The 56,937-nt window shown below is 72.6% G+C and carries 49 protein-coding genes and 2 pseudogenes (2 of these 51 only partly in view); 24 read left to right on the top strand and 27 right to left on the bottom strand.

Features of this window, described 5'->3' with window-relative positions; all coding sequences use genetic code 11:
- From ychF to ABZ573_RS11570, 3 genes are all read right to left on the bottom strand, one after another.
- Positions 1–83, bottom strand: partial view of a redox-regulated ATPase YchF gene (gene ychF, locus ABZ573_RS11580; protein ID WP_132231020.1) — the 5' portion only. It extends 1,003 nt beyond the left edge of the window; 83 of the gene's 1,086 nt are visible here — the first part of the coding sequence; its start codon is at positions 81–83; the stop codon falls past the left edge of the window.
- Between the two features lie 162 nt (positions 84–245).
- Positions 246–980, bottom strand: coding sequence for a peptidase E (locus ABZ573_RS11575; RefSeq protein WP_358117633.1), 735 nt, complete (start codon positions 978–980; stop codon positions 246–248).
- A 199-nt stretch (positions 981–1,179) separates the two neighbouring features.
- The gene (locus ABZ573_RS11570; RefSeq protein ID WP_358117630.1) at positions 1,180–1,683 is read right to left on the bottom strand and encodes a MarR family transcriptional regulator; all 504 of its coding nucleotides are present in this window, start codon (positions 1,681–1,683) and stop codon (positions 1,180–1,182) included.
- A gap of 93 nt (positions 1,684–1,776) precedes the next feature.
- On the opposite strand from ABZ573_RS11570, the pseudogene ABZ573_RS11565 reads away from it, so the two are divergent.
- Positions 1,777–2,592, top strand: a pseudogene (locus ABZ573_RS11565) (EamA family transporter); the annotation flags it as partial.
- Between the two features lie 122 nt (positions 2,593–2,714).
- On the opposite strand, the gene ABZ573_RS11560 reads toward ABZ573_RS11565, so the two are convergent.
- Positions 2,715–3,197 (bottom strand): hypothetical protein, encoded by a 483-nt coding sequence (locus ABZ573_RS11560; RefSeq protein WP_225852416.1) that lies wholly within the window; start codon positions 3,195–3,197, stop codon positions 2,715–2,717.
- A 141-nt stretch (positions 3,198–3,338) separates the two neighbouring features.
- Here ABZ573_RS11560 and ABZ573_RS11555 point away from each other — a divergent pair, with 141 nt between their 5' ends.
- The 5 genes from ABZ573_RS11555 (at position 3,339) to valS (ending at position 11,800) form a co-directional block, all read left to right on the top strand.
- Entirely contained in the window at positions 3,339–4,877 is a 1,539-nt protein-coding gene (locus ABZ573_RS11555; protein ID WP_358117626.1) for an AlkA N-terminal domain-containing protein, read from the top strand.
- Entirely contained in the window at positions 4,874–5,374 is a 501-nt protein-coding gene (locus ABZ573_RS11550) for a methylated-DNA--[protein]-cysteine S-methyltransferase (RefSeq protein WP_151456325.1), read from the top strand. Before ABZ573_RS11555 ends, ABZ573_RS11550 begins: the two co-directional genes overlap by 4 nt.
- A gap of 48 nt (positions 5,375–5,422) precedes the next feature.
- Positions 5,423–7,240 carry an ABC transporter ATP-binding protein gene (locus ABZ573_RS11545; protein WP_358117621.1) on the top strand — a complete coding sequence of 606 codons (1,818 nt, stop codon included), beginning with the start codon at positions 5,423–5,425 and terminating at the stop codon, positions 7,238–7,240.
- The gene (locus ABZ573_RS11540; protein WP_151456323.1) at positions 7,237–9,108 is read left to right on the top strand and encodes an ABC transporter ATP-binding protein; all 1,872 of its coding nucleotides are present in this window, start codon (positions 7,237–7,239) and stop codon (positions 9,106–9,108) included. The genes ABZ573_RS11545 and ABZ573_RS11540 overlap by 4 nt, the downstream gene beginning before the upstream one ends.
- A 76-nt stretch (positions 9,109–9,184) precedes the next feature.
- The gene (valS, locus tag ABZ573_RS11535) at positions 9,185–11,800 is read left to right on the top strand and encodes a valine--tRNA ligase (RefSeq protein ID WP_327029543.1); all 2,616 of its coding nucleotides are present in this window, start codon (positions 9,185–9,187) and stop codon (positions 11,798–11,800) included.
- 122 nt (positions 11,801–11,922) lie between these two features.
- Here valS and ABZ573_RS11530 read toward each other — a convergent pair whose 3' ends face one another.
- The 5 genes from ABZ573_RS11530 to ABZ573_RS11510 all read right to left on the bottom strand — a co-directional run bounded on the left by ABZ573_RS11530 (position 11,923) and on the right by ABZ573_RS11510 (position 16,159).
- The gene (locus ABZ573_RS11530) at positions 11,923–12,573 is read right to left on the bottom strand and encodes a hypothetical protein (RefSeq protein ID WP_225852385.1); all 651 of its coding nucleotides are present in this window, start codon (positions 12,571–12,573) and stop codon (positions 11,923–11,925) included.
- A gap of 126 nt (positions 12,574–12,699) precedes the next feature.
- A complete protein-coding gene (locus ABZ573_RS11525; protein ID WP_151456321.1) occupies positions 12,700–13,410 on the bottom strand; it encodes an ABC transporter permease subunit in 711 nt (236 codons plus the stop codon).
- A 4-nt stretch (positions 13,411–13,414) separates the two neighbouring features.
- Positions 13,415–14,374, bottom strand: coding sequence for an ABC transporter ATP-binding protein (locus ABZ573_RS11520; RefSeq protein ID WP_121399775.1), 960 nt, complete (start codon positions 14,372–14,374; stop codon positions 13,415–13,417).
- Positions 14,371–15,252 (bottom strand): ABC transporter permease, encoded by an 882-nt coding sequence (locus tag ABZ573_RS11515; protein ID WP_151456320.1) that lies wholly within the window; start codon positions 15,250–15,252, stop codon positions 14,371–14,373. Before ABZ573_RS11515 ends, ABZ573_RS11520 begins: the two co-directional genes overlap by 4 nt.
- The gene (locus ABZ573_RS11510; protein WP_132231009.1) at positions 15,245–16,159 is read right to left on the bottom strand and encodes an ABC transporter ATP-binding protein; all 915 of its coding nucleotides are present in this window, start codon (positions 16,157–16,159) and stop codon (positions 15,245–15,247) included. Before ABZ573_RS11510 ends, ABZ573_RS11515 begins: the two co-directional genes overlap by 8 nt.
- Positions 16,160–16,359: 200 nt before the next feature.
- Here ABZ573_RS11510 and ABZ573_RS11505 point away from each other — a divergent pair, with 200 nt between their 5' ends.
- The 4 genes from ABZ573_RS11505 (at position 16,360) to galT (ending at position 20,551) form a co-directional block, all read left to right on the top strand.
- Positions 16,360–16,911, top strand: coding sequence for a DM13 domain-containing protein (locus ABZ573_RS11505; protein ID WP_358117615.1), 552 nt, complete (start codon positions 16,360–16,362; stop codon positions 16,909–16,911).
- Positions 16,912–17,019: 108 nt separating this feature from the next.
- Positions 17,020–18,549 (top strand): adenylyl-sulfate kinase, encoded by a 1,530-nt coding sequence (gene cysC / locus ABZ573_RS11500; RefSeq protein ID WP_151456050.1) that lies wholly within the window; start codon positions 17,020–17,022, stop codon positions 18,547–18,549.
- A 104-nt stretch (positions 18,550–18,653) separates the two neighbouring features.
- Positions 18,654–19,478 (top strand): DeoR/GlpR family DNA-binding transcription regulator, encoded by an 825-nt coding sequence (locus ABZ573_RS11495; RefSeq protein WP_358117611.1) that lies wholly within the window; start codon positions 18,654–18,656, stop codon positions 19,476–19,478.
- Positions 19,475–20,551, top strand: coding sequence for a galactose-1-phosphate uridylyltransferase (gene galT, locus ABZ573_RS11490; protein WP_151456052.1), 1,077 nt, complete (start codon positions 19,475–19,477; stop codon positions 20,549–20,551). The genes ABZ573_RS11495 and galT overlap by 4 nt, the downstream gene beginning before the upstream one ends.
- A gap of 544 nt (positions 20,552–21,095) precedes the next feature.
- Here the strand turns inward: galT and ABZ573_RS11485 are convergent.
- A complete protein-coding gene (locus tag ABZ573_RS11485) occupies positions 21,096–22,313 on the bottom strand; it encodes an NADP-dependent isocitrate dehydrogenase (protein ID WP_101412708.1) in 1,218 nt (405 codons plus the stop codon).
- Positions 22,314–22,451: 138 nt separating this feature from the next.
- Between ABZ573_RS11485 and ABZ573_RS11480 the strand changes: the two genes are divergently transcribed.
- A complete protein-coding gene (locus tag ABZ573_RS11480) occupies positions 22,452–23,258 on the top strand; it encodes an MBL fold metallo-hydrolase (RefSeq protein WP_358117607.1) in 807 nt (268 codons plus the stop codon).
- Between the two features lie 58 nt (positions 23,259–23,316).
- Here the strand turns inward: ABZ573_RS11480 and mdh are convergent, their stop codons facing one another.
- Positions 23,317–24,267 carry a malate dehydrogenase gene (gene mdh, locus ABZ573_RS11475; RefSeq protein WP_151456054.1) on the bottom strand — a complete coding sequence of 317 codons (951 nt, stop codon included), beginning with the start codon at positions 24,265–24,267 and terminating at the stop codon, positions 23,317–23,319.
- 140 nt (positions 24,268–24,407) lie between these two features.
- Positions 24,408–25,268, bottom strand: a complete 861-nt coding sequence (locus ABZ573_RS11470) for a bifunctional methylenetetrahydrofolate dehydrogenase/methenyltetrahydrofolate cyclohydrolase (protein ID WP_151456055.1) — start codon at positions 25,266–25,268, stop codon at positions 24,408–24,410.
- Between the two features lie 431 nt (positions 25,269–25,699).
- On the opposite strand from ABZ573_RS11470, the gene ABZ573_RS11465 reads away from it, so the two are divergent.
- The 5 genes from ABZ573_RS11465 to ABZ573_RS11445 all read left to right on the top strand — a co-directional run bounded on the left by ABZ573_RS11465 (position 25,700) and on the right by ABZ573_RS11445 (position 31,534).
- A complete protein-coding gene (locus ABZ573_RS11465) occupies positions 25,700–27,304 on the top strand; it encodes an ABC transporter substrate-binding protein (protein ID WP_151456056.1) in 1,605 nt (534 codons plus the stop codon).
- 85 nt (positions 27,305–27,389) lie between these two features.
- Positions 27,390–28,328: an ABC transporter permease gene (locus ABZ573_RS11460; protein ID WP_151456057.1), complete on the top strand. Its 939-nt coding sequence runs from the start codon at positions 27,390–27,392 to the stop codon at positions 28,326–28,328.
- A gap of 98 nt (positions 28,329–28,426) precedes the next feature.
- A complete protein-coding gene (locus ABZ573_RS11455) occupies positions 28,427–29,383 on the top strand; it encodes an ABC transporter permease (protein ID WP_151456058.1) in 957 nt (318 codons plus the stop codon).
- A gap of 101 nt (positions 29,384–29,484) precedes the next feature.
- Positions 29,485–30,522 carry an ABC transporter ATP-binding protein gene (locus ABZ573_RS11450; protein WP_151456059.1) on the top strand — a complete coding sequence of 346 codons (1,038 nt, stop codon included), beginning with the start codon at positions 29,485–29,487 and terminating at the stop codon, positions 30,520–30,522.
- Positions 30,506–31,534: a dipeptide ABC transporter ATP-binding protein gene (locus tag ABZ573_RS11445; RefSeq protein ID WP_311410741.1), complete on the top strand. Its 1,029-nt coding sequence runs from the start codon at positions 30,506–30,508 to the stop codon at positions 31,532–31,534. Before ABZ573_RS11450 ends, ABZ573_RS11445 begins: the two co-directional genes overlap by 17 nt.
- A gap of 15 nt (positions 31,535–31,549) precedes the next feature.
- On the opposite strand, the gene purH is transcribed toward ABZ573_RS11445, so the two are convergent.
- Positions 31,550–33,121, bottom strand: coding sequence for a bifunctional phosphoribosylaminoimidazolecarboxamide formyltransferase/IMP cyclohydrolase (gene purH / locus ABZ573_RS11440; protein WP_151457632.1), 1,572 nt, complete (start codon positions 33,119–33,121; stop codon positions 31,550–31,552).
- Entirely contained in the window at positions 33,118–33,738 is a 621-nt protein-coding gene (gene purN, locus ABZ573_RS11435; RefSeq protein WP_151457631.1) for a phosphoribosylglycinamide formyltransferase, read from the bottom strand. The genes purH and purN overlap by 4 nt, the downstream gene beginning before the upstream one ends.
- Before the next feature lie 181 nt (positions 33,739–33,919).
- On the opposite strand from purN, the gene ABZ573_RS11430 reads away from it, so the two are divergent.
- Together ABZ573_RS11430 and ABZ573_RS11425 are read left to right on the top strand one after the other, a co-directional pair.
- Entirely contained in the window at positions 33,920–34,219 is a 300-nt protein-coding gene (locus ABZ573_RS11430; RefSeq protein ID WP_151457630.1) for a CD225/dispanin family protein, read from the top strand.
- 20 nt (positions 34,220–34,239) lie between these two features.
- Positions 34,240–34,929, top strand: a complete 690-nt coding sequence (locus ABZ573_RS11425; protein WP_358117598.1) for a DUF4190 domain-containing protein — start codon at positions 34,240–34,242, stop codon at positions 34,927–34,929.
- A gap of 61 nt (positions 34,930–34,990) precedes the next feature.
- Here ABZ573_RS11425 and ABZ573_RS11420 read toward each other — a convergent pair whose 3' ends face one another.
- Positions 34,991–36,265 (bottom strand): DUF6350 family protein, encoded by a 1,275-nt coding sequence (locus tag ABZ573_RS11420; protein ID WP_358117595.1) that lies wholly within the window; start codon positions 36,263–36,265, stop codon positions 34,991–34,993.
- A gap of 158 nt (positions 36,266–36,423) precedes the next feature.
- Between ABZ573_RS11420 and ABZ573_RS11415 the strand changes: the two genes are divergently transcribed.
- On the top strand, positions 36,424–36,690 hold the full coding sequence (locus ABZ573_RS11415) for a DUF4190 domain-containing protein (RefSeq protein WP_132230991.1): 267 nt from the start codon (positions 36,424–36,426) through the stop codon (positions 36,688–36,690).
- A gap of 93 nt (positions 36,691–36,783) precedes the next feature.
- On the opposite strand, the gene sucD is transcribed toward ABZ573_RS11415, so the two are convergent.
- The 3 genes from sucD to ABZ573_RS11400 all read right to left on the bottom strand — a co-directional run bounded on the left by sucD (position 36,784) and on the right by ABZ573_RS11400 (position 39,693).
- Entirely contained in the window at positions 36,784–37,671 is an 888-nt protein-coding gene (gene sucD / locus ABZ573_RS11410; protein ID WP_132230990.1) for a succinate--CoA ligase subunit alpha, read from the bottom strand.
- A 2-nt stretch (positions 37,672–37,673) separates the two neighbouring features.
- Positions 37,674–38,852: an ADP-forming succinate--CoA ligase subunit beta gene (gene sucC, locus ABZ573_RS11405; RefSeq protein ID WP_151455201.1), complete on the bottom strand. Its 1,179-nt coding sequence runs from the start codon at positions 38,850–38,852 to the stop codon at positions 37,674–37,676.
- A gap of 436 nt (positions 38,853–39,288) precedes the next feature.
- Entirely contained in the window at positions 39,289–39,693 is a 405-nt protein-coding gene (locus ABZ573_RS11400) for a cobalamin B12-binding domain-containing protein (RefSeq protein WP_132230988.1), read from the bottom strand.
- A gap of 430 nt (positions 39,694–40,123) precedes the next feature.
- On the opposite strand from ABZ573_RS11400, the gene ABZ573_RS11395 reads away from it, so the two are divergent.
- Entirely contained in the window at positions 40,124–40,840 is a 717-nt protein-coding gene (locus ABZ573_RS11395; protein ID WP_327029550.1) for a M23 family metallopeptidase, read from the top strand.
- A 274-nt stretch (positions 40,841–41,114) separates the two neighbouring features.
- Positions 41,115–41,879 (top strand): M23 family metallopeptidase, encoded by a 765-nt coding sequence (locus ABZ573_RS11390; RefSeq protein ID WP_151455199.1) that lies wholly within the window; start codon positions 41,115–41,117, stop codon positions 41,877–41,879.
- Positions 41,880–41,937: 58 nt separating this feature from the next.
- Here the strand turns inward: ABZ573_RS11390 and pcrA are convergent, their stop codons facing one another.
- Positions 41,938–44,343, bottom strand: a complete 2,406-nt coding sequence (gene pcrA, locus ABZ573_RS11385) for a DNA helicase PcrA (protein WP_358117589.1) — start codon at positions 44,341–44,343, stop codon at positions 41,938–41,940.
- Positions 44,344–44,607: 264 nt separating this feature from the next.
- Here pcrA and ABZ573_RS11380 point away from each other — a divergent pair, with 264 nt between their 5' ends.
- Complete coding sequence (locus ABZ573_RS11380) at positions 44,608–46,458, top strand: bifunctional metallophosphatase/5'-nucleotidase (protein ID WP_358117586.1); 1,851 nt, start codon at positions 44,608–44,610, stop codon at positions 46,456–46,458.
- Between the two features lie 269 nt (positions 46,459–46,727).
- The gene (locus tag ABZ573_RS11375; RefSeq protein WP_151455196.1) at positions 46,728–47,120 is read left to right on the top strand and encodes a chorismate mutase; all 393 of its coding nucleotides are present in this window, start codon (positions 46,728–46,730) and stop codon (positions 47,118–47,120) included.
- Between the two features lie 137 nt (positions 47,121–47,257).
- Here ABZ573_RS11375 and ABZ573_RS11370 read toward each other — a convergent pair whose 3' ends face one another.
- The 5 genes from ABZ573_RS11370 to ABZ573_RS11350 form a co-directional block, all read right to left on the bottom strand.
- A complete protein-coding gene (locus tag ABZ573_RS11370) occupies positions 47,258–48,271 on the bottom strand; it encodes a dipeptide ABC transporter ATP-binding protein (RefSeq protein ID WP_151455195.1) in 1,014 nt (337 codons plus the stop codon).
- Complete coding sequence (locus tag ABZ573_RS11365; protein ID WP_132231341.1) at positions 48,264–49,286, bottom strand: ABC transporter ATP-binding protein; 1,023 nt, start codon at positions 49,284–49,286, stop codon at positions 48,264–48,266. The genes ABZ573_RS11370 and ABZ573_RS11365 overlap by 8 nt, the downstream gene beginning before the upstream one ends.
- Positions 49,287–49,312: 26 nt before the next feature.
- Positions 49,313–50,290 (bottom strand): ABC transporter permease, encoded by a 978-nt coding sequence (locus ABZ573_RS11360; protein WP_358117581.1) that lies wholly within the window; start codon positions 50,288–50,290, stop codon positions 49,313–49,315.
- Positions 50,291–50,362: 72 nt separating this feature from the next.
- Positions 50,363–51,289: an ABC transporter permease gene (locus ABZ573_RS11355; RefSeq protein WP_132230980.1), complete on the bottom strand. Its 927-nt coding sequence runs from the start codon at positions 51,287–51,289 to the stop codon at positions 50,363–50,365.
- A 148-nt stretch (positions 51,290–51,437) separates the two neighbouring features.
- Positions 51,438–53,081, bottom strand: coding sequence for an ABC transporter substrate-binding protein (locus ABZ573_RS11350; protein WP_358117578.1), 1,644 nt, complete (start codon positions 53,079–53,081; stop codon positions 51,438–51,440).
- Between the two features lie 430 nt (positions 53,082–53,511).
- On the opposite strand from ABZ573_RS11350, the pseudogene ABZ573_RS11345 reads away from it, so the two are divergent.
- A pseudogene (locus ABZ573_RS11345) lies at positions 53,512–53,718 on the top strand (PIG-L family deacetylase); the annotation flags it as partial.
- 152 nt (positions 53,719–53,870) lie between these two features.
- Here ABZ573_RS11345 and ABZ573_RS11340 read toward each other — a convergent pair.
- The 3 genes from ABZ573_RS11340 to ABZ573_RS11330 form a co-directional block, all read right to left on the bottom strand.
- Positions 53,871–55,031 (bottom strand): Cys-Gln thioester bond-forming surface protein, encoded by a 1,161-nt coding sequence (locus tag ABZ573_RS11340; protein ID WP_225852254.1) that lies wholly within the window; start codon positions 55,029–55,031, stop codon positions 53,871–53,873.
- Between the two features lie 190 nt (positions 55,032–55,221).
- A complete protein-coding gene (locus ABZ573_RS11335; RefSeq protein ID WP_132230977.1) occupies positions 55,222–55,908 on the bottom strand; it encodes a response regulator transcription factor in 687 nt (228 codons plus the stop codon).
- Positions 55,908–56,937, bottom strand: the 3' portion of a protein-coding gene (locus tag ABZ573_RS11330; protein ID WP_151455192.1) for an ATP-binding protein. Its footprint extends 236 nt past the window's final position; 1,030 of the gene's 1,266 nt are visible here — the last part of the coding sequence; its start codon lies off the right edge, out of view; its stop codon occupies positions 55,908–55,910. Before ABZ573_RS11330 ends, ABZ573_RS11335 begins: the two co-directional genes overlap by 1 nt.

Here is a 56,937-nt window from a genome sequence, read left to right as displayed (position 1 = left end):
AGCACGTCGTTCTTGGTCAGCGCGTTGAACAGGGTGCTCTTGCCGACGTTGGGCAGGCCGACGATGCCGATGGTGAGACTCACGACGGGCCAGCTTACGCCGATGCCCCACACCCTTGACGAGGCAGGCCGCCACGCCCGACTGATCTTGGTACGGAACGGCCCCTCCAGGGGCGCTCCCGTACCAAGATCGACACGGAGGGCCGGGCCGGCCCGGAGGGTCGGGCCGGGGTCGGGTGAGGCGGGTCAGGCGAGCAGGCGGGGGGTGATCGGGGTCTCCCGGGCGGTGCCGTCGTCGGCGCGGCTGACCTCGTACGCCGAGGGGCCCTCGCGGTCCGCGACCGCCTCGACCAGGCGGATGCCCCGGTAGAGCAGGCCGGTGCCGTCGTCGGTGCAGTGCGCGGTCGGCAGCACGCCGTCGGCGACCAGCTTGTGCATCAGCGGCCGGCGCTGCTCCTCGCTGTCGTAGTGCACGCCGTTGCCGTAGGGCAGCCAGCCCAGCCCGTCGGTGAAGCCGCGCAGGGTGGTGCCGAAGCTGTCGGTGGCCCCGCCGGCGTGCCAGCAGATCGAGCCGGCGGAGACGCCGCCGAGCACCACGCCGGCCTCCCAGCACTCGCGCAGGATCTCGCCGAGGCCGTGCACCCGCCAGACCGCGCAGAGGTTGGCGACGCTGCCGCCGCCGACCCAGATCACGTCCTGGGCGAGCAGGTGGGCGCGGACGTCGTCGACGTTCGGCATCGGGAAGAGCGCCAGGTGCGTCATCCGGAACCGGCTGCCGGCGAACGCCTCGTAGACCCGGGCGAGCGTGGTCGGCTGGTCCCCCTCGGCCTGGTTGAGGAAGCAGATCCTGGGCTCCGGCCCGGCCTCGGCCAGCTCGGCGGCGAGGTCGAAGACGGGGTTGACCCGCCGGGGCCCGCCCTCGTGGCGCGGCGCGTAGATGCCCATGCTGGTGGCGAGGATGGTCGGTTCACTGGCGGGCACGGTCGTCCTTCCGTCGGGGTCGACTGTGCCCATCCTGCCCGAGGCCGCTCCCCTGCCGCCCAGCGCCCGCCACGCGGGCCCGCCACGGACGGTCGCCGGCCCGGGCCGCCCGCCGCCGCCAGGTCCGTGCCGCCGGTCGCCGGCTCGGGGCTGCCGCCCGTCGCCGCCAGGGTCCGCGCCGCCAGTTCCGTGCCGCCGGTCAGCGTCCGCTGTCGGTGACCGCGCCCAGCAGCGTACGCAGCAGGTCGGCGAGGCGCCGCTGGTCCTCGGCGGGCAGCGCGTCGAGCAGGCGGCGCTGGACGGCCAGCCCCGCCTCGGCGGCCTCCTCCACCAGTTCGAGGCCGGCCGGGGTGAGCGTGACCTGGAGCCCGCGCCGGTCCGCCGGGTCGGGTGCGCGGCGGAGCAGTCCGGCGCGTTCCAGCCGGTCGAGTCGGCCGGTCATCCCGCCGGAGGTGAGCATCAGCGAGGCGGTGAGCGCCTTCGGTGCCAGCGTGTAGGGGGTGCCGGCGCGGCGCAGGGCGGCGAGCACGTCGAACTCGCCCCGGCTGATCGACCAGCGGGCGTAGGTGCGCTCCTGCTCGTCGCCGACGAGCCGGGCCAGCCGGTAGATCCGGCCGAAGACCGCCATCGGCTCGGGGCGCATTCCGGGCCGCTCGCGCTGCCACTGCTCGACGATGCCGTCGACGTCGTCCCGCTCGGTCACCCCCGGATTGTGCCGCACCTCGCACTCCCGCTTTCACTCGCCACGAAGTAGCTTAGTAGCAAGATACTTAGCAACAAGAGTTAGCGAGGAACCGTGGACCGACGCCGGCTCGACATCCTGCTCACCGCCGCCGCGCCGACCGCGTGGGGCACGACGTACCTGGTCACCAGCGAACTGCTGCCGCCCGACCGGCCGCTCTGGTCCGGCGTGATCCGGGCCCTCCCCGCCGGCCTGCTGCTGCTCGCGCTGACCCGGCACCGCCCGCACGGCGCCTGGTGGTGGCGCGCGGCCGTGCTCGGCGCGCTGAACATCGGGGCGTTCTTCCCGCTGCTCTTCTTCGCCGCGTACCACCTGCCCGGCGGCGCCGCCGCGGTGCTCGGCGCCACTCAGCCGCTGCTGGTGGCGGGGCTGACGGTGCTCGTGCTGCACGAACGGCCCCACCCCCGGGCGCTGGCCGCCGCGCTCGCGGCGCTCGCCGGGGTCACCCTGGTCGTGCTGCGACCCGACGCGGGCCTCGACCCGACGGGCGTCGCCGCCGGGCTGACCGCCACCGCCGCGATGGGCGCGGGCCTGGTGCTGACCCGTCGCTGGGGCCGCCCGCCGGGCGTCGGCACGCTCACCGCCACCGGCTGGCAGCTCACCGCCGGCGGGCTGATGGTGGTGCCGGCGGCCCTGCTGGTCGAGGGGACGCCGCCCGTGCCCGACCCGCCGGCACTGGCCGGCTACGCGTGGCTGACGCTCGTCGGAACGGCGCTGGCGTACGCGCTGTGGTTCCGGGGCGCGGCCCGGCTGCCAGTCACCCAGGTGTCGCTGCTCGGGGCGCTCAGCCCGCTGACGGCCGCCGTGCTCGGCTGGGCCGTGCTCGGGCAGGCGATGACCGGCTGGCAGCTCGCCGGCTTCGCCGTGGCGGTCGGCGCCACCGTGGCCGGGCAGCTGCCGGGACGCCGGCCCGGACCAGTGGGCACCGCGCCCGGCGGGCCGGCCTGGCGTCGGTCGCGGGGACCGGCGGGTCAGTCGCCCGGCCCGATGGGTCAGTCGCGGGGACCGGCCTGGCGGGGAACCACGGCCTCGATCGGCAGTGCGCCGGGAGCCAACTCCCCGGCGGCAGCCAGCGGCAGGGTGAAGCGGGCCTCGGCGGCGGGACCGGCCGCGTACGACTCGCGGAGCATCCAGCGCACCTCGTCGGCCGTCCAGCCCAGCCCGGCGCGGCCGGCGATCTCCCGGACCAGGCGCAGCGCCACCCGGGTGTCGTCGTCGTAGAACCGCATGCACCAGTGGTGCACCCACATGCCCAGCGCGCGGAGGCCGTCGGCGTCGAGCGAGCGCACCAGCCGGCCGCAGGCGGTGTCACCGAACGCCCGCCCCGGGTCGCCGGCCCGGTCCCGTTCGATCGCGCCGACGGCGGCCGGGGCGACCGCGCGCATCCGCTCGTAGAAGCGCTGCACCACCGCGCCGTCCAGCGGAGGGTGCCCGTCCCGTGTCGACGCCGCCCGCCGACCCGCCACGCTCGCCATCGCCGCACCCCTTCTTGAGTTGGTGGCCGGACGGTACCGACCACAACCGACACTTTCGGCGCCGGGCGTCCGGTTCAGGCCCGCACGGCCACGTCCGATTCCCGCGAGCCAGGGGCGCCTGGCAGGGGCATCATCGGTGACGTGGAGTTGGACTTCGAGCGGTGCTACCGGGCGGTCGACAGCCGCGACCAGCGGTTCGACGGCTGGTTCTACACGGGCGTCACGTCGACCGGGATCTACTGCCGGCCGTCCTGCCCGGCGACGACGCCGAAGCGGCAGAACGTCCGGTTCTTCCCCTCGGCCGCCGCCGCCCAGACGGCGGGGCTGCGCGCCTGCCGGCGCTGCCGGCCGGACGCCGCCCCGGGCTCCCCGCAGTGGGACGTGCGGGCCGACGTGGTCGGTCGGGCCATGCGGCTGATCGCCGACGGGGTGGTGGACCGCGACGGCATCCCGGGGCTGGCCGCCCGGCTCGGCTACACGGAACGGCACCTGCACCGGATGCTGCGGGCCGAGATGGGCGCCGGTCCCCTGGCCCTGGCCCGGGCGCAACGCGCGCAGACCGCCCGCACGCTGATCGAGACCACGGGGCTGGGCATGGCGGAGGTCGCGTTCGCCGCCGGGTTCGGCAGCGTGCGGCAGTTCAACGACACGGTCCGGGAGGTGTTCGGGGCGGCCCCGTCCGAGTTGCGCACCGCCGGCCGCCGGTGCCCCGCGCCGGGCGGGGCGGGCACGATCACACTGCGGCTCGCGTACCGCCCGCCGCTGCACGCGGAGGCGCTGCTGGACTTCCTCGCGCTGCGCGCGCTGCCCGGCGTCGAGGAGGTGCGCGACGGGACGTACCGGCGGGGCCTGCGGCTGCCGCACGGCGCGGGTGAGGCGGCCCTGACCCCGGCGGACGGGCACGTGACGGCGACGCTGCGGCTGACCGACATGCGCGACCTCGCCCCCGCCGTGGCCCGCTGCCGTCGCCTGCTCGACCTCGACGCCGACCCGACCGCCGTCGACGGCACGCTCGCCACCGACCCGGCGCTGGCCGGGGTGGTCGCCGCCGAGCCGGGCATCCGGCTCCCCCGCTCGGTCGACGGCTTCGAGATGGCCGTGCGCGCGGTCGTCGGCCAGCAGGTCTCCGTCCGCTCGGCCCGCACCACCCTCACCCGCCTCCTGGCACACCTCCGCCCGCCCGCCCGCCACACCCCGCCCCCCGGCCCCACCGGCGTTGATCAAGAGGTTTCGACAGCCGGGGAGCGTTCTCGGGAGCCGAAACCTCTTGATCAACTAGCCGAGGGGGCGGGGAGGGCGTGGCTGTCCGGTTTCCCCACCGCCGAGGAGGTGCTCGGGGTGCCGAACGAGGTGTTCGGGATGCCGGCCGGGAGGCGGGAGACGATTCGCGGGCTGGCCCGCGCCGTCGCCGACGGGTCGCTGGACCTGGCGCCGGGCGGGGACCGCGAGGAGACCGTCCGGCGGCTGCTGGCGCTGCCCGGGGTCGGGCCCTGGACGGCGGGCTACGTGGCCATGCGCGCCCTCGGCGACCCGGACGTCCTGCTCCCCACCGACCTCGCCGTACGCCGGGGCGCCGCCGCCCTCGGCCTCCCCGACGCCCCCACGACCCTCGACCCGTACGCCGACCGCTGGCGCCCCTGGCGCTCGTACGCGGTGATCCGACTCTGGAGAGCAGCATGAGCATGAACGACAGCACCGTCATCGACACCCCCGCCGGGCCGCTCAGCATCGTGGCCGGCCCGGACGGCGCGGTCCGGGCGGCGGGCTTCACCGGCGACCCGGAGAGCCTGCTCCCCCTGGTGCACCCGGCCCTGCGGGCGCCGCTGCGGCACCGGGCCGACCTCGGCCCGGTCAGCGTCGCCGTGGCGTCCTACCTGGACGGCGAGCTGGCCGCGATCGACGCCGTGCCGGTCCAGCAGCACACGGGGGGCGCGTTCATGGCACACGCCTGGCAGGTGCTGCGCGAGGTGAAGCCGGGCGACCCGGTGACCTACACCGGTTTCGCCGGGCTGGCCGGCCGCCCCGCCGCCGTACGGGCCGCCGCCGCAGCCTGCGCCCGTAACGCCGCCGCCCTGTTCGTCCCCTGCCACCGGGTGCTGCGCACCGACGGGACGCTCGGGGGCTACCGCTGGGGGCTGGACGTGAAGAAGTGGCTTCTCGGGCACGAGCGGCCATGACGGGAAGCCGACACCTGCGCCGGCCCCGTTTGAGGCTACCGTCGGGTAGTGCCTGCGGAAGGTGACGGCGACCCGGCCTGCCCGGTCGATGCCGGCCGGCACCCGCTGCACAGCCTCTGGCGACTGCGCCACTACCTGCGCCCGCACGCGGCCGAGTTCGGCTGGCTGCTGCTCGCCGGCCTCGCCGCCACCGGGGCCGGCATCGCCGTACCGCTGGTCGCGCAGCGGGTGGTGGACGGCCCGGTGGCCCGGCAGGACCCGGCCGGGCTGTTCCGGCTGGCCGGGCTGGCGCTGCTGCTCGGCCTGGTCGAGGCGCTGCTGATCTTCATCCGGCGCTGGGTGCAGTCGTCGTCCTCGATGCGGATCGAGGCGGCCATCCGCGAGGACGTCTACGCCCACCTGCAACGGCTGCCGACCAGCTTCCACGACCGTTGGCAGTCCGGCCAACTGCTCTCCCGGGTCACCAGCGACCTGTCGGTGCTGCGCCGGTTCCTCTCCTTCGGCCTCTTCTTCCTGATCCTCAACCTGGTGACCTACCTGGCCGTGGTGACGCTGCTGATCCGGCTGCACCCCGCGCTGGGGCTGCTGGTGGCGGCGAGCGCGGTGCCGCTGTTCCTGATCAGCCGCCGCTTCGCGCGGCACTACCACGCGGCCTCGCGGCGGATGCAGGACCAGCAGGGCGACCTGGCCACGCTGGTCGAGGAGACCGCGCAGGGGCTGCGCACGATGAAGGCGTACGGGCGGGGGCCGGAACTCGCCGCCCGCTTCGCGACCGGCGCGCGGGCGCTGCACGACACGGGGGTCGGCAAGGGCCGGCTGCTGGCCCGCACCTCCGCCCTGCTCGACCTGGTGCCCAACCTGACCCTCGGCGTGGTGCTGGTCGCCGGCGCGGCGGCCGCCGCCAGCGGGGTGCTGACCATCGGCGAACTGGTCGCCTTCGTCAGCCTCCAGCTCATGCTGATCTGGCCCGTGCAGTCGCTGGGCTGGATCATCGCCAACGGGCAGGAGGCCGCCACCGCCGCCGACCGGGTGCGCGAGGTGCTGGACACTCCGCCGGCCATCGTGGACGCCCCGCACGCGCTCGCCCTGCGCCGCGCCGACGTACGCGGGCGGCTCCGCTTCGAGCGGGTCTCGTTCCGTTACCCGGGCACCGCCGCGCCGGTGCTGCGGGAGATCGACCTGACCGTCGAGCCGGGCGAGACCGTGGCCCTGGTCGGGGCGACCGGCTGCGGCAAGAGCACCCTGCTCTCCCTGGTGCCCCGGCTGCACGAGGTGACCGGCGGGCGGATCACGCTGGACGGGCACGACCTGCGCGACCTGCGGCTGTCCGCCCTGCGCCGGCTGGTCGGGGTCGCCTTCGAGGAGCCGACGCTGTTCTCCATGTCGGTGTGGGAGAACCTCACGCTCGGCCGGCCGGAGGCCGGCGAGGACGAGGTCCGCGCCGCGCTCGCCCTCGCCCAGGCCGACTTCGCGTACGAACTGCCGTGGGGGTTGGCCACCCGGTTGGGCGAGCAGGGGCTGTCGCTCTCCGGCGGGCAGCGGCAGCGGCTGGCGCTGGCCCGGGCGGTGCTCGGCCGCCCCGCGCTGCTCGTGCTGGACGACCCGCTGTCGGCCCTGGACGTGCACACCGAGGCGCTGGTCGAGACCGCGCTGAAGCGGGTGCTCCGCACCACCACCGCCCTGCTGGTCGTGCACCGGCCCTCGACGATCGCCCTCGCCGACCGGGTGGCGCTGCTGGAGCACGGCCGGATCACCGCCGTCGGGCGGCACTCGGAGCTGCTCGCCGCCGTGCCGGCGTACCGCGCGGTGCTCTCCGCCGAGCCCACCCCCGCGCCGCCCGGCGACCGTGGCCTGGTGCGTTCGTGACCGGCGACACCGCCGGCCCCACGAGCGGGGCGGACCTCGCCCGGTGGCGCGGCGTCGCCACCGACCCGGACGCGGACCGCAGCCGCGCCGAGGACACCGACCCCGAGGCGGTGGCCCGGCTCCGGGCCCGCAGCCGGGTGCTGCTGCGCGACCTGCTGCGCCCGCACCGGCGCCGCCTCGCGCTGGCCGTCGCGCTGCTGCTCGGCCAGAACGCCGCCGCGATGGCCGGGCCGTACCTGGTGATGCTCGGCATCGACCGGGCGATCGCGCCGCTGCGGGCCGGCGATGCCGGCCCGCTGCTGGTCGTCGCCGCCGGGTTCGCCGCCGCCACCGCCGTCGAGTACACCGCCCGCCGGGGCTTCCTCACCCTCTCCGCGCGGATCGGCCAGGCCGTCCTGCTCGACCTCCGCCAGCGGGTGTACGCGCACTTCCTGCGCCTGTCGGTGGCGTTCCACGAGCGGTACACCTCCGGGCGGATGGTGTCCCGGCTCACCAGCGACCTGGACTCGATCGGCGAACTGGTCGGCGGCGGCATCGACGGCCTGGTGCTGGCCGTGCTGTCGATCCTGTCGGTCGCCGGCATCCTGCTCTGGCTGGACGTGCCACTGGCCGCGGTGACGCTGCTCGCGTTCCCGTTCCTGATCCTGCTGAGCCGCTGGTTCGCGCGGGCGTCGGCGGACGCGTGGCGGCGCACCCGGGAGACGGTGGCGCTGGTCATCGTCCACTTCGTCGAGTCGATGCGCGGCATCCGGGCGGTGCAGGCGTTCCGGCGGGAGCCGCGCAACCAGCAGATCTTCGGGGCGGTCAGCGACGACTACCGGCGGGCCAGCCGGGACGCGTTCCGGCTGATCGCGACGTACTCGCCGGGGATCAAGGTGATCGGCAACGTCACCGTGGCGGTGGTGCTCTGCTACGGCGGCTGGCGGGTGCTGGGCGGGGCGACCGGGATCGGCGTGCTGGCGGCGTTCCTGCTCTACCTGCGGCGGTTCTTCGAGCCGATGCAGGAACTGAGCCAGTTCTACAACTCGCTCCAGTCGGCCACGGCGGCGCTGGAGAAGCTCGCCGGGGTGCTCGACGAACGGCCGTCGGTGGCGGAGCCGGCGCGGCCCGTGCCGCTGCCCGCCGGGCCGGGGCGCGGGGCGGTCGCCTTCCGGGCGGTCACCTTCGGCTACCGGCCGGACGCGCCGATCGTCGCCGGGCTGGACCTCGCCGTCCCGGCCGGCCAGACCGTGGCGCTGGTCGGGGCTACCGGCGCCGGCAAGTCGACCGTCGCCAAGCTGCTCGCCCGGTTCCACGACCCGTTCTCGGGCGCGGTCACCCTCGACGGGGTCGACCTGCGCGAGGTCGCCGACGCGGAGCTGCGGCGGGCCGTGGTCCTGGTCACCCAGGAGACGCACCTGTTCGGCGGCACGGTCGCGGAGAACATCCGGTTCGGCCGTCCCGGCGCCGACGACGCCGCCGTGGAGGCCGCCGCGCGGGAGATCGGCGCGCACGACTTCATCGCCGCCCTCCCCGACGGGTACGCCACCGACGTGCAGCGGCGCGGCGGCCGGCTCTCCGCCGGGCAGCGGCAACTTGTCGCGTTCGCCCGGGCGTTCCTGGCCGACCCGACGGTGCTGATCCTGGACGAGGCCACCTCGTCGCTGGACGTGCCCACCGAGCGGATGGTGCAGCACGCCCTCGGCACCATCCTGGCCGACCGCACCGCGCTGGTGATCGCGCACCGGCTCTCCACCGTGGAGACGGCCGACCGGGTGCTGGTGCTCGACGCCGGGCGGATCGTCGAGGACGGCCCGCCCGGCCGGCTCGCCGTCGCCGGTGGCCGGTACGCCGCCCTGCACCGGCAGTGGCGCGACTCCCTGCTCTGAGCGCGCCGGCGGGACGCGTCCGGGCACGGGGCGAAACCACGTGGTCCGGCCCCCGGCCACTGCCTACCATCGACGGATGACCGACACGGAGCGGACGGCCCGCGCCGGCGTCCCCGAACGTCCGAGCCTGGACGGCATCGAGGAGACCTGGGCGCGCCGCTGGCAGGAGGACGGCACGTACGCGTTCGACCGCGCGAAGGCGACCGTTCGGGGGCGCAGCGCGGCGTCAGACGCGCCGAGCCCGAACGGTCGCAGCGCCGACGTGTACGCGATCGACACCCCGCCGCCGACCGTATCGGGCGAGCTGCACATGGGGCACGTCTTCTCGTACACGCACACCGACGTGGTGGCCCGGTTCCAGCGGATGCGCGGGCGCACGGTCTTCTACCCGATGGGCTGGGACGACAACGGCCTGCCCACCGAGCGCCGGGTGCAGAACGTGTACGGCGTGCGCTGCGATCCGGCGCTGCCGTACGACCCGGACCGGCAGGCCCCCGACACCCCGGTGAGCGAGGCCGCCCGCAAGGACCCGACCCCGGTCTCCCGGCGCAACTTCATCGAGCTGTGCGAGCGGCTGACCGTCGCCGACGAGCAGGTCTTCGAGGCGCTCTGGCGGCGGCTCGGGCTCTCCGTGGACTGGTCGTTGACGTACACGACGATCGGCTCGGCGGCCCGGGCGGCCTCGCAGCGGGCGTTCCTGCGCAACCTGGCCCGGGGCGAGGCGTACCAGGCGGAGGCGCCGACGCTCTGGGACGTCGGCTTCGCCACCGCCGTCGCCCAGGCGGAGCTGGAGGACCGGGAGCGGCCCGGGGCGTACCACCGGCTGCGGTTCGCCGGGCCGGGCGGACGGGAGGTGCTCATCGACACCACCCGACCGGAGCTGCTGCCGGCCTGCGTGGCACTGGTCTGCCACCCCGACGACGAGCGGTACGCCGACCTGGTCGGCGGCACCGCGCGTACGCCGGTCTTCGGAGTGGATGTGCCGGTGCGGGCGCACCCGCTGGCGGACCCGGCCAAGGGCACGGGCATCGCGATGGTCTGCACCTTCGGCGACCTGACCGACGTGACCTGGTGGCGGGAGCTGCGGCTGGACACCCGCGTGGTGATCGGCCGGGACGGCCGGCTGCTGCCCGAGCCGCCGGCCGGCGTGCCGGGGCAGCCGTACGCGGCGCTGGCCGGGCAGACCGTCAACGGCGCCCGGCGGACGCTGGTGGAGCTGCTGGCCGACGCCGGCGACCTGGTCGGCGAGCCTCGACCCGTCACCCACCCGGTGAAGTTCTACGAGCGCGGCGACCGGCCGCTGGAGATCGTCTCGACCCGGCAGTGGTACCTGCGCAACGGCGGACGCGACGCGGGCCTGCGCGACGAACTGCTGGCCCGGGGCGGGGAGCTGCGCTGGGTGCCGGAGCACATGCGGCACCGCTACGCGCACTGGGTGGGCGGCCTGACCGGCGACTGGCTGGTCAGCCGGCAACGCTTCTTCGGCGTGCCGGTGCCGGTGTGGTACCGGCTCGACGACGCTGGCGAGCCGGACTGGTCCCAGCCTCTCACGCCGGCGGAGTCCGCGCTGCCGATCGACCCGTCCATCGACGCCCCGCCGGGGTTCGAGGAGTCGCAGCGGGGCCGCCCGGGCGGCTTCGTCGGCGACCCGGACGTGCTCGACACGTGGGCCACCTCGTCGCTGACCCCGCAGATCGCCGGCGGGTGGGAGACCGACCCGGACCTGTTCGCCCGGGTCTTCCCGATGGACCTGCGCCCGCAGGGTCAGGAGATCATCCGCACCTGGCTCTTCTCCACGGTGGTCCGCTCCCACCTGGAGCACGGGGTGCTGCCCTGGCGGGACACGGTGCTCTCCGGCTGGATCCTCGACCCCGACCGGAAGAAGATGTCCAAGTCCAAGGGGAACGTGGTCACCCCGATGGCGCTGCTGGAGCAGCACGGCTCCGACGCGGTGCGGTACTGGGCGGCGAACGGCAAGCCGGGCATGGATCTCGCCTTCGACCCGGCCCAGATCAAGGTCGGCCGGCGGCTGGCGACCAAGCTGCTGAACGCGTCGAAGTTCGCCCTCGGGCTGGGCGCCGCCGACGCGCTGCGGGCGCCGGCCACCGAGCCGCTGGACCGCGCCATGCTCGCCGAACTCTCCGGCGTGGTCGCCGCCGCGACGTCGGCGCTGGAGGCGTACGACCACACGGCGGCGTTGCAGGTCGCGGAGGGCTTCTTCTGGCGGTTCTGCGACGACTACATCGAGTTGGTGAAGGAGCGCGCCTACGGCTCCGGGCCGGGTGCGGACTCGGCCCGGGCGGCGCTGGCCACCGCGCTCTCGGTGCAGCTGCGGCTCTTCGCCCCGGTGCTGCCGTACGTGACCGAGGAGGTGTGGTCGTGGTGGCGCTACGGCTCGGTGCACCGCGCGACCTGGCCCACCACGTACGAGGTGGACCGGGCGATCGAGGGCACCGGCCAGCCGGAGCTGCTGCGGCTGGCCGCCGACGCGCTCGGCCAGGTGCGCCGGGCCAAGTCGGAGCGGAAACTGTCGATGAAGGCGGAGGTGCCGCTGGCCGAGGCGCTCGGCCCGGCGGCCCTGCTGGAACAGCTGACCGTGATCGCCGACGACGTCCGGGCCGCCGGCCGCATCGCCAAGCTGGACCTGCTCCCCGACCGCACCCCGGAACTCGTCATCGCCTGCGCGTTCTGACCGGCCGGCCCCGCCGAGCTCTCACCGGGCGCGGCGGGGCCGGTGGGCCCAGCGGCGCGGCGGGGCCGGTTGGCTCAGCCGGCGCGGCGGGGGCCGGTTGGCTCAGCCGGCGTGGGCGGGGCTCACCAGCCGCGCAGGAGGCGCAGGCCGAGCAGGAAGGCGACGACGGCGGGGCCGACCAGCAGGGTGATGGCCTGAAGGCGGTACGGCATCCGGTGCCGGGTCAGCTCCACCGCGTTGCCCAGCACGATCACCCCCGCCAGCATCAGGAACGCGCCCCACATCGGCGCGGCATGGACGCCGACCAGGTCGACGCGGGTCAGTTGCAGCGTCCCACCGAGCAGCACGGCGCCGGCCAGCGCCAGCAGGGAGACCGCCCGGTGCAGCCCCCGGGCCAACGGATGGACCAGCCGCCAGCGGTAGGTGCCGGCGACCGCCAGGCACGGCAGGATGACCATCAGGGGCCAGCCCCGCCCGAACACGCCGAACATCAGCAGCGCCCCGACCGCGAACACCAGCGCGCCCAGGCAGGCGACCACGTAGCCGGCGAAGGCCCGCCCGCCGCCCCTGGCCAGCAGCGGCCCGCCGGTGGCGGCGATCAGCGCGCCGGGGATCAGCACGAACCCCGCCCACCAGTGGAAGTGCCCGGTGGCCTGCGCTGCCGTGGTGGTCGCCGCCGCCGCCAGCCCGGCCACCGCCAGGCTCACCATCCAGTGCCGGCCGGCACCCGGATAGGACCCCCGCGACATCACCAGCCCCGTCTCCGCGCTCACGCCGTCAGCCTCGCCCAGCCGCCCGGCCCGGTCCATCCGGGCAGCCCTACCATCGCCGGGTCGGGCTGCCCGGAGGCCGTCAGGTCGCGTCCCGGTTCCCGGCGGGACGGCCCGGCCTGTCGGGGATCAGCTCGTCTCGCCGGCCACGCTGAAGGAGCGGAGCCGGTCGATGGCGAGCAGCGTGAAGCCCGCGCTGATCAACGCGGCCATCACCGCCGCCACCGGCACCGAGACGCCGGCCTCCAGCAGCCCGGTGGGGGCCATCCGGTCGGCGAGGGCGATCACGTACTGCTGGATGGAGAGCACCTTGGTGCCGCTGACGACGTTGCCGAGCAGCCCCTCCCAGATCAGCACGTAGACCAGGCCGAGCAGCACCGGACGCCGGGTGAGCAGGCTGAGCGCCACGAACAGCGCCGAGTACGCCAGCGCGCCGACCGCCGACGCGGCGGCGAGCGCCAGGCCGAGTCGTACGGAGTGGGCCAGCACGCCCGCCACGTAGATCGGCACGGCGACGGTGACCGCGGTGACGCCGGCGGCCACCGCCAGCTTGGGCAGCACGATCTGCCAGCGCGGCAACGGCTTGGTCAGGATGTGCACGACGGTGCCGTCGTCGATCTCGGCCCCCAGCACGCCGGTGCCGACGATCAGGGCGACCACCGGGAGCACCACGGCCAGGCCGAGGCCGACCAGCACCGGCGGGCCCCACTCGCCCGGGTCCACCCCGAGCGAACGGGAGAGCACGGCGAGCAGCACCAGCACCACGGGCAGCGGCAGCAGCAGGAGGAACCGGCGACGCCCGAACAGCCCCCGCACGGTGATCCAGGAAACGGTAGACATGGGTTCAGGCCTCCACGAGGTAGGAGAAGACGCTCTCCAGGGATTCGTCCTCGGGCACCAACTGCCGCACCCGGATGCCCTCCGCCAGAGCGATCTTCGGCAGGACGCGGGTGAACGCGCCGTAGTCGCCGGCCCGCACGGTCAGCCCGGCGCGGCCCAGCTCGACCCCCGTCACCGACGCCTCGGCCATCAGCGCGACGGCGAGCGCCCGATCGTCGGTGGAGTGCACGGCGAAGACGTGCGGCCGGTTGGTCATCAGCCGGCGGATGGTACGGAAGTCGCCGGAGGCGGCCAGCCGGCCGGCGACCATCACCTGGACGGTGCCGGAGACCTGCTCGACCTCCTCCAGGATGTGCGAGCTGAACAGGATGGTGCGGCCGGCGTCGCCGAGGCGGTGCAGCAGCTCCATCATGTGCAGCCGCTGGCGCGGGTCCATCCCGTTGAACGGCTCGTCGAGCAGCAGCACCTGCGGCTCGTGCACCAGCGCCGCGGCCACCCGGGCACGCTGCCGCATGCCCTTCGAGTACGTGCCGATCCGGCGGTCCTGCGCGCCCTCCATCTCCACCAGGGCGATCGCCCGGCGGGCCGCCTCCGCCGGGTCCGGCAGCCGGTGCAGCTTCGCGCTGGCCAGCACGAACTCGTACGCGGTGAGGAAGGTGTGCACCGCCTCGCGCTCGCTGACCAGGCCGAGCCGGCGGTAGACCTCGGGGTTGCGCCAGGTGGGCCGGCCGTCCAGACTCACCGCCCCGCGCGACGGGGCCAGGAAGCCCGCCATCATGTGCAGCAGGGTGGTCTTGCCCGCGCCGTTCGGGCCGAGCAGCCCGGTGACGCCGGGGCCGAGGCTCATGCTGACGTCGTTGACGGCCACCACGTTGCCGTACCAGCGGGAGACACCTGCGAGGTCGAGGGTGCTGGCGGCGGCGGTCGGCGTCCCCGCCGCCTGGTCGACGCTGATCGTGGTCATCGGGCGGCCACCTTCCGGTATCGCAGCATGAGCAGGGCGACGCAGCCGGCCACGAGCAGCACGGCGGCGACCGCGTAGACCGGGCCGAAGTCGCCGATCGGCACTCCGCCCTCCCCCTCGAACAGCAGCAGGTCGCCGAGCGCCCAGGTGCCCACTCCGCCCACCAGCGTCGAGGGCGAGGCGAGGAAGGCCAGTTCGTTGACCGCCTGGGAAGGCATGATCGACAGGGTGCCGACGATCGGGGTGGTCATCAGGAACACGGCCACGATCCCGCCGGCCGCGAACGCCCGCTTGCCGGTGGACGAGGCGACCAGCAGCCCGACCGAGGCGAAGACCGCCGCCCAGAGCCCGGCGTAGAGCAGGCTGGGCAGCAGGTCGAGCAGCTCGTTCCAGACCCCGCGCATGCCGTCGCCGGTGGTGAACGCGGCGCCCAGGAACATCACCAGCTGCGGCCCGCCGAGCAGCAGCCAGAGCGCGGTGGCCAGCGCCAGCAGCTTGGCCAGCGGGTAGTCCGACCTCGGCAGCGGCCGGGAGAAGTAGAGCGGCAGCACCCCGCTGCGCAGGTCCCGCGAGACCAGCTCGGGGGCGACCGCCGCGACGAAGAAGATGACCAGCCAGCTCATGTTGTCGGCGAACTGGGCGTACGTCATCACCGACTCGCCGACCTGGCTGCGTACGGCCGCGAGCCCGGCGGCCACCACGGTGACGATGGCGACCACCAGCCAGGGGAAGATCTTGGCCTTCGCGCTGCGGCCCAGCCCGAACGCCGTCCGCAGGCCGTGCAGGTAGAGCGCGCCGAAGACGGCCCGGCGGCCCAGCCGGGGACCGGTGTAGCGCTGGTAGCCGATGTCGTGGATGACGCCGGTCGGCTCAGGCATGGCTGGGCTCCCTCGTGGCGAAGAGTTCGGCCACCCGGTGCCGGCGCTGGTCCAGCCGGTGCAGCGGCAGGTCCAGCTCGGCGACCGCGCCGAGGATCAGGTCGTAGGTGGCGTCGTCGGCGAGCTCGACGAGCAGCAGCCGGCCGTCCCGGCGTACCGGCAGGTCGAGCGCGGCCAGCCGGGCGGCCAGTTCGTCGGTGCCCTCGCTCACCTCGACGGCGAGCACGTCGGTGGCCGAGGTCATGGCGGAGATGTGGTCGGCGCGCAGCAGCCGCCCGCCGTCGATGGCGACGAGGGTGTCACAGATCCGCTCCACCTCGCCCAGCAGGTGCGAGCAGACCAGCACGGAGATGCCGAACTCGGTGCCGATGCGGTGCACCAGCGCCAGCATGGCGTCGCGGCCGGCCGGGTCGAGCCCGTTGGTCGGCTCGTCGAGCAGCAGCAGGTCGGGGTCGTGCACCAGGGCCTGGGCGAGCTTGACCCGCTGCTTCATGCCCGTCGAGTAGCCGCCGACCGGGCGGTAGCGCTCCTCGTAGAGCCCGACGTGCCGCAGCGCCTCGGAGGCCCGCTCCCGGGCGACCGTACGCGGCAGGCCGCTGACCCGGCCGAGGTGGGTGACCAGCTCGGCGGCGGAGAGGTCCGGCGGCAGGGCGTCGTGCTCGGGCATGTAGCCGACCCGGGCGCGGACCTGGGCGGAGTCGGTGGTCGGGTCGAGGCCGAGGACCCGGACCCGGCCGCTGGTCGGGGCGAGGAGGCCGAGCAGGATCTTGATCAGGGTGGACTTGCCGGCGCCGTTCGCGCCGACCAACCCGATGATCCCCGGCTCGACCGCGACGGTCAGGTCGGCCAGCGCGGTGACCCCACCCCCGTACGTCTTGGTCAGCGAGTCGGTCGCGATGAGTGTCACGTCGTACAGCGTAGGAGGCGAGGACCCCTGTGGGCAGCGGCTCGCCCCCGGGCGCTCCCCTGATCCTGGCGGCCCGCGTCCCCTAGGGTCCGGCGCGGTCCCCGGCGGTGGCGGGCGTGTCGGCACCGCCGGCACGTGTCGGCCTCCGCTACGTCCGCACGGGGCAGACAGGACGCGGCCCGGGCCGACACACTGTGGGCATGACCCGACTGTTCCGCGCGCCGCTGACGTGGGTGGTGGTCGCCGTCCTCGCCGCCGGCTCGGCGTTCGGGCTCTACTGGTTCCAGCCCTGGAAGCTGGTCACCGACGCCGAGGTCGACGAGGCGCTCTCGAGCGTGGCGGCCACGCCGGCGCCGACGGTCTCCGCCACGGGCGCGGTGCCCTCCCCCGCCGGGCCGGTCCTCGTCGGGCAGGGCGACTTCGTGACCCACGAGCACGACACGTCGGGCAGCGCGCGGATCGTCCGCGCCCCCGACGGGCGGCACCGGCTGGAACTCGTGGGCCTGGCCACCTCCAACGGCCCGGACCTGCGGGTCTGGCTCAGCGACCAGCCGGTGCGCAGCGGCACCGCCGGGTGGCGGGTCTTCGACGACGGCCGGTGGGTCGAGCTGGGCCGACTCAAGGGCAACCGGGGCGACCAGGGTTACGACATCCCGGCCGACGTCGACCTGACGGGCCTGACCAGCGTCTCCATCTGGTGCAAGCGGTTCGCCGTCTCCTTCGGGGCCGCGCCCCTGGCCCCGCCCCGCTGACCCGCCGGCCGCCACCCCCTACCTTCGCGTGCGGGGTGGAGTGGCGCTCTCGACCGATCGCCGGGCGGCTGAGAAACTGTGTGCCGGTCAGTGTCGTTTGGGGGATGGATGAGCAACAGCTGGGTGCTGCCCGACGAGGTGCTCCGGGACGCGCCGGCGTACACGCCACGCCCCGGCGAGCTGGCTGACCTGGAGCTGCTGCTGATCGGGGCGTACGCCCCGCTGGCCGGCTTCATGACCCGCGCCGACCTGGTCTCGGTGAGTCGGCGGGGCCGGCTCGCCGACGGCTCACCGTGGCCGGTGCCGGTGACCCTCCAGGTGCCGACGGCGCTCGCCCAGGGTCTCGACCCGCGCGACGAGGCACGCCGCACCCTGGTGCTCACCGACGGGGAGGGCGCGCCGGTCGCGGCGCTGGACGTCGCCGACGCGTGGCAGGTCCGCGACGGGGTGGCCGGCGTCGGGGGCACGGTCCGCCGGCTCGGCGACGGCGGTCACGGCCCCTTCCAGCGGCTGCGCCGCACCCCCGAGGAGGTACGCCCGCTGCTGCCGTCCGGTCGGGTGCTCGGAGTGATCGCCGACCGTCCGCTGCACCGGCCGCAGCTCGCCCAGATCGCCCACGCGGTCCGCACGCTCGGCGCCCACCTGCTGGTGATGATCCCGGTCGGCGAGGACGGCCTCGGCGGGTTGCCGCCGGAGTCGCTCGTACGCAGCGTCTTCGCCGCCCGCGACCGGATGCCGCCGGCCACGCTCGTCGCCGTCCCGTTGTCCCGCCGGCGCGACGAGATCAGCGACGCGCTGCTGCGGGCCCGGGTGTCGGCGGCGTACGGCGTCACGCACCTGCTCTCCACCGGCGAGATGCTCTCCGGCGCCGGCCTGCGGGTGCTGGTGCCGCGCGAGCTGGCCTACGACAACCGCGACGGGCAGTGGCGCTGGCGGGAGGACATCCCGCCCCGCAACCGACGCCTGGCGCTGACCCAGCCGGAGATCGACGACCTGCTGGACCGGGGTTTCCCGCTCCCCGAGTGGCACACCCCGCCCGCGGTGGCGAAGGAGCTGGCCCGGGCCCGGCCGCCGCGGCGGCACCGGGGCCTGGTCGTCTTCCTGACCGGGCTCTCGGGCTCCGGCAAGTCGACGATCGCCCGGGGCCTGGCCGACGTGCTGCGCGAGCAGGGCGACCGGAGCATCACGCTGCTCGACGGCGACGTGGTGCGCCGCGAGCTCTCCGCCGGGCTGGGCTTCAGCAAGGCCGACCGGGACCTCAACGTGCGCCGGATCGGCTGGGTGGCGGCGGAGATCGCCCGGCACCACGGCGTCGGCATCTGCTGCCCGATCGCCCCGTACGCCCAGGCCCGCGCGACCGCCCGGGAGATGGCGCTGGCCGCCGGTGCGGGCTTCGTGCTGGTGCACGTGGCGACCCCGCTGGAGGTCTGCGAGCAGCGCGACCGCAAGGGCCTCTACGCCCGGGCCCGGGCCGGCCTGCTCACCGGGATGACCGGCATCGACGACCCCTACGAGGAGCCGACCGACGCGGACCTGGTGGTCGACACCAGCGACATGACGATCGACGAGGCGGTCGAGGCCGTCCTGCACCACCTGAACGAGACAGGTTGGGTCGAACCCCGGCTCCAGTCCATCTGATCGGCCCTCCGCCTACCGGTGCTCCCCCCTTCGCGCTAGTGTTCACCTTTGTTCGAACACGTTCGACCGCGTGAGGGCGCGCGGCTGGCACGGAGGTGCGACGGATGCTCGCTCAGCAACGGCAGGCGGCCATCCTGGACCGGGTCCGCACCACCGGCGGCGTGCGGGTCACCGAGCTGGCCGCCGAGTACGGCGTGTCGGACATGACCATCCGTCGCGACCTGGAGGCGCTGCACGAGCGCGGCCTGCTGGCCAAGGTGCACGGCGGCGCCACGGTGGCCGGCCCCGGCTCGACCGACGAACCGGGCTTCCGGGCCAAGTCGGTGCGGCAACTGGCGGAGAAGGCGGCCATCGCCGGCCGCGCCGCCGAGCTGGTCCGCCCCGGGGCGGCGGTCGCCCTCTCCGCCGGCACCACCACCGCCGAGCTGGCCCGTCGGCTGGTCGACGTGCCGGGCCTGACCGTCGTCACCAACTCGCTGCCGGTGGCCGAGATCCTGCATGCCGGCGGCCGGTCCGACCAGACCGTGGTGCTCACCGGCGGGGTGCGTACGCCGTCGGACGCGCTGGTCGGGCCGCTGGCCGTCGCCGCCATCCGGTCGCTGCACCTGGACCTGCTCTTCCTCGGCGTGCACGGGATCACCGAGCGGGCGGGGTTCACCACCCCGAACCTGATGGAGGCGGAGACCGACCGCGCCCTGGTGGCCGCCGCCGACCGGCTGGTCGTGCTCGCCGACCACACCAAGTGGGGCACCGTCGGCATCTCCTCGATCGTTGAGCTTTCCGCCGCCCACGTGCTGGTCACCGACGACCGGCTGTCCCCCGACGCGCGGCGGGCGCTCGACGACCGGGTGGGCGAACTGGTGGTCGTGCCCCCCGCCACGGGCGCGGGACGGACGGCCACGACGACAGATGAGGGGATGGCGAGGTGAAGCGCACCGCGATCGCGCTGGCCGACGGCCGGGAGCTGATCTACTTCGACGAACGGGACGACGCCGTCCGCGACCAGCCGGACCGGCGCGAGCTGCCCCCGCCACCGCCCGCGTCGCAGCTGCGCCTGGACCCGCTGACCGACGAGTGGGTGGCCGTCGCCGTGCACCGGCAGACGCGCACCTTCCTCCCGCCAGCCGACCAGTGCCCGCTCTGCCCCAGCACCAACGGGCGGCAGAGCGAGATCCCGGCGCCCGACTACGACGTCGCCGTCTTCGAGAACCGGTTCCCCTCCCTCAGCGGCCGGGTGGCCGAGGAGCCCGCCGAGATCACCCCGTTCACCCCGGTCCGCCCGGGTCGGGGCCGCTGCGAGGTGGTCTGCTTCACCGACGACCACAACGCGTCCTTCGCGTCCCTCCCGCCATGCCGCGTGCGTACCGTCCTCGACGCGCTCGCCGACCGCACGTCGGCGCTCGCGGAGCTGCCCGGGGTGGAGCAGGTGTTCTGCTTCGAGAACCGGGGCGTGGAGATCGGCGTGACCCTGCACCACCCGCACGGCCAGATCTACGCGTACCCCTTCGTGACCCCGCGGACCCGGGCGCTGCTGGCCGCCGCCCGCCGGCACGCGGAACGCACCGGCGGGCGCAACCTCTACGCCGACGTGCTCGCCGCCGAGCGGGCCGGCGGCGACCGGGTGGTCGCCGCCAACGAGCACTGGACGGCGTACGTCCCGGCGGCGGCCCGCTGGCCGTTCGAGGTGCACGTGGCCCCGCACCGGCCGGTGCCGGACATCCCCGCGCTCGACGACGCCGAGCGGGACGCCTTCGGGCCGCTCTACCTGGACCTGCTGCGCCGCTTCGACGGGCTGTTCGACCTGCCGATGCCCTACATCGCCGCCTGGCACCAGGCGCCGGTACGCGTCGACCGCGAGCTGGGCCACCTGCACCTGCAGCTGTTCAGCATCCGGCGCGCGAAGGACAAGCTGAAGTACCTGGCGGGCTCGGAGTCCGCCATGGGCGTCTTCATCAACGACATCGCCCCGGAGCGCGCCGCCGAACTCCTCCGCGCCGCCTGAGCCCGACACCGCGCCCGATGGGGCGAGACGGCGACCGGCGTGCCCCCGCCGGTTCGACCGTCGCTGCCAGGTGGAGCGGTACCGGTGGGCGCGGACGGCCGGCGCCGGCGCCGGTGGCGGGGTGGAGACAGGGCGCGGGGGGCCCGGGACAGGGCCCCCCGCAGGGAAGGGACGGCTGGCTGTGCGCGACAGCCGGGAAGGCTGGCTGATCGGCACGCTTGCCGCGAGGCGACCGCGGTCAACCTTCCTGGACGCGACTGGCATCTCGTCCACCCAGGTCAACGAGGCGCGCCGACGTAGGTGACGCCGAACGGCGCGTCACCCGCCGACACGCCGCAAGCCGATCCGCAGGCGTCGCCGGATCCGGGCGAGCCGAGTAGATCTTGGTAGGAACAAGCCCCTGGAGGGGCCGTTTCTCACCAAGATCTCAGGTACTCGCCTGGCGACCACCGCCCGAGACCACGGAGCCCGCCGGCGGGTGCCGGCGGGCTCCTGGTGATGCGGCGGCAGCACCGTCAGGTGCCGCCGGATGGCGCGGAGAGGATCAGGCGGAGAGCTTGCGCGCCAGGTTCTCGTCGAGCGCGTTCATGAACTCGTCGGTGGTCAGCCACGGGGCGTCCCGCGAGATGAGCAGCGAGAGGTCCTTGGTCATCTGGCCGCCCTCGACGGTGTCGACGATGACCTGCTCCAGGGTGTTGGCGAACTCGGTGACCGCCGGGGTGCCGTCCAGCTTGCCCCGGTGGGCCAGGCCCCGGGTCCAGGCGTAGATCGACGCGATCGGGTTGGTCGAGGTCTTCTCGCCCTTCTGCCACTGCCGGTAGTGCCGGGTGACCGTGCCGTGCGCGGCCTCGGCCTCGACCGTACGGCCGTCCGGGGAGAGCAGCACCGAGGTCATCAGGCCCAGCGAGCCGAAGCCCTGCGCGACGGTGTCGGACTGCACGTCACCGTCGTAGTTCTTGCAGGCCCAGACGTAGCCGCCCTCCCACTTGAGCGCGGCGGCGACCATGTCGTCGATGAGCCGGTGCTCGTAGGTGATGCCGGCGGCGTCGAACTCGGCCTTGAACTCGTTCTCGAACACCTCGGCGAAGATGTCCTTGAACCGGCCGTCGTACGCCTTGAGGATGGTGTTCTTGGTGGACAGGTAGACCGGGTAGTTGCGGTCCAGGCCGTACCGGAACGAGGCGCGGGCGAAGTCCCGGATCGACTCGTCGTAGTTGTACATGCCCATGGCGATGCCGCCGCCGGGGAAGTTGGCGACCTCCATCTCCATCGGGGCGCCGCCGTCGGCCGGGGTGTAGGTGACGGTCACCTTGCCCGGGCCCGGGACGACGAAGTCGGTGGCCTTGTACTGGTCACCGTGGGCGTGCCGGCCGATGATGATCGGCTTGGTCCAGCCGGGGACCAGCCGCGGCACGTTGGACATGATGATCGGCTCGCGGAAGACGACGCCGCCGAGGATGTTGCGGATCGTGCCGTTCGGCGACCGCCACATCTTCTTCAGGCCGAACTCCTCCACCCGGGCCTCGTCCGGGGTGATGGTCGCGCACTTGACGCCGACGCCGTGCTCCTTGATGGCGTTGGCGGCGTCGACGGTGACCTGGTCGTCGGTCTCGTCGCGGTGCTGGATCGACAGGTCGTAGTAGTGCAGGTCGACGTCGAGGTAGGGCAGGATCAGCTGCTCCCGGATCTGCTTCCAGATGATCCGGGTCATCTCGTCGCCGTCGAGCTCAACGACCGGGTTGTTTACCTTGATCTTCGCCATCGGCCGGCGCTCCTCTCGGGGGACTCGTGCTCAAGCAGTACGAGCGTACTGGAAACTGATCGGCAGTCCCCAGCCGGCCTCGGTCGGGCCGGAACAAACGACGTGCACGGCGCACAGGACCGCTGGCATGATCGCCGGATGCCACCGAGCCGCATCCTCGGGTCTATCACGGTCACCGCGCTCACCGACGGCAAGGGACCGTTCTTCCAGCCCCGCGCGGAGGCATTCCCGGACGCCACGCCGGAGCACTGGCGCGCGGCCGACCTGCGTGACCCGGCCACGGTGACCGCCGACGGACGGTGGTGGCTGCCGTTCCGCAGCTTCGCCATCCGCGCCGGCGACGGGCCGGTGACCCTGGTCGACGCGGGGATCGGCCCGGCCGGCTCGCCCGCCGCGAGCTGGGCGCCGGTGCCCGGCCGGCTGCCGGCCGAACTCGCCGCCGCCGGCATCGACCCGGCCGACGTACGCACGGTGGTGCTCACCCACCTGCACAGCGACCACGTCGGCTGGGCGGTCACCGGCTCGCCGGGGACGCCGTACTTCCCGAACGCCGACTACGTGCTCCAGCGGGCCGAGCTGGCCGCCGTGGGGCAGCTCGCCCCGGGGCTGTCGGCCGGCCTGGTCGCGCCGTTGCGCGCCGCCGGCCAGCTCCGGGTGGTCGACGGCGAGGAGAGGCTGGATCCGACGGTACGGCTGCTGCCGACCCCGGGGCACACGCCCGGGCACCAGTCGGTGCTGCTGGAGGTGGGCGACGAGCGGCTGCTGCTCACCGGCGACCTGCTGGTGCACGCCGTGCAACTGGTCGACCCCGAGCTGGCGTACGCCCACGAGGAGGACGCCCCCGCGGCGCGTGCCTCGCGGGTGGGGCTGCTGCGCGACCTGGCCGCGCGCGGGCCCACGGTGCTCGCTACCCCGCACCTGGGCGAGGCGTTCATGACGCTGTAGGGCGGTACGACGAGGGGGCACGCCGGCGGACCGGCGTGCCCCCTCGACGGGTGGTGGGTCACATGGAGGCGACGTCGCCCTGCTTGGCGCGGACGGCCTCGGCGGCCTCCTTCAGGCTGGCCAGCTCGTCGGCGTCCAGGTCCGTCTCGACGACCCGCTTGACGCCCTCGGCGCCGATCGCGGCCTCGACACCCAGGTAGACGCCGGAGATGCCGTACTCGCCGTCGACCCAGGCGCAGACCGGCATGACCTCGCCCGAGTCCTCCGCGACGGCCTTGGCCATCCGCGCGGCGGCGGCCGACGGCGCGTAGTACGCCGAACCGGTCTTGAGCAGCGCGACCACCTCGGCGCCGCCGTTGCGGGTCTTGACGACCAGCTCCTCGATCTGCTCGGCCGGCATCGCCTCACGCAGCGGCTTGCCGTCGACCGTGCTCTGCGACGGCACCGGCACCATCGTGTCGCCGTGCGAGCCGAGGGTCAGCGTCTTGACCGACTTCACCGGTACGCCCAGCGCCTCGGCCACGAAGTTGGTGAACCGGGCGGTGTCCAGCATGCCGGCCTGGCCGAGGACCCGGTTCTTCGGGAACTGGGTGGCGAGCTGGGCCAGCGCGGTCATCTCGTCGAGCGGGTTGGACACGACGATGACGACGGCGTTCGGGGCGTACTTGGCGACGTTCTCGGAGACCTGGCGGACGATCTTCGCGTTCGTCTCGAGCAGGTCCATGCGGCTCATGCCCGGCTTGCGCGGCAGGCCGGCGGTGATCACGACGACGTCCGAGCCCTCGATCGCCTCGTAGCCCTCGCCGTTCGGACCGGTGGTCGCGCCGACCACCTTGGTCTCGAAGCCCTCGACGGCGCGCGACTGGTTGAGGTCCAGGGCGAGACCTGCGGGCTTGCCCTCCACGATGTCGGTGATCACGACGGTGTCGAAGACGTCGTACTCGGCCAGGCGCTGTGCGGTGGTGGAGCCGTAGAAGCCGGCCCCGACGACAGTGACCTTCTTACCCATGGTCGTCCCACTCCCTGCTACCAGTCGGTTTTCCGGACCGTATCAGTCATCCTGGCACCGATCAGGTCAGGGGAGGCGACCATCGCCGGGATGGGGCGAACGTCACGGCCGTCCGGCTCCGGGCGGGGCCCGGCGGGCGCTCAGTCGCGCTCGGCGCGCTCCACGACGTTGGTCAGCAGCATCGCGCGGGTCATCGGGCCGACGCCGCCCGGCATGGGCACCAGCTTGCCGGCCACCTCCGCCGCGTCACCGGCGACGTCGCCGGTGTAGCGGCCCTTGCCGTCCGGGCCGATGACCCGGGTGATGCCGACGTCGACCACGACCGCGCCCGGCGTGAGCATGTCGGCGGTGAGCAGGCCCGGTACGCCGGCGGCCACGATGACGATGTCGGCGGCCCGGGTGTGCGAGGCCAGGTCGAGGGTGCCGGTGTGGCAGAGGGTCACGGTGGCGTTCTCGCTGCGGCGGGTGAGCAGCAGGCCGAGCGGGCGGCCGACGGTGTTGCCGCGGCCGACCACGGCGACATTGGCGCCGCGCAGCGGCACGTCGTGCCGGCGGAGCAGCTCGACGATGCCGCGCGGGGTGCAGGGCAGCGGGGCGTCGTAGCCCAGGACGAGCCGACCGAGGTTGACCGGGTGCAGGCCGTCGGCGTCTTTGTCCGGGTCGATCAGCTCCAGCACCCGCTGGGTGTCGAGGTGGCCCGGCAGCGGCAGCTGGACGATGTAGCCGTGGCAGGCCGGGTCGGCGTTCAGCTCGGCGAGCACGGCGTCGACCTGCGCCTGGGTCGCGTCGGCCGGCAGCTCGCGGCGGATCGAGGCGACCCCCACCTCGGCGCAGTCGCGGTGCTTGCCGTTGACGTACGCCTGGGAACCGGGGTCCGCACCCACCAGGACGGTGCCGAGCCCCGGGGTGATGCCGCGTTCCGCCAGTGCCTTGACCCGTGTCCGCAGCTCGTCCTTGATCTCGGCCGCGGTCGCCTTGCCGTCCAGAAGCGTCGCCGTCACGCCCAGATCGTCTCACGGTCGGCGGCTGGCGATCCGACGACCCGCGCCAAGCCCGCAATGTGACCACTAAGAGTGACGTGCGGTTAATCACTCTGAGTGACGCACGGGCCGGCGACGCCCCGGCTGGAACCGGACTCCCGGGCCATCGGGGCGACGGACGGGCACGCCCGGATCGGGATGGCGCGAACGGGCGGAGCGGGCGCGACGAGCACCGACCGCGTCGAGAGTCCGCGCTGCCCAGCGCCGCATTCGCGGCGCCACGGCATTAGCAGACCCGGCCCGCCACGGCAAGGCTCCGACGGTGACTCCGTTATCGGTTCGCAACCCGCCCGTTGTCGATCGCCAGCCGACGACCTACCGTTGCCCAACGTTGCGCAGCGTAAACCCAGCGCCGGGCCTGACTGCGCAGCGTGAGGAGATGAGGAGGCTACATGCGTGTTCGTAGGCTCGCTGCCTGGACCGCCCTCCCGCTCGCGGTGACCCTGGGCCTGGTGGCCTGCGGCTCGGGCGGCGACGGTGGATCCGGCGAGAGCAACCCCGACGCGGCCGTGCGGATCGAGATCGCCGAGCCGCAGCACCTGGTGCCGACCAACACCAACGAGACGAGCGGCTCGCAGGTGCTCGCCGCCCTGTTCAGCCCGCTGGTCGACTACGACGAGGCCAACAAGCCCCACGAGGTGGCGGCCGAGTCGGTGACGTCCGAGGACAACACGACCTGGACGGTCAAGCTGAAGGACGGCTACACCTTCCACAACGGCGAGAAGGTCACCGCCGACAACTACGTCGACGCCTGGAACTACGGCGCCTACGCCCCGAACGGCCAGAACTCCAGCTACTTCTTCGAGAAGATCGCCGGCTACGAGGACATGCAGGGCGAGACTCCGAAGGCCAAGACGCTCAGCGGGCTGAAGAAGGTCGACGACTTGACCTTCACCGTCACGCTGTCGGAGCCGTACAGCGAGTTCAAGTCCGTGCTCGGCTACACCGCCTTCTACCCGATGCCGAAGGCCGCGTTCTCCGCGCCCGGCGTACTGGCCGAGGGCTACGAGCAGGCGCCGGTCGGTCAGGGCCCGTTCAAGATGAAGGGCGCCTGGCAGCACGACGCCAAGGTCGAGGTCGAGAAGTACGACGCCTTCCCCGGCGAGAAGCCGAAGGTGGCCGGCGTCGAGTTCCGGATCTACCAGCAGCCGACCGCCGCGTACGCGGACGTGCTCTCGGACAACCTGGACGTCATCAAGACCATCCCGACCGAGAACCTCTCGACGGCCGGCACCGACCTCGGTGACCGGTTCAAGCAGAGCTCCGCCTCGTCGCTCCAGGTGCTGGCCTTCCCGACGTTCCAGGAGGAGTTCAGCAACCCGGACGTGCGCAAGGCCATCTCGATGGCGATCGACCGGGACGAGATCACCAAGTCGATCTTCAAGGACTCGCAGCAGCCGGCCCGCTCGTTCGTCTCGCCGGTCGTCGCGGGCTACCGCGACAGCACCATCGGCGAGGCCGGCGAGTTCGACCCGGCCAAGGCCAAGAGCCTGTACCAGGCCGCGGGCGGCCCGGCGAGGATCGAGCTGTCCTACAACGGCGACGGCGGCCACAAGGACTGGATCGACGCGACCTGCAACCAGCTCAAGACCAACCTGGGCGTGGACTGCGTGGGCACCGCCGAGCCGAAGTTCGCGGACCTGCTGACCAAGGTGAAGGCCAAGCAGCCGGTCGGCCTGTTCCGGATGGGCTGGGTCATGGACTACCCGTCCATGGAGAACTACCTGGGCCCGCTGTACAGCAGCAACGGCTCGTCGAACTACTACGGCTACAGCAACCCCGAGTTCGACAAGCTGCTCGCCGAGGGCGCCAGCGCCGCGAACGAGGACGAGGCGATCAAGAAGTACCAGGCGGCCGAGGACCTGCTGGCGGAGGACCTGCCGGTGATCCCGCTGCGGTACGGCCAGAACAACTTCGGCCACTCCACCAAGGTGACGAACGTGGAGATGGATCTCTTCGACCGGATCGACCTCGTGAAGATCGAGGCCGTCAAGTAACACCACGGCAGGACGGGTCGGGCCATCGGCGGACGGTGGCCCGACCCGCCTTCCTCTTCGCACTTTTTCCGCCAGACTGCCAAGTATGTTCCGCTTCATCCTGCGGCGTCTGCTCCAGATGGTCCTCGCGTTCTTCGGGACCACGCTGATCGTCTACGCGCTGATGTTCGCCGGCCAGGGCGATCCCATCCAGGCGCTCGCCGGTGAGCGCCCGGTCACGGCGGCCCAGCGGGCATACCTGACGGAGAAGTTCCACCTCGACCGGACCGGGGTCGGCGGCTTCTTCTACCGCTACTTCGACTACCTCAAGAACCTGCTCCAGGGTGACCTCGGGCAGTCCCTCACCGGACGCTCGATCGGCGACATCCTGGCCGCCGCCTGGCCCGTCACGGTCAAGCTGGCGCTGATCGCCATGGCGGTCACCATCCTCTTCGGGGTCACCGCCGGCGTCCTCGCCGGCATCCGGCGGGCCAGCATCTTCGACAACTCGACCCTGCTGCTGACCCTGCTGGTGCTCGGCATCCCGACGATCGTGCTCGCGCCGCTGGCGCAGTACCTCCTCGGCGTCAGGTGGCAGCTCTTCCCGGCCACCGCCGGCGCCGACCCGGACCTGTACGCGCTCCTGCTGCCGGGCATCGTGCTCGGCTCGCTCTCGCTGGCCACCGCACTGCGGCTGACCCGGACGTCCGTGGCCGAGAACCTGCGCGCCGACTACGTCCGCACCGCCCGGTCGAAGGGGCTCGTGAGGCGGCGGATCGTCAGCGTCCACGTGCTGCGCAACTCCCTCATCCCGGTGGTCACCTTCCTCGGCGTCGAGCTGGGCAACCTGATGAGCGGCGCGATCATCACCGAGGGCGTGTTCAACATCCCCGGCGTCGGCTTCAACCTCTTCCGCGGCATCCGCACCGAGGACGGCCCGCTGGTGGTGGGCATCGTCAGCGTGCTCGTCGTGGTCTACCTCGTCTCCAACCTGGTGGTGGACGTCCTGTACGCCGTACTCGACCCGAGGATCCGCTATGAGTGAGCGCAGCGAACGAATCGGCAGCGCAGTGTTTCGTGCCGGCGCCGAGCGCAGCGAGGTGCGGGCATGAGTGAGCGCAGCGAAGCCAGCGAGGTGCGGGCATGAGTGACTTCGAGACCGTCGCGGCGAGCGAGAACCAGGCCGCGCGGCGGGGGCCGTCGGGTGAGCCCGGCGCGCCGAACCAGGTCGGCGTACCGCAGAAGCCCCGCAGCCTGGCCGGCGACGCCTGGCGCGACCTGCGCCGCAAGCCGATCTTCTGGATCAGCCTCGCCCTGGTGCTGCTGGTCGCCGCCATGGCCGCCGTGCCGGGGCTGTTCACCGCGAACGATCCGCGCGACTGCGTGCTGGCCCGTCAGCACGCCGGGCCGTCCGGCGGGGCGATCTTCGGGTACGACTTCCAGGGCTGCGACACGTACGCCAGGGCGGTCTACGGCGCCCGCGCGTCGCTGCTGGTCGGCGCGCTCTCCGCCCTGCTCACCGGCCTGATCGCGCTCGCCGTGGGGATGCTGGCCGGCTACTTCGGCCGCTGGGTCGACGCGGTGCTCTCCCGGGTGATCGACGTGGTCCTCGGCATCCCGCTCCTGCTCGCCGCGATCGTGCTGCTCAAGCGGGTCAACAGCGACAGCTCGGCGGTCCGGATCGGCGCGGTCATCTTCGTGCTGGCGATCCTCGGCTGGACCACCGCCGCCCGCGTCGTCCGCTCCTCGGTGATCACCGCCAAGGAGCAGGACTACGTCGCGGCGGCCCGGATGCTCGGCGCCGGCGACGGCCGGATCATGCTGCGGCACATCCTGCCCAACGCGCTCGCCCCGGCGATCGTGGTGCTGACGATCGCCCTCGGCTCGTTCATCGCCGCCGAGGCCACGCTGAGCTTCCTCGGCATCGGGCTCAGGGCGCCGACCATCTCCTGGGGCATCGACATCGACGCGGGCCGGGTGCACATGCGGGAGTCGGTCACCCCGCTGCTGGTCCCCTCGACGTTCCTGGCGCTGACCGTGCTGGCGTTCATCATGCTCGGCGACGCGATCCGCGACGCCTTCGACCCGAAGTTGAGATGACGGGCCCCGTGCGGCCCCGTCGTCGCGAGCGAAAGGCGTGCCATGCGAGCGCGAGGAGTGAGCGCAGCGAGCCCCGCAGTCGCGAGCGAAAGGCGTGAACCGTGAGCCAGTCCGCCGTCCGACCCACGCCGGCCTCACCCACCCCCGAGGGCGGGCACCTGCTGGACCTACGGGACCTGCACGTCGAGTTCCGCACCAGCGAGGGCGTGGCCAGGGTGATCAACGGTGTCTCGTACCACCTCGATCCCGGCGAGACGCTCGCCGTGCTCGGCGAGTCGGGCTCCGGCAAGTCGGTCACCGCCCAGGCGATCATGGGCATCCTCGACACTCCCCCGGCCGTGATCCGCTCCGGCGAGATCCTCTACCAGGGGCGGGACCTGCTGAAACTGCCGGAGGAGCAGCGCCGGCAGGTACGCGGCAAGGAGATCGCGATGATCTTCCAGGACGCCCTCTCCGCGCTGAACCCCGTCTTCGGAGTGGGCTGGCAGATCGGCGAGACGCTGCGCCAGCGCGAGGGCATGTCGAAGGCGGACGCCCGTGCCCGCGTCGTCGAGCTGATGGACCTGGTACGGATCCCCGCCGCCGCCAGCCGGCTCGGCGACTACCCGCACCAGTTCTCCGGCGGCATGCGGCAGCGCGTCATGATCGCGATGGCGCTGGCCATGAACCCGAAGGTGCTGATCGCCGACGAGCCGACCACGGCCCTGGACGTCACCGTGCAGGCCCAGATCATGGACCTGCTGGCCGACCTGCGCCGCGACCTCGACATGGCGATGATCCTGATCACGCACGACCTCGGCGTGGTCGCCGGCGTCGCGGACCGGATCGCCGTCATGTACGCCGGCCGCATCGTGGAGCACGCCGACGTCCGCTCGCTGTACCGGGCGCCGGCCCACCCGTACACGAAGGGGTTGCTGGAGTCGATCCCTCGGATGGACGTCCGGGGCCAGGAGCTCTCCACGATCAGGGGGCTGCCGCCCAACCTGATGCGGATCCCGTCCGGCTGCCCCTTCCACCCCCGGTGCCCGTACGTGCAGCAGGTCTGCGTCGACGTGGTGCCGCACGACCTGGTCCTGGGCGACGGCCGGACCAGCGAGTGCCACTTCGCCCAGGAGGTCCGTGATGACAGCGCCCGCTAGCCCGACCAAGGTGCGCGGCGAGACGATCCTCGCCGTCGACAACGTGGTCAAGCACTTCCCGATCCGCCAGGGCGTGCTCTTCCAGCGGCAGGTCGGCGCCGTCAAGGCCGTCGACGGGGTCAGCTTCGAGCTGCGCCGGGGCGAGACCCTCGGGGTGGTCGGCGAGTCGGGCTGCGGCAAGTCGACGCTGGCCCGGCTGCTGATGCGGCTGGAGACGCCGACCGCCGGCCGGGCCACCCTGGAGGGCCGGGACCTGTTCTCCGCCTCCGGCGCCGAGTTGCGCCGGCTGCGGCGCAACATGCAGATGGTGATGCAGGACCCGTACACCTCGCTGAACCCGCGCATGACGGTCGGCGACATCATCGGCGAGCCGTTCGAGATCCACCCGGACGCCGCGCCGAAGGGCAGCCGGCGGGGCCGGGTGCGGGAGCTGCTCGACGTCGTCGGCCTGAACCCCGAGCACATCAACCGGTACCCGCACCAGTTCTCCGGCGGTCAGCGGCAGCGCATCGGCATCGCCCGCGCGCTCGCCCTGCGGCCCGAGATCATCGTCTGCGACGAGCCGGTCAGCGCCCTGGACGTGTCGATCCAGGCCCAGGTGATCAACCTGCTGGAGAAGCTCCAGGACGAGTTCGGCCTGTCGTACATCTTCATCGCGCACGACCTGTCGGTGGTCCGCCACATCTCGGACCGGGTCGCGGTCATGTACCTCGGCAAGATCGTGGAGATCGGCACCGAGGACGAGATCTACGAGCGCGCGACCCACCCGTACACCCAGGCGCTGCTCTCGGCCGTGCCGGTGCCGGACCCGGAGGCCCGCGACCGGCGCACCATGATCCGGCTCACCGGCGACGTGCCGAGCCCGGCCGACCCGCCGAGCGGCTGCCACTTCCGCACCCGCTGCTGGAAGGCCCAGGAGGTCTGCGCCACCCAGGAGCCCCACACGGTCCTCCGCGCCGCGGACCCCCACCCCTCGGCCTGCCACTTCGCCGAACTCCGCCCCACCCCCTGACCCTCCCCCGGGAGGTCAGTGGAAGAAGTGGCGGGTGGAGGTCAGGTACATGGTGACGCCGGCCTGCTTGGCGGCGGCGATGACTTCCTCGTCGCGGATCGAGCCGCCCGGCTGCACGATCGCGCGGACGCCGGCGTCGATGAGGATCTGCGGGCCGTCGGCGAAGGGGAAGAAGGCGTCCGAGGCGCAGACCGCACCACGGGCCCGGTCCGCTCCGGCCCGGGCGACCGCGAGCTGCGCCGAGTCGACCCGGTTGACCTGGCCCATCCCGACGCCGACCGTCGCGCCGTCCCTGGCCAGCAGGATCGCGTTGCTCTTCACCGCGCGTACCGCCCGCCAGGCGAAGGCCAGGTCGCGCAGGGTCGCCTCGTCCGCCGGCTCGCCGGTGGCCAGCCGCCAGTTGGCCGGGTCGTCGCCCTCGGCGTCGATCCGGTCGGCCATCTGCACCAGTACGCCGCCGGTGACCTGCCGCCACTCGGCCGGCAGCGGGGCGTAGGCCGGCGCGTGCAGCAGCCGGATGTTCTTCTTCGCCTGGAGGACCTCCACCGCGCCCTCGTCGAAGCCGGGCGCCACCAGCACCTCGGTGAAGATCTCCGACACCTGCCGGGCCAGCTCGACCGAGACCGGCCGGTTGACCGCGATCACCCCGCCGTACGCGGACACCGGGTCGCAGGCGTGCGCCTTGCGGTGCGCCTCGGCCACGTCGGCGCCCACCGCGATCCCGCACGGGTTGGCGTGCTTGATGATCGCCACCGCCGGCTGGTCGGCGAAGTCGTTGGCCGCCCGCCACGCCGCGTCCGCGTCAACGTAGTTGTTGTAGGACATCTCCTTGCCGTGCAGCTGCTCGGCCTGGGCGAGCCCGGCCGGGCTGGACGGGTCGACGTAGAGGGCCGCCGGCTGGTGCGGGTTCTCGCCGTAGCGCAGCACCGCCTGCCGGCGCAGCGACAGCCCGGCGAAGTCCGGCCAGCCGTCCTCCTCGGGCGCCAGCGTGGCGGCGCACCACTCGGCCACCGCCACGTCGTACTCGGCGATGACGGCGAAGGCACGGGCGGCCAGCACGCGCCGCTGGGCCAGCGTGAAGCCGCCCTCGCCGAGCGCGGCGAGCAGGGCCGGGTACGCGGCCGGGTCGGTCACCACGGCGACCGAGGCGTGGTTCTTGGCGGCCGCCCGGACCATCGCCGGACCGCCGATGTCGATCTGCTCGACGCACTCCTCGACGCCCGCGCCGGAGGCGACAGTGGCCTGGAACGGGTAGAGGTTGGACACCAGCAGGTCGATACCGGCGATGCCGTGCTCGTCGAGCTGGGCGACGTGGGAATCCTTGCGCAGGTCGGCGAGGAGTCCGCCGTGCACCTTCGGGTGCAGCGTCTTGACCCGCCCGTCGAGGATCTCCGGGAAGCCCGTCACCGTCTCGACCGGGGTCACCGGTACTCCCGCGCCGGCGATGGCCGAGGCGGTGCTGCCGGTCGAGACGATCTCCACCCCGGCCGTGTGCAGCGCCCGGGCCAGCTCGACCAGGCCGGTCTTGTCGTAGACGCTGACCAGCGCCCGCCTGATCGGGCGGCGTTCGTCCTGAGTGGAACTCACGGGACCGTGACCTTTCTTCCGGTGATCGTCCAACCTTCGCGGACCAGGCGGCCCACCTGCTCGACGAGCTGGTGCCGCTCGGCTTCCTTGATGCGCTCGGTGAGCGTCTCGACGTCGTCGCCGTCGTGCACCGGCACGGCGACCTGCGCGACGATCGGGCCGGTGTCCATGCCGGCGTCGACGAAGAAGAGCGTCGCCCCGGTGACCTTCACGCCGTAGGCGAGGGCGTCACGCGGGCCGTGGATGCCGGGGAACGCCGGCAGCAGCGTGTTGTGCGTGTTCAGGTAGCGGTCGCCGAAGGCGGCCAGGAAGCGCGGGCCGACCAGCTTGAGGAAACCCGCGGAGACGACCAGGTCGGGCCGGTGCTCGGCGACGCGGGCGGTCAGCGCGGCGTCCCAGTCCTCGCGGCCAGGGTGGTCGGCGACCCGCTCGACGAAGGTCGGCACACCTGCCGCGGCGGCCCGGTCCAGACCCGCGATGCCGTCGCGGTCGGCGCCGACGGCCACCACCCGGGCCCCGTACGCCGGATCGACGCTCGCATCGAGCAGGGCCTGGAGGTTGCTCCCGGAGCCGGAGACGAGGACGACGATGCGGGCGACGGGCGCGGGCTCGGTCACCGGGCCACCCTATCGGGCCTGCCGCCGCTTCCATCCGCTGGGCATTGCGACATTCACCGACGACGCGAATGGTCCGGACCAGGTACGCTGCCGGTCGCTCGGGCCCGGCGCGCGTCGGCCCGCACCCGTCAGTGATCCGACGCCCCGCGGGGGTGTCGAGTGGAATGAGGAGTACGCCGAGATGCAGCCCGGATACCAGCCGCAGCAGCCGCAGATCAACAACAACATGACGATGTCGATCGTCGCCATCTTTCTCTTCTGGCCGCTGGCCATCCCGGCGATCATCAACGCCTCCAAGGTGAACCCGCTGCTCCAGCAGGGCGACTACGCCGGGGCCCAGGCCGCCGCCGCCGAGTCGAAGAAGTGGTCCAAGTGGGCGCTCATCGTCGGCATCAGCTGGTACGTGATCGTGCTGGTGTGCTGCCTGCTCGGTGGGCTCGCCGGTGTGATGGGCGGCGACACCTCCACCAGCAGCTACTGACAGATCGGACGAGGAGTCGCATGCAGCCCGGTTACCCCGGACAGGATCCGTACGGCCAGCAGCCGCACCAGGATCCGAACGCGCCGCACCACGACCCGTACGCCCCGCCGCCGGCGGCGCCGTACGGTCAGCAGCCCGCCTCCGGGCAGCCGAACGACCCGTACGCCGCGCCGCAGGATCCGTACGGCCAGCAGAACCCGTACGGTCAGCAGGACCCCTACGGCCAGCAGGACCCGTACGGCCAGCCGCCGACCTCGGGCCAGCCCTACGGGCAGCCGCCCACCTCGGGCCAGCCCTACGGGCAGCCGCCCACCTCGGGCCAGCCCTACGGGCAGCCGGCGCCGGGTCAGCCGTACGGGCAGCAGCCGTACCAGGACCCGTACGGCCAGCAGGCGTACTCGCAGCCGCCCATGTACCCCAACGCGGGATTCGCCGCGAAGGGGCCTGGGCAGCAGCAGAACACCCTCGGTCTGGTGTCCATGATCCTCGGCATCGCCTCGATCCCGATGGTCTGCTGCTACCTCGGCATCCCGCTGGGCATCGGTGCGCTGGTGACCGGGTGGATGGGCAAGCAGAAGGCCGCCCAGGGGCTGGCCGACAACAACGGTCAGGCCCTCGCCGGCCTGATCTGTGGCGCCATCGGCGTCGTGCTCGGCCTGCTCCAGATCATCTTCCTGGGCTTCAGTCTGACGCTGCCCAACCAGCCCTGACCGTCATGCGACAGGGGCGTCCCGGCCCGTCCGGGGCGCCCCTTCGGCGTCTTCCGGCCCCTCAGCGGGGCGCGCGGGACAGCACCCGGGTCGCGGCGGCGCCGATCAGCGCCCCGACCGTGACGACCGCGGTCGCCACCGCCGCCACCTGCCAGGCGACGGGCCCCACCTGGACCAGCCGGCCGCCGCCGAGCGATCCGGCGGAGGCGGCCGCGGCGGCGCCCAGCAGCAGACCGGCCACCGGGCCGGCGAGCGCCGCCGCCCCGAGCAGCGGCCCCCAGCGCAGCGGTGCCCGGTCGTCGGCGGCGAGCCGGAGCAGCCGGCGGGCCAGCAGCCAGCCCGCGGCCATCCCGGCGAGGACCGGCACCGCGAGCAGCCCGGCGCCGAGCCCGTCGACCGGCCCGCGCGGCAGCCCGGCCAGCAGCGGTACGGCCGGCAGCGCCCCCACGGAGACCTCGCTGGTGCGTACCGCCGTGTCGGTGCCGACGGCGAAACCCGGGCCGAGCAGGTAGCTGACCGACCAGATTGTGGCGTTGGGCGCGTAGGCGAGGCTGACCAGCGTGATCCCGGCCTGGCCGGCGACCCCGGTGCGGTAGGCCCCGATCAGGTCGGCGGCGTCCCCGCCCCCGGTGGCCACGGCGAGCCCCGCCGCGCCGGCCCCCGCGCCGAACAGCAGCAGCCCGGCGACGAGCCCGGTGCGGATTCCGTCGCGCAGCGCGTCCGGGGACCGCGCGGCGAGCAGGCCGGCCACGCGCGTCGTCCGGGCCGAGCCCACCAGGGCCCCGATCGTGCCGAGCACCAGGAGGGTCAGCCCGGCGCGCACCGGTGACGCGCCGGCCAGCACCGCGCCGAGGACCCCGAGCAGCGCGTACGCGACGCCGACCGCGCCGGCGGCGAGGAGCGCCTGCCGGGGTGACCGGCCGCCCCGCGCGCCGATGGCCCGGCTGGCGTGCACGCCCGCCCGGGTCAGCCGCCAGACGACCAGGGCGGTCAGCGCCAGCGGGGCCAGCCCGAGCGGGCCGGCGGCGGTGTCCAGCGGCACGCCGTGCCCGAGCAGCCAGCCGGCCAGCCCGGCGCGCAGCGCACCTGGCACGGAGGCGGCACCCTCGCTGAGCTGGAACAGCCAGAGCACGACCACGACCGGCAGCCAGGAGGTGAGCGCCGCCCACCCGGCGGCGACCCCGGCGGCGACGACGAGCGGGGCGCGACTGCGGCGCGGCTCGCCCGCGCGCGGCGCGGGCACCCGCCGGCTCCGCCCGACGGGCGCGGCCGGCCGGGCGCCGGGGCCGACGTCGGCGCCGGGACGGCTGGGCTGATCAGGGGTGACGGAGGACATCGCGTCTACTCTGGCATGCCGGGCCGGCGGTGGCAGTCCGATACCGCCCCGCAGCGGCGACGAGTTACGTGATCCACCATCTCCGGCCCCCGATCCGGTCTAGCCTCGGCGCAGGGACGCGACCGCTGGGTCGCGGCACCGACGTCCGGAGGAGAGCCGTGAACACTCCGTATCCGCCGCCCCCGCCGGCACCGTCCGCGGCCGGTCGCGACCGCACGACGCTGTGGGGCGTGCTCGGCATCATCCTCGGCCTGCTCTGCTGCGGCATCCTGGGGATCGTCTTCGGTTACCTGTCGATCCGGGACGCCAAGCGCTTCGGCCAGTCGCCCGTGCTCGGCTACCTGGCGATCGCGTTCGGCGTGCTCAACATCATCGGCAGCGGCGTCCTCTGGGCCGGCGGCAACTACCCGCTCTACAACGACTGAGGCCGCCCGCGCCAAAACGACCGGGGCCGCCGCGACACGACGGCGGAGGGCCGACCGCGAACGGTCGGCCCTCCGGTCGTACGTCGCTCGGGCTCAGCCCGCGGACATGATCTCCCGCATGAGCTTGGCGGTCTCGGTCGGGGTCTTGCCGACCTTGACGCCGACCGCCTCCAGCGCGTCCTTCTTGGCCTCGGCGGTGCCCGCCGAGCCGGAGATGATCGCACCGGCGTGGCCCATGGTCTTGCCGGGCGGCGCGGTGAAGCCGGCGATGTAGCCGACCACCGGCTTGGTCACGTTCGCCTTGATGAACTCGGCGGCCCGCTCCTCGGCGTCGCCACCGATCTCACCGATCATGACGATCGCGTCGGTCTCCGGGTCGGCCTCGAACGCGGCGAGCGCGTCGATGTGGGTGGTGCCGATGATCGGGTCACCGCCGATGCCGACGCAGGTCGAGAAGCCGATGTCACGCAGCTCGTACATCATCTGGTAGGTCAGCGTGCCGCTCTTGCTGACCAGGCCGATGCGGCCGGTGCCGGTGATGTCGGCCGGGATGATGCCGGCGTTGGAGGCGCCCGGCGAGGCGATGCCCGGGCAGTTCGGACCGATGATCCGGGTCCGCTCCCCCTTGGCGACGTTGTACGCCCAGAACGCGGCGGTGTCGTGCACCGGCACGCCCTCGGTGATCACCACGGCCAGGTCGATCCCGGCGTCGATCGCCTCGACGACCGCGCCCTTGGTGAACTGCGGCGGTACGAAGATCACGGTCACGTCCGCACCGGTCTGCGCCATCGCGTCCGCGACGCTGGCGAAGACCGGCAGCTCGGTGCCGTCGAAGTCGACCGTCTGGCCCGCCTTGCGCGGGTTGACGCCGCCGACGACGTTGGTGCCCGCGGCGAGCATCCGCCGGGTGTGCTTGGAACCCTCGGAACCGGTCATCCCCTGGACGATGACCTTCGAGTCCTTGGTCAGCCAGATAGCCATTGTCAGACCCCCGCAGCCGCCAGCTCGGCGGCCCGCTCGGCCGCGCCATCCATCGTGTCGACCCGCTGGACCAGCGGGTTGTTCGCGCCGTCGAGGATCGCCCGGCCAGCCTCGGCGTTGTTGCCGTCGAGGCGGACGACCAGCGGCTTGGTGACCTGCTCGCCGCGCTGCTCGAGCAGGGCCAGCGCCTGCACGATGCCGTTGGCGACCTCGTCGCAGGCGGTGATGCCGCCGAAAACGTTGACGAAGACGCTCTTTACCGACGGGTCGGACAGGACGATCTCCAGTCCGTTCGCCATCACGGCGGCGCTCGCGCCACCGCCGATGTCGAGGAAGTTGGCCGGCTTGACGCCGCCGTGCCGCTCACCGGCGTACGCGACCACGTCGAGGGTCGACATGACCAGGCCGGCGCCGTTGCCGATGATCCCGACCTCGCCGTCGAGCTTGACGTAGTTGAGGTCCTTCTCCTTGGCGGCCTGCTCCAGCGGGTCCACCGCGGCCTGGTCGACCAGCGCCTCGTGGTCCGGGTGCCGGAACCCGGCGTTCTCGTCGAGGGTGACCTTGGCGTCGAGCAGCAGCAGCTTGCCCTCGCGGGTCTTGGCCAGCGGGTTCACCTCGACCAGCGTGGCGTCCTCGGCGACGAAGGCCTTCCACAGCCCCACGGCGGCCTCGACGACCTGGTCGGCGACCTCGGCCGGGAAGTTGGCGGCGGTGACGATCTCGCGCGCCTTCGCCTCGTCGACGCCGGTGTTGGCGTCGATCGGGGCCTTGACGACCTTCTCCGGGGTCTCGGCGGCGACCTGCTCGATGTCCATGCCGCCGGCGACGCTGGCGATGCAGAGGAAGGTGCGGTTCGCCCGGTCGAGCAGGTAGGAGAAGTAGTACTCCTCGGCCACGTCCGCGGTCACCGTGATCATGACCTTGTGGACGGTGTGGCCCTTGATGTCCATGCCCAGGATGTCGGTGGCGCGGGCCACCGTCTCCTCGGCGCCCTCGGCCAGCTTCACGCCGCCGGCCTTGCCTCGGCCACCGACCTTCACCTGTGCCTTGACGACCACCCGACCGCCTAGGCGTTCGGCGATCGCGCGGGCCTCCTCCGGGGTCGTGGCGACGCCGCCGGCGAGCACGGGCAAGCCGTGCCGTTCGAACAGGTCCCGCCCCTGGTACTCGTACAGGTCCACGTTTGCGCGTCCCGTCCCGTCTCCGCGGCGCGCCGTCGCGCCGCCACCAGCGTTATGGAAAACAGTTTGACGCCTGTCATCACTCGAAACAGGCCATTGGGCGCAGCCTAGCGAGGTGGACACCGCCGGCAACCGAGCGGGTGCACGTTGTGTGGTAATGCACAATCGGCGGCGTCGCGCGGCCTTTCCGCGACTTCGGCCCGATGTCAGCCGTCCGGGCGATGTTGCCGGGGGCGCGTAACCCGTCCGTGGGGGCGTCGTTGAGTCAGGTGTCGGAGCGCTGATGCAGCGCGACGACGGGAGCGGCCGATGCCCTGTCGGTCGAGGGGTGGCGGCGGGGCATCGTGCATAGAGGGGCCGGACGTGTGAGGGGTGCGTCCGGCCCCTCCCCCTGCCCGGATTCGGCCGCCGAGCGGCCCCGAGCCCGCGACCGCCGTCAGGCGACCGGCTGGGCGACGTTCTGCCGGACCCACTCGACGATCGACTGGGTCGTCGCACCCGGCGTGAAGATCTTGGCGACCCCGAGCCGCTGGAGCTCCGGGATGTCGGCGTCGGGAATGATGCCGCCGCCGAACACGACGATGTCGCGGGCGTCGCGCTCACCGAGCAGCTCCACCACCCGCCGGAACAGCGTCATGTGCGCCCCGGACAGCACGGAGAGCCCGACCGCGTCGGCGTCCTCCTGGATCGCGGTCTCCACGATCTGCTCCGGGGTCTGGTGCAGGCCGGTGTAGATGACCTCCATACCGGCATCCCGCAGGGCACGCGCGACGACCTTTGCGCCACGGTCGTGGCCGTCCAGGCCCGGCTTGGCGACGACGACCCGTACACGAGAGCTCATCAGCGCATCCCTTTCACCGGCTCCGCGGCTTCACTGAACGAACGGTAACCCGCCCGACCCTGCCCGGGAAATCCGGGCGGTGAACCTCACCCCCGCGAACCCGGCCGGACTCCCGTCGGCGCCGGTACGGCGGACCGCGCCAGCCCCCGGCGTCAAGCCGGACGACTCCGCCGTTCGGTCACCCTGCGCGACGAACGGGCAGTTAGGGGGGCACCGTTCGAGGGGTACGACCCATGACAATCACGGACGGAAAGAGACATAACGCGGTAGCAATTCGGCGCTTCGGCTTGTGACGGGACTGGTGGTTGGCTAACGTGTCCACGGTTGTCATCAGGTCCACGGACGGGTGACGACGCGGCCAGCCGGCGTTCACCCGAGCTTCACGGGCGTCGAGGAAGCCGCTTCGGATCCCCGACAACGGAGGGTGTGCGTGCGCCAGCGCCTGTCGTCTGAGCCCGATCGATATCGCGGTCGCCGCCGCGTACCCACCCCCCCGCGTAGCCGCTACGCAGCGGTGGTCACCACCGCGTTCGTCGGCGCCGGCATCGTCGCGATCGGCGCCGGCGCCCTGCCGGACGCCAAGAGCGTCAGCCCGTCGGTCCTCGACGAGCTCAAGGCCGCCTCGGCCGTCAACCAGGACGCCGCGGCCCGTGGCGACAACGCCGACCGCGCCAGCCGCGACAGCGACCGCGCCGGAGGCGCCGAGTCCGCCGAGCCCGAGGTCTGGCTGCTCCCCCTCCAGGGCTACGAGTTCAACTCGCCCTACGGCATGCGCTGGGGCAAGCTGCACACCGGCGTCGACCTGGTCGCCCCCGAGGGCACCCCCTACGTCGCCATCCACGAGGGCACCGTCACCAAGGCCGGCTGGTTCGGCGGCTACGGCCACACCGTGATCGTCCGGCACGCCGACGGCAGCGAGGCGATCTACGGGCACTCCTCGGCGCTGAGCGTCAAGGAGGGTCAGCAGGTGAAGGCGGGCGACCAGCTCGGCCTCGTGGGCAACACCGGCCACTCCTACGGCTCCCACCTGCACCTGGAGGTGCATGTCAAGGGCGAGCCGCTCGACCCGGTGCCGTGGCTCAAGGAGCGCGGAGTGGACATCAAGCTACAAGTCGAGGTGTACTACAGCGAGGTAGCCGCGTCCTGACGCTGCGTATCGCCCGTCGACCGCCCGGATCTGCCGATCCGGGCGGTTTTTCGTGTGCCACCGGAGTCGAAAGTGAGCCGGGTCACGCCGCCGACTGTGACCGGCGCCATCGCCACACATGATCACTTTTACGGTCGAACAACCCCGAACGGGGATGCAACGGGCGGATGCGGCCGTCACCGGTCCGCCCGGGCCCCGTCCCACTACCCGTCACGCCGCGTGTCGACACCAGTATTTCGAGGTCAAGTGCCCCCTCGATCAGTGAAGGTCCGCCGTGCAGGAAGACATTCGGAACGAGAACACCCCCGACGCCCCCGTCCGGCCCCGGAGGCGGATCGGCGGCCGCACCCGCGTGATCATCGCCGCAGCGGCCCTGACCGGCCTCGGCCTCGGCGGCGCCGCCTTCGCGGCCACCGGGAACGACGAGCCCGCCGTCCCGGCCGCCGCCGTGGACACGCAGGCCCGCACGGAGGCCGCCGACCGCGCCGACCGCTCCGCCCGCGAGACGACCGCCCCGGCCACCCCCTCGGCGAGCCCGACGCCCAGCCCGACGAAGGCCAGCCCGTCGGCGAAGCCCAGCCCGAAGGCGACCACCGCCAAGCCGAAGCCGAAGCCGAAGAAGACCAGCAAGCCGAAGCCCAGTTGGGTCATCCCGATGAAGGGCGCGGCCATCACCTCCTGCTACGGCCCGCGCTGGGGCACCCAGCACGCCGGCATCGACTTCGCGCTGCCCGCCGGCACCCCGGTCCGCGCGGCCTTCGGCGGCACCGTCACCAAGGCCGGCGACGTCGGCGACGGGTACGGCACCTCCGTCTTCGTCGACCACGGCAACGGCTACCTGACCCACTACGCCCACCTGAGCACCACCAAGGTGGGCGTGGGCGACAAGGTCGCCGCCGGGCAGACCATCGGCCTGGAGGGGTCCACCGGCGACTCCACCGGCCCGCACCTGCACTTCGAGGTGCACCAGGGTCAGATGTGGAACCAGATCGACCCCGCGCCGTTCCTGCGCGCCCGGGGCATCGACGTGGCCTGCTGACCCGCAGCGACCGGCGCGGCCCGGTCCGGCGTGCTGCCGGGCCGGGCCGCGCCGCCGCTCAGAGCTTGTCGATCGGGGCGTGCCGGAGCACCAGCCACATCGTCTGGTCGCCGAAGTCGATCTGCGCCCGCGCTCCCGGGCCGTGCCCCTCGACGGCGAGCACCCGGCCCAGGCCGTAGCGCTGGTGGTTGACCCGGTCGCCCGCGGACACCTTCGGCCCCTGCGGCAGCTCGCTCGCCGTGGTCAGGCGGCTCGCGTCGACCCCCAGCCGCTTCGCCAACTGCGCCGCCTTGGGCGTGCCGCCGTTGAAGCCCCCACGCCCGCCGGACACCCGGTCCGCGCGGCCACCCACGCCGCCGCCCCCGCCGGCCCACGAGGTGTACGACCCCTCGGTGCGCTCCCAGCGGACCAGCTCCGGCGGCAGCTCCTCCAGGAACCGCGACGGCGGGTTGTAGGCCGGCTGCCCCCACGCCGAGCGGGTGACCGCCCGGGAGAGGTGGAGGCGCTGGCGGGCCCGGGTGATGCCGACGTACGCCAGCCGACGTTCCTCCTCCAGCTCCCGGGTGTCGCCCAGCGAGCGCAGGTGCGGGAAGACGCCGTCCTCCAGGCCGGTCAGGAAGACCACCGGGAACTCCAGGCCCTTCGCGGTGTGCAGCGTCATCAGGGTGACCACGCCCTGGTGGTCGGGGTCGTCCGTGGGCACCTGGTCGGCGTCGGCGACCAGCGCGACCTGCTCCAGGAAGCCGGCCAGGGTGGCCCGCTCGCCCTCCTCGCCGACCGCCTCGATCCGCTCGGTGTACTCCCGGGCGACGCTGACGAGCTCCTGGAGGTTGTCGACCCGCCCCGCGTCCTGCGGGTCGAGGCTCTCCTCCAGCTCGGTGAGGTAGCCCGAGCGGGTCAGCAGCGCCTCCAGCACCTCCTCCGGGGTGCCCGTCTCGGCAATCTCGCGGGCGCCGTCGAGCAGGGCCACGAAGTCGGCGATGCCGTTGGCCGCCCGGCTGGAGATGCCCGGGGCGTCCTTCGCCCGCCGCAGCGCCGCCCCGAAGGAGATCCGGTCCCGGCTGGACAGCGCCTCCACGCACGCCTCGGCCCGGTCACCGATGCCCCGGCGCGGGGTGTTGAGGATCCGGCGCAGGCTGACCGTGTCGTCGTCGTTGACCACCGCGCGCAGGTAGGCCAGCGCGTCGCGGACCTCCTTGCGCTCGTAGAAGCGCACCCCGCCGACCACCTTGTAGGGCAGGCCGACCCGGATGAACACCTCCTCGAAGACCCGGGACTGGGCGTTGGTGCGGTAGAAGACGGCCACGTCGCCGGGGCGGGTCTCGTCGGCGTCGACCAGCCGGTCGATCTCGCGGGCCACCCAGTCGGCCTCGGCGTGCTCGGTGTCGGCCACGTAGCCGACGATCGGCTCACCGGCGCCCGCCTCGCTCCACAGCCGCTTCGGCTTGCGCGACGTGTTCCGGTCGATCACCGCGTTGGCGGCGTTGAGGATGGTCTGGGTGGAGCGGTAGTTCTGCTCCAGCAGGATCGTCCGGGCGTCGCTGAAGTCGCGCTCGAACTCCAGGATGTTGCGGATCGTGGCGCCCCGGAACGCGTAGATCGACTGGTCGGCGTCACCGACCACGCAGAGCTCCGCCGGCTCGATCCCCTCCGTGCCGGAGACCAGCTCCTTGATCAGCGTGTACTGGGCGTGGTTGGTGTCCTGGTATTCGTCGACCAGCACGTGCCGGAACCGCCGGCGGTAGCTCTCCGCGACGTGCGGGTGGGACTGGAGCAGGTGCACCGTCGTCATGATCAGGTCGTCGAAGTCCAGCGCGTGCGCCTCGCGCAGCCGTCGCTGGTAGAGCGTGTAGGCCTCCGCCAGCGCCCGCTCGTTGGGGCCCTTGGCGCGGCCCGCGAACGCCTCGGGGTCGACCAGCTCGTTCTTCAGGTTGGAGACCTGGGCGGCCAGCCCGCGCGCCGGGTAGCGCTTCGGGTCGAGGTCCAGCTCCCTGGCGACCATCTGCATCAGCCGGCGGGAGTCGTCCGCGTCGTAGATCGAGAAGGTCGACTTCAGCCCGGCGTGCTCGTGCTCGGCGCGCAGGATGCGCACGCACGCGGAGTGGAACGTCGACACCCACATCAGGCGGGCCCGGGGACCCACCAGGTGGGCCACCCGCTCCTTCATCTCGCCGGCGGCCTTGTTGGTGAAGGTGATCGCGATGATCTCGCCGGGGTGCACGTCCCGGGCGGCCAGCAGGTAGGCGATCCGGTGGGTGAGCACCCGGGTCTTGCCCGAGCCGGCACCGGCCACGATCAGCAGCGGCGAGCCGGCGTGGGTGACGGCGTCGCGCTGCGGCCCGTTCAGGCCCTCGACCAGGGCCTGCGGATCGAGCTGGACGGCCGCCGGCCTGGGCCGGTGCGGCGAGGCCGGGGCGGAGGCCGGCGCGGGCGGGGACGCGGGGATGTCGAAGAGAGGATGCATCGCACGGCGAGTCTATGCCGCCGGGCGGACACTTCCCCCGCCGCGCGTGCCCCGGCTCGCCCGAGCCGTCCCCCGGGCCGGTCGATCCGCCCGGTCCGCGCCGCCGCCGGCCGTCCGCCGCAGCGCGTGGTGGAGGGATCGTGCCCAGACTCGTCCGGTCGAGACGAAGATGTCACCCTGTCGTGTCTGGTGCCGCTGTCCCCCGTACAGAACGATGACGGTGAAAATCCGGCTCCTCCCCCGTACACGACTGGGAGAACGACCATGACTCAGCCGCGTTCGCGCGGTCGGGCGGCGCTGCGCCACCTCGCCGCGCCCACCCTCGCGCTGGCCGTCGTCGCCACGCTGTCCACCGCTTCCCGGCCCGCGCCGGCCCCCGCCGACGACCAGCAGGCCGGCCTCACCCCCGTCTCGGTCTCCTACGCCGCGCCCAGCGGCGGGGAGGTCAAGGGCAACTTCCTGAGCTACAACGACTTCCACGGCGCCATCGACCCGCCCGGCGGCAGCGGCGCGGCGGTCAACGGCACGCCCGCCGGCGGCGTGGAGTACCTCGCCACCTGGCTGAAGAAGCTGCGCGCCGAGGCCAGGGCCGAGGGGCGCGCCACGACCACCGTCGGGGCCGGCGACCTGATCGGCGCCACCCCGCTCGTCAGCGCCGCCTTCCACGACGAGCCGACCATCGAGCTGATGGACGAGATCGGCCTGGACGTCAGCTCCGTCGGCAACCACGAGTTCGACGAGGGCGTCGACGAGCTGATCCGGATCAACAAGGGCGGCTGCCACCCCGTCGACGGCTGCCAGGACGGGGACGGCTTCGCCGGCGCGAAGTTCACCTACCTGGCCGCCAACACCGTCAGCAGGAAGACCGGCCTGCCGATCCTGCCCCCGGTCGACGTGCGCTTCGTCGGCGGCGTCCCGGTCGGCTTCGTCGGCGTGACCCTGGAGGGCACCCCGGGCATCGTCAACCCGGCCGGCATCGCCTCCGTGCGGTTCACCGACGAGGTGCAGACCGCCAACAAGTGGGCCGGCGTGCTCAAGCTCTTCGGCGTCAAGGCGATGGTGCTGCTCGTGCACGAGGGCGGCGCCCAGTCGCCGCCGCCGGCCACGCCCGGCGTCTCGGACTGCGCCAACTTCTCCGGCCCGATCGTGGACATCGTCCGTGGCCTGCGGCCGGAGTTCGGGCTGGTCGTCTCCGGCCACACCCACCGCTTCTACTCCTGCTCCCTGCCGAACTCCTCGGGCGCGCGCAGCGTGGTCACCAGCGCCGGCAACAACGGCCAGCTGATCACGGACGTGGACTACTCGCTGGACCGGCGCACCGGCCGGTTCACCGGGATCACCGCCCGCAACGTCGTCGTCGAGAACGGCGTACGCAACCCGGACGGCACCTGGCGGGAGAGCGCGCCGGGCACGTACGTGCGCAACCCCGACCTGGTGGACCCGGGCGCGAAGGCACTGGCCGACAAGTACCGGGCGGCCGTCGCACCCATCGCCAACCGGGTGGTGGGCCGGATCTCGGCCGACATCGTCCGCGACGTCCGGCCGAACGGGGAGAGCCCGCTCGGTGACGTGATCGCCGACGCGCAGCTCGCGTACACCCGCTCCAGCGGGGCACAGATCGCGCTGATGAACCCGGGCGGCGTCCGCGCGTCCCTGTCGTACGCGGCCTCCCCCGGCGACGAGGACCCTGGCGAGATCACCTACGGCGAGGCGTTCACCGTCCAGCCGTTCAACAACCTGGTGGTCACCCAGACCCTCACCGGCGCGCAGCTGCGCAACGTGCTGGAGCAGCAGTTCGTGGGCTTCAACGGGCAGACCACCCAGCGCATCCTCCAGGTCTCCGCCGGGCTGACCTACTCCTACGACAGCACCGCCCCGGTGGGCTCGCGGGTGAGCGCCCTGGCGTTCGACGGCGCGCCGGTCGACCCGGCCGCGAGCTACCGGGTCACCACGAACGACTTCCTGGCCAACGGCGGGGACGGCTTCACCGAGCTGCGGGCCGGCACGGACCGGGCCACCGCCCCCGGCTTCGACGTCGATGCGCTGATCGCCTACCTGGGCGCCGGCGCTCCGGTCGCCCCCGGACCCGCCGACCGGATCACCCGCCTCGGCTGAGGCGCGGGCGGTCCCGGCGTCACGACGGCGCCGTGCCCGCCCGGCCGGGCACGGGTCGCGCCGAATCCTTGCGCCGGCCGGCCCGAGGTCGGCATACTCGACGACATGTTCGGGCAGCACTTCTACTTTTACTACGGCACCGGGAGTCCGGCAGCCGTAGGTCGCGCCTGATCGATCAGACCTACGAGAAAGCCCCGGGCTCCTGGAGCCCGGGGCTTTCTTCCGTCCCGGGATCCGGGCACCGGGCACCTGACGGCGAGGGGTACCCGATGATGACAGACGTGGTGGAGTCCAGCGGCAGCGTGACGCGACCCGAGGCGGGCCGGCCCGACCCCGGCGCCTCCGGGCCTCCGGCCGACGTGCCGGGCGGTGACGACGACGCGAAGCCGGCGGCGGGAACCGGCACCCCGGAGCCGGCCGCGGCCGCCCGGATCGTCGAGATCCGCGAGCGGATCGACGAGATCGACCGGGCGCTGATCGAGCTGTGGCAGGAACGGGCCCGGCTCTCCCAGGAGGTCGGCGTGACCCGGATGGCCTCCGGCGGCACCCGGCTGGTGCTGTCCCGGGAACGGGCGATCCTGGAGCGCTTCCGGGCCGCCCTGGGCGCCGACGGCACGCAACTCGCGCTGCTGCTGCTCCGCGCCGGCCGCGGCCCCCTGTGAGGCGTACGCCGGCAACGGACCCCCGCGCGGTCCACGCCCGGCCCCGGCCCCCTGCACGGGCGGGGGCCGGGCCGGGGCGGAAACGACGGAACCGCCTGCCGTCGTCGCGATGACGTCGGCAGGCGGTTCCGTGGGGGTCACGCCTCGTGCGTCTGCACGATCTCGCGCTTCTCCGCGAAGTGGCAGGCGCTCGGGTGGTCCGAGCCCGAGCGGATCTCCAGCAGCGGGACCTGCTCGGCGCAGACGTCCTGCGCCTTCCAGCACCGGGTCCGGAACCGGCAGCCCGACGGCGGGCTGACCGGCGACGGCACGTCACCGGTCAGGCGGATGATCGCCTTGTTGTCCCGCACGGTCGGGTCCGGCACCGGCACGGCCGAGAGCAGCGCCTGGGTGTACGGGTGGGTCGGCCGCTCGTAGATCTCGTCCTCGGAGCCGATCTCGGCGATCTTGCCGAGGTACATCACCGCGACCCGGTCCGACAGGTGCCGGACCACCGACAGGTCGTGCGCGATGAAGATGTACGACAGGCCGAGCTCGCCCTGGAGCTTCTCCAGCAGGTTCATCACCTGGGCCTGGATCGACACGTCCAGGGCGCTGACCGGCTCGTCGCAGACGATGATCTCGGGCCGCAGGGCGAGCGCCCGGGCGATGCCGATGCGCTGCCGCTGACCGCCGGAGAACTGGTGCGGGTACCGGTGGATGTGCTCCGGGTTGAGGCCCACCAGGTCGAGCAGTTCCCTGACCTTCTCCCGGCGGCTGCCCTTCGGCGCCACCTCCGGGTGGATCTCGAACGGCTCGCCGATCAGGTCGCCGACCGTCATCCGCGGGTTCAGCGAGGTGTACGGGTCCTGCATCACCAGCTGGATCTGCCGACGCAGCCGGCGCAGCGCCGGGCCGGAGAACTTCGAGATGTCCTGGCCCTTGTAGTGGACGCTGCCACCCGTCGGCTTCTCCAGGTTCATCAGGACCCGGGCCAGCGTCGACTTGCCGCAGCCCGACTCGCCGACCACACCCAGGGTCTCGCCGGCCTTGAGCTCGAAGGAGACCCCGTCGACCGCCTTGACGTGACCGATGGTCTTCTTGAACACCACGCCCCGGGTCACGGGATAGTGCTTGACCAGGTCACGGACCTCGAGGATGTTCTCAGTCACGGTTCACCAGCTCCTCGGCGAAGTGGCAGGCGCTGGCCCGGCCGGCGCCGACCTGCAGCAGCGGCGGGACCTTCTCCCGGCAGACCGGCTGCGCCATGGGGCAGCGCGGGTTGAACGGGCAGCCCGGCGGGATGTTCATGAGGTTCGGCGGGAGACCCTTGATCGTCCGGAGCTCCTGCCCCTTCTCGTCGAGCCGCGGGATCGAGTTGATCAGGCCGATCGTGTACGGGTGCGCCGGCTTGGCGTACAGGTCGTAGACGTTGGCTTCCTCGACGATCCGGCCCGCGTACATCACCGCGATCCGGTCCGCGACGTCGGCGACCACGCCGAGGTCGTGGGTGATCAGGATCATGCCCATCTGCCGCTCGCGCTGGAGTTCGGCGAGCAGGTCCATGATCTGCGCCTGCACCGTCACGTCGAGCGCGGTGGTCGGCTCGTCCGCGATCAGCACCTCCGGGTCCAGGGCGAGCGACATCGCGATCATCGCGCGCTGCCGCATACCGCCCGAGAACTGGTGCGGGTAGCTGCTGAACCGGCCCTTGGCGTTCGGGATCTTGACCTGGTCGAGCATCTCGATCGCGCGCTTCTTGGCGTCGGAGCGGCTCATCCCGCGCCGTACCCGGAACTGCTCGGCGATCTGGAACCCGACGGTGAAGACCGGGTTCAGCGCGGAGAGCGCGTCCTGGAAGATCATCGCGATGCCCTCGCCGCGGATGCGGCGCCGCTCCTCGAAGGACATGCCGAGCATGTCCTTGCCCTGGAAGCGGACCTGACCGCCGGTGACGAAACCGGGCGGCGTGTCGAGGATGCCCATGATGGTCTGCGCGGTGACGCTCTTACCGGAGCCGGACTCGCCGAGCACGGCGAGGGTCTCCCCCGCGTCGACGTGGTACGTGACCCCGTTGATGACCTTGGCGACGCCGTCCCGGGTGCGGAACTCCACCCGGAGGTCTTCCACCTCGAGCAACCTGCCCGAGGGGCGGCCGGACGCGCCGGCCGCGGACTGCTCGGACACCAGAATGTCGGACAACTGAATCTCCCCTAGCGGAGTTTCGGATCGAGGGCCTCGCGGACCGCCTCACCGAGCATCACGAAGCTCAGTACGGCGGCGACGAGGAACGCGGCGGGGAAGAAGAGCAGGTAGGGCGCGACGCGGAGGAGGTTCTGCGCCTCGTTGATCATGATGCCCCAGGAGACCACCGGGCTCTTCAGGCCGACGCCCAGGAAGGACAGCGTCGCCTCGGCGCCGATGTACGAGCCGACCAGGATCGTCCCGTAGACCAGCAGCGGCGCGAGGCAGTTCGGCAGCAGGTGCTTGAGGATGATCCGGCCGGTGCCGGCGCCCAGCGCGCGGGCGGCGACGATGTAGTCCGCCTCCTTGGTGGCCAGCACCGAGGAACGCATCAGCCGCATCACGACCGGCCAGCCCAGCACGATCAGCGAGATGCTCACCAGCGCCATGATCTCGGCCTTGCTGTTGCTCGTGCCCGACCCGTTGAAGGTCGTCAGGATGACGATGGCACCCAGCACGAACGGCAGCCCGAAGAAGACATCGGCGATGCGGGAGAGCAGTGCGTCCACCCAGCCGCCCCGGTAGCCCGCCACGATGCCCATCGCGCCGCCGAAGAGCAGCACGCCGAGCACGGAGAGCAGGGAGACCACGATCGACGCGCGGGCGCCGTAGATCACCCGGGCGAAGACGTCCCGGCCCTGGAAGTCGTAGCCGAACCAGGCGTCCGACGACGGGCCGACGAGGCTGTTCTGCAGGTTGCCGTTCTCCGGGTCGCCGGAGGTGAACAGCGAGGGGAAGGCGGTCATCAGCATGAAGAGGACGATGAACCCTGCGGAGATCCAGAACAGCGGCTTGCGGCGCAGGTCACGCCAGGCGTCGCCGAGCAGACCGCGCGGCTTCTCCTTGCGGGCGTTCTCCGGCAGGCCCGCGTTGGTCGGCGCGCCGATCTCGTCGGGAGCCTGCGCGGGCGGCGTGCTGATGATCGAGGCGGCACTCGGGTCACTCATGCCCGCACCCCACTCCGCTCGGCGCGGGCACTGGTGCCCGCGCACGCTGCAATGATGATTCGTTCGCTGCGCTCACTCATAGCGGATCCTCGGGTCCAGGGCGGCGTAGAGCAGGTCGACCAGCAGGTTCATCAGCAGGTAGACGAGCACCAGGACCACCACGATGGAGACAACGGTAGCGCTCTCCTTGGTGATGATCGCGCGGTAGACCTGTCGGCCGATCCCGTTGATCTGGAAGATGCCCTCGGTGACGATCGCGCCGCCCATCAGGGCGCCGAGGTCAGTCCCGAGCAGCGTCACCACCGGGATGAGCGAGTTGCGCAGCAGGTGGATCCCGACCACCCGGCGCATCGGCAGACCCTTGGCGATCGCCGTACGCACGTAGTCGGCCCGCCGGTTCTCCGCGATGCTCGTGCGGGCCAACCGGGCGATGTACGCCATCGAGGCGCTACCGAGCACGAAGCCGGGCACGATCAGCTCGGAGAGCCGCATCTCGCTGGAGACCGTCGGCTTGACGATGCCCCACTGCACGCCGAGCAGCCACTGGGCCACGAAGCCGATGACGAAGATCGGCAGCGCGATCAGGAAGAGGCTGGAGACCAGGACCAGGTTGTCCAGGAAGCCGTTGCGGCGCAGGCCCGTCAGCACGCCCGCGGTGAGTCCGATGACCGCCTCGATGGCCAGCGCCACCAGGGCCAGCTTCAGGGTGTTCGGGTAGGCCGTGGCGATGATGTCACCGATCTCCCGGCCACCGAACGTCTGCCCGAAGTCGCCCTGGAAGAGGTTCTTCATGTAGTTGCCGTACTGCACGATGAGCGGCTCGTCGAGCTTGAACTTCTCGGTCATCATGTTGACGAAGCTGTCGGGGCAGGGACGCTCGCCACACTTGCCCGCGAACGGGTCACCGGGCACCGACCACACGAGCCAATAGATCAGGAACGTCGTCCCGATGAAGACCGGGATGAGTTGGAGCAGCCGTCTCAACAGATAACGGCCCATGGGGTGGTCCTCCAGACAGGGGGCGCGCGTCGGACGGCCGACACGGGGATGACAGACGTGGCGAGGCGGTGTGGTGACACCACCTCACGGAACGGCCCGGGTCGGGCTCACCGGTAGGTGAGCCCGACCCGGGGTCAGACCGTTCGGATCAGAGCTCGACCGAGGTGAGGTCGAGTTCACCGACGTTGGAGAGCTCGATCTTCTTGATCTTCTCGGAGTGGCCGGACTGCTGACCACCGAAGTAGACCGGGATCGAGGGGACGTCCTGGTCGATGAGGGCGACCGCCTCGGCGTACTTGGCGTGCGACGCCTCCAGGCTCGGCGCGGAGGCGGCTTCCTTGGCCAGCGCGTCGACCTGCGGGTTGCTGTACTTGCCGTCGTTCGAGGAACCGCCGGTCACGTAGAGCGGGCCGACCCAGTTCTCCACGTCCGGGTAGTCCTGCTGCCAGCCGGCGCGGTACATGCCGGTCATCTTGCCGGCGTTGATGTTCTGGCGGAACACCGCGAAGGTCGGCACGCCCTCGGCGCGAGCGTTGATGCCGAGGTTCGTCTTGACCTGCTGCGCGACGGCCTCCATCCACTCCTTGTGGCTGGCGTCGGCGTTGTAGAACATGACCAGCTCACCGGTGAAGCCACCGGCCTCGGCGAGGAGCTTCTTGGCCTCGTCGACGTTGAACTGGCAGGCGGTGCAGTTGCCGGCCTTGGCGCCCGGGGTCAGCGGGTTGGCCCAGCTGTCGGCCGGCTTGCGCGAACCGAAGAAGATCTTGTCGCTGATCTCCTGGCGGTTGATCGACATCGAGACCGCGCGACGCAGCTTCGGGTTCTGGAAGCGCTTGTCGTAGATCGGGAAGGCGATGATGCCGGTCGACGGGGTGGTGGAGGAGATCGCCCGCTCGCCCAGGTCGTTCTTCCACTTGTCGCCCGCGATGGCGGAGACCGGAACCTGCTGCTGGAAGTCCAGGTTGCCGGCGAGCAGGTCGTTGTAGGCCGCCGTGTCGTCCTGGTACAGCTTGATGTTGACGTCCTTGATCTTCATCTTGTCGTTCAAGGAGTAGTCATCGAAGCGCGTCAGCTTGATCTGGACGTCGTCTTCCCACGACACGAACTTGATCGGGCCGTTGCCGATCGGCTTCTTGCCGAACGCCTCGGCGCCCTGGGTGAAGAACGCGTCCGGCAGCGGCATGAAGGTGCTGTAGCCGAGCTTGGTCGGGAACACCGCGGTCGGCGCGGCCAGGGTGACCTCGAAGGTCCAGTCGTCGACGACCTTCAGGCCGGACATCTCCTTGGCGGCGGGCTCGGGGGCCTTCTTCGGGCCCTCGGCGCCGTCCGGGTCCTCGGTGTGGACCTGGTCGAAGCCCTGGATGTCGGCGAAGAAGCTGCCGTTCTGCGCGCCGTTGGGCGAGTAGGCGCCCCAGTTCCAGGCGTCCACGAAGTTCTTGGCCTTGACGACGGTGCCGTCGTGGAACTTCGTGTCCTTCTTGATCTTGACCGTGTAGACCTTGGAGTCCGACGTCTCGATCGACTCGGCGACCGCGTTGCGCGGCGCGCTGCCGTCGTTCGGGTACTCGACCAGACCGGTCCAGATCCAGTCGATGATCGCCCCACCACCGGTCTCGGTGGTGTTCGACGGGACCAGGCCGACCTCCGGCTGAGTGCCGTCGATGGTGATCGCGCCGTCGCTGCTGGCGCCGGCGTCGCCACCGTCGCTGTCGCTGCTCGAGCAGCCGGACGCGACGAGCGCGAACGCCGCGCCCAGCGCGACCGCGCTACTTGCCCGCTTCGAGACTCTCATTCCGAGGGGCCTCCTCTTTCTGAACCTGGATCCGTCGTGGGTTTCACGCACGTATGGGGGGTGACACGTCCGGCGCCCGCAGTGCGGGAGCCGGTTTCACCGCAGTGAATTCGGGACAAGATTGATGTACCGATCCGCCGGGCCACCTCGCCCGTCGCGCTCGGCACCGCGCACACGAGACCACCACGGAGCACCGTCAACAGGCGGGTCCATGGTCGTCAGGCCGTACGGAGTGCCTCACATGAGGGGTGAGGTGCTGCCACTGTGACACCCACCGGCCCGTTCCGTGAAGGTGCCGTTATCAAGCCGTTAGTTGGTCGCCACGTTGCCGATACCCGAAAAAAGATCATGATGTACGCGGGTCGTACCGCTCTGAGCAGGAAAGACACGGTTCGGAGGGGGTCCGCCCCCCGGCGCGGGGTCGGCGGCTGTGAGCTTCCCCGCGCCCCCTCCGGCGCTGTCCGAGGTCGGCCGGGCGTTGGCCGTTTTTGCCCATCCGGACGATGCCGGCTTCGGCTGTGCGGGCACCATCGCCACCTGGGTGGCGGAGGGTGTCGACGCCTCGTACCTGCTCGTCACCCGGGCGACTGCGGAGAGTGCGGAGCACCCGCGCGCCGAGGTGGGCCGACCGCAGGAGGAAGAGCGGCGGCGACGTACGGCAGGTCGGTCTCCGCGACGGCGCTGGTATCCACGCCCGAGGCGTGCGCCGGCTGGCCCGGCGGCGAACGACTCCGGCCCCGGCACCGCGCGGGGCGGTACCGGGGCCGGGGCCGTTGAAGCGGGCGTCGATCAGGCGGTGAAGCGCAGCTTGCGACGACGGAACAGCAGCACGGCGACCGCGCCGGCGGCCAGCAGCGCCACGCCGGCGGCGATCGCGGCGGCGATCGGGGAGCCGGTCAGCGGCAGGTCACCGCCGCCGCTCGCGGGCGAGGTCGACGGGGCCGGGCTGTCGACCGGGGCGCTCGGCGACGGGGACTCCGCCGGGGCGCTGGGCGACGGGGACTCCGCCGGCGCGCTCGGCGACGGCGACTCGGCCGGGGCGGCGGCGAACGCGGCCTCGGCCTTGGCGCTCACGGTGGCGCCGGTGCTGCCACCGAGGATGAGCTTCTGCGCGGCGCGCTGGCCGGTGAAGAGGAACACCCGGCCGAAGGAGACCGAATCCTGTGCGGAAACGGTCACCTTCACCTCGCCGGCGCCGTCCGCGGCCAGCCAGAACTGGCCGCCGTTGGTGGTCTTGGTGACCGGCTTGCCCTCGGCGTCGACCGCCGAGCCGCCGTCGACCGCGACGGTGATCTCGCCCGCCGGGCCCTTGACGGTGAACGGGCCGGCCTTCTCGCCGACGGTGGCCTTGGCGCTGGCCGGGTCGACGCTCAGCTCGGCCTTCGGCTCGGGCTGGTCGGTGGCGTTGGCCACCAGGTAGTCGTGGACCTTCTTGACCACGTCGTACTGCTTCTTGCCGAGCAGCTTCGGGTTGTCGACCCAGTCACCCAGCTTGACGCCGTCGCTGAAGTTCCAGATGGCGGTCTGGGTGCCGAAGTAGAGCAGCTTGTCGGCGTCGGCCTTCGCCGGAGCGGTGGCGCCGGCGGCGGCCAGCAGCTTGGCGGCGTCGGCGTTCGGGTAGCCGTGGGTCAGCACCCACTGCACCTTGCCGAGGTTCTTCACCTGGGACTCGTCCCAGGTGCCCTCCTTGTACTTGCCGTCGATCGCCACGTTGGTGTGGTAGTCGATGCAGAAGGCGGGGACGAGCTTTCCGTCGATCTTGAGTGCCAGGGCACCGGTGCTCTTCGGCTGCCCGTTGAGCACGAGCGTGACGTTGCTGCCCTTGACCGACTTGGCGACGCCGGTCTTGTCGGCGGCGGCGGCCGGCGCCACCGCGCCGAGTGCCAGCGCGCCGCCGGCGACGGTCGCCAGGGCGATCCGCGCCCAGCGCCGTCCTCGTTGTCCGAACATCAGAATCGTGCACCTCTCCCCAGGGGTGACCCGCGCACGGCGGGTTGCGTGAAGCCGCCGTTCCCGCGGGATGTGCACCACCCGCACGCGAGAACGCGACGGGGCATTATGTGACGGGAGTTGATCGCTTGTCAGCCCCTGTGGGCCGCATTCGTCGGTTCCGTCCCATATGACGGGGAAAAGAATTGGATCACACGAGCCGACGGTCGGCCGCCCAGCGGGACAACTCGTACCTGTTGGACATCTGGAGCTTGCGAAGCACGTTGGACACGTGCGTCTCCACCGTCTTGATGGAGATGTAGAGCTCCTTGGCGATCTCCTTGTAGGCGTACCCCCGGGCGAGCAGCCGCAGCACCTCGCGCTCGCGGTTGGTGAGCTGGTCCAGCTCCGGGTCGGCCACCGGGGCGTCGGGACGGGCCGCGAACGCGTCCAGCACGAACCCCGCCAACCGGGGGCTGAACACGGCGTCGCCGTCGGCCACCCGGCGGACCGCGGCGGCCAGCTCCTCGGGAGAGATCGTCTTCGTGACGTAGCCCCGCGCGCCGGCCCGGATCAGCCCGATCACGTCCTCCGCCGCGTCCGAGACGCTCAGCGCCAGGAACCTGACCTGCGGGTGGGTACGCCGCATCGCCTCCAGCACCGCCCGGCCGCCGCCGTCGGGCATGTGCACGTCGAGCAGCACCACGTCGGGCAGCGTGGCGGCGATCCGGGTGACCGCCTCGGCGACGGTGCTCGCCTCGCCCACCACCTCGACGTGCGCGCCCAGCTCGGCGCGGACCCCCGCGCGGAACATGGCGTGGTCGTCGACGAGGAAGACCCGCAGCCGCTCGGCGCGGGCAGCCGCCCCCTCGACCGGTTCCATCGACTGCTCGGTCATCACTTGTCCCTCTCCGCCGTTGCCGGGTCGCGGGTGATCGGCAGGATCAACCGGACCTCGGTCCCTTCCCCCGGCTCGGAGCGGATCTCCGCCCGGCCGCCGTGTCGCTTCATCCGCCCGATGATCGAGCCCCGGACCCCGTGCCGGTGGTCCTCCACCGTATCCGGGTCGAAGCCCTTCCCCCGGTCCCGGACGAAGACGCTGACCTGATCCGGCTCGACCTCGGCGTAGAGCGAGACGGTCTGCACCCCGGCGTGCCGGGCGGCGTTCACCAGCGCCTCGCGGGCGGCCGCCACCAGCGCGCCGACCCGCTCGTCGGTCTCCCGGTCGCCGACCACCACCGCCTCCACTGTGATCGCGAACGTGTCCTCGACCTCGGCGGCGGCCTGCTCCAGGGCGGCGGCGAACCGCTCGGTGGGCGAGCCGGTGGGCTTGTAGAGCCAGTTGCGCAGCGAGCGTTCCTGCCCCCTGGCGAGCCGCTGGACGGTCTTCACGTCGCTCGCGTTGCGCTGGATCAGGGCCAGGGTGTGCAGCACCTGGTCGTGCACCATGGCGGCCAGCTCGGCCCGTTCCTGCTCCCGGATGCGCCCCTCGCGCTCCGACCGGAGCTGGTTGTACGTCCGCCACAGCACCGGCGCGGCCACCACGCCGACCCCGGCCAGCCCGACCAGGGCGAAGATCACGCCGTTGAGCACGGCGTCGAAGTTCTGCGCCGGGGAGTACACCGCGGCGACGCCGATGATGCCCACCGCGACCAGCACCCCGCCGCCGATGAACCGGAGCACGAAGGCCCGCCGGTCGCTCTCCTCCACCACCGCGCCCAGCCAGGGCACCGGCATGGAGTCGCCCCACTGCCGCCGCCGCTCCGGCGCCGACTGGTGCCAGATCACCCCGGCGCCGACCGCGATGATCGCGACCAGCCAGCCGGCGGTGCCCGCCGCCCCGACCGAGTCGAAGACCATCACCTGCACCAGCAGCACGCCGAGGCCGATCGCCACGAACGGCAGCAGCTGGGCGACGTCCCTGCGG

Source organism: Micromonospora sp. NPDC007220 (genome assembly GCF_040634035.1).
In the GTDB taxonomy this organism is placed as follows: Bacteria; Actinomycetota; Actinomycetes; order Mycobacteriales; family Micromonosporaceae; genus Micromonospora; species Micromonospora reichwaldensis.
The sequence above is the reverse complement of the archived record's forward strand: the minus strand, read 5'-3'. Positions and strand labels throughout refer to the sequence as shown.

Bases quoted from the DNA above. Each gene is read 5' to 3' on its own strand.
- ABZ573_RS11430 (WP_151457630.1), top strand. From the start codon at position 33,920: ATGCAGCCCGGATACCAGCCGCAGCAGCCGCAGATCAACAACAACATG.
- ABZ573_RS11400 (WP_132230988.1), bottom strand. From the start codon at position 39,693: ATGAGCTCTCGTGTACGGGTCGTCGTCGCCAAGCCGGGCCTGGACGGC.
- ABZ573_RS11520 (WP_121399775.1), bottom strand. From the start codon at position 14,374: ATGACCACGATCAGCGTCGACCAGGCGGCGGGGACGCCGACCGCCGCC.
- ABZ573_RS11505 (WP_358117615.1), top strand. From the start codon at position 16,360: ATGACCCGACTGTTCCGCGCGCCGCTGACGTGGGTGGTGGTCGCCGTC.
- ABZ573_RS11495 (WP_358117611.1), top strand. From the start codon at position 18,654: ATGCTCGCTCAGCAACGGCAGGCGGCCATCCTGGACCGGGTCCGCACC.
- ABZ573_RS11525 (WP_151456321.1), bottom strand. From the start codon at position 13,410: ATGTCTACCGTTTCCTGGATCACCGTGCGGGGGCTGTTCGGGCGTCGC.
- ABZ573_RS11485 (WP_101412708.1), bottom strand. From the start codon at position 22,313: ATGGCGAAGATCAAGGTAAACAACCCGGTCGTTGAGCTCGACGGCGAC.
- ABZ573_RS11515 (WP_151456320.1), bottom strand. From the start codon at position 15,252: ATGCCTGAGCCGACCGGCGTCATCCACGACATCGGCTACCAGCGCTAC.
- ABZ573_RS11335 (WP_132230977.1), bottom strand. From the start codon at position 55,908: ATGACCGAGCAGTCGATGGAACCGGTCGAGGGGGCGGCTGCCCGCGCC.
- ABZ573_RS11560 (WP_225852416.1), bottom strand. From the start codon at position 3,197: ATGGCGAGCGTGGCGGGTCGGCGGGCGGCGTCGACACGGGACGGGCAC.
- ABZ573_RS11445 (WP_311410741.1), top strand. From the start codon at position 30,506: ATGACAGCGCCCGCTAGCCCGACCAAGGTGCGCGGCGAGACGATCCTC.
- ABZ573_RS11420 (WP_358117595.1), bottom strand. From the start codon at position 36,265: ATGTCCTCCGTCACCCCTGATCAGCCCAGCCGTCCCGGCGCCGACGTC.
- ABZ573_RS11550 (WP_151456325.1), top strand. From the start codon at position 4,874: ATGAGCATGAACGACAGCACCGTCATCGACACCCCCGCCGGGCCGCTC.
- cysC (WP_151456050.1), top strand. From the start codon at position 17,020: ATGAGCAACAGCTGGGTGCTGCCCGACGAGGTGCTCCGGGACGCGCCG.
- ABZ573_RS11360 (WP_358117581.1), bottom strand. From the start codon at position 50,290: ATGAGTGACCCGAGTGCCGCCTCGATCATCAGCACGCCGCCCGCGCAG.
- pcrA (WP_358117589.1), bottom strand. From the start codon at position 44,343: ATGCATCCTCTCTTCGACATCCCCGCGTCCCCGCCCGCGCCGGCCTCC.
- ABZ573_RS11355 (WP_132230980.1), bottom strand. From the start codon at position 51,289: ATGGGCCGTTATCTGTTGAGACGGCTGCTCCAACTCATCCCGGTCTTC.
- ABZ573_RS11455 (WP_151456058.1), top strand. From the start codon at position 28,427: ATGAGTGACTTCGAGACCGTCGCGGCGAGCGAGAACCAGGCCGCGCGG.
- ABZ573_RS11375 (WP_151455196.1), top strand. From the start codon at position 46,728: ATGATGACAGACGTGGTGGAGTCCAGCGGCAGCGTGACGCGACCCGAG.
- valS (WP_327029543.1), top strand. From the start codon at position 9,185: ATGACCGACACGGAGCGGACGGCCCGCGCCGGCGTCCCCGAACGTCCG.
- ABZ573_RS11350 (WP_358117578.1), bottom strand. From the start codon at position 53,081: ATGAGAGTCTCGAAGCGGGCAAGTAGCGCGGTCGCGCTGGGCGCGGCG.
- sucD (WP_132230990.1), bottom strand. From the start codon at position 37,671: ATGGCTATCTGGCTGACCAAGGACTCGAAGGTCATCGTCCAGGGGATG.
- ABZ573_RS11340 (WP_225852254.1), bottom strand. From the start codon at position 55,031: ATGTTCGGACAACGAGGACGGCGCTGGGCGCGGATCGCCCTGGCGACC.
- ABZ573_RS11380 (WP_358117586.1), top strand. From the start codon at position 44,608: ATGACTCAGCCGCGTTCGCGCGGTCGGGCGGCGCTGCGCCACCTCGCC.
- ABZ573_RS11460 (WP_151456057.1), top strand. From the start codon at position 27,390: ATGTTCCGCTTCATCCTGCGGCGTCTGCTCCAGATGGTCCTCGCGTTC.
- ABZ573_RS11480 (WP_358117607.1), top strand. From the start codon at position 22,452: ATGCCACCGAGCCGCATCCTCGGGTCTATCACGGTCACCGCGCTCACC.
- mdh (WP_151456054.1), bottom strand. From the start codon at position 24,267: ATGGGTAAGAAGGTCACTGTCGTCGGGGCCGGCTTCTACGGCTCCACC.
- ABZ573_RS11425 (WP_358117598.1), top strand. From the start codon at position 34,240: ATGCAGCCCGGTTACCCCGGACAGGATCCGTACGGCCAGCAGCCGCAC.
- ABZ573_RS11465 (WP_151456056.1), top strand. From the start codon at position 25,700: ATGCGTGTTCGTAGGCTCGCTGCCTGGACCGCCCTCCCGCTCGCGGTG.